A 57,307-nucleotide genomic window follows, 5' to 3' on the forward strand; every position below is an offset into this window, starting at 1 on the left:
TTTGCTTCGTTTCTTTGTCGCTAAGGACCAAGAAATGACGTGCCGCCACGCACAGTGGCTAATAGTGATAAAGAGAAAATCCGACTCAGGCAGACCGCTAACGCCGAAAGCAGCAACCCGGCACTGACTCCGACCGCTATCCCCAGAACCTGGCAACCCGGCACCCACCCCGACCGCTAACCCCACCCCCGCCAAAACCCCCAAACCCGTCCACCGGCGCGAGCGAAAACCTATCGCCCCATATGTTCGAAGAACCGGATAGCGCGCGGGTCGTCGGTATGGGCCGTGTTGATCCGCACCCATGCCGACATTTCGCCGTCGGGACGGTAGTAGCTCCCCGGCGCAAGCGTGATGCCAAACTTCAGCGCGTGGTCGACCAGGACCATGGAGTCCTCTATGCCGGGCACGCGCGCCCACACGAAATTGCCGCCGGTGGGTTCATCGAAGACCTCCCAGCCGTTTTCCTCAAGACGCTGAACAGCCCTTGAAAGGGTGTCGTGAATCCGGCGACGCAAGCGCTCGAGATACTTGCGGTACGTGCCGCGCTCGAGCAACGCCGCCACGACGCATTCACTGAAGCGCGAACCGCCCAGGCTGGTGAGGACCTTCACGTCAACCAGGTCCTTGATCAGATCGCGCCTGGCCGCCAGATACCCGATCCGCAGCGACGACGACAACGTCTTCGACAACCCGCTTACGTAGATCACATGATCGAGTTGATCGAGCGACGCAAGCCTTTGGGTCGGCGTTGACTGGAAATCTGCGTAGATGTCGTCTTCCACGATCGTGAAGTCGTGCTGCTGCGCGAGTTGCAGCAACTTGAACGCAACCTGCGGCGCGACGTTCGTCGCGGTCGGGTTATGAAACACGGTATTGATGAAGAACAGTTTCGGCTTGATGGTCTTGAGCAGATGTTCCGCAACCTCGACATCCGGCCCGCTCGCCAGGCGCGGAACGCCGACAATCCTGACGCCTTGCAGCTTGAGCAAGCCGAACAGGTTGTAGTACCCGGGGTCTTCCACGAACACGGTGTCCCCCGGCTTCAACATGAAGCGGACGATCAGGTCGAGCGCCTGGCTCGCACCGGTGGTGACAATGATGTTCGAGATGTCCGTTTCAATGCCGATTATCGCGAGGCGCATCTGGATCTGGTGCCTCAGGTTCGCATCGCCATGCGGCATGGCGTAGTCGATCACGCAGCTCGGATCCATCCGCATGACCTGGCGCACGGTCTGGGCAATGCCCTCGATATCTCGCCACGCCTCGGGCACGAACCCGCTGCTCAACTTCAGGGTCTCGCCAGGATAGTTGAACTGCTGCAGGATCTGATGCGACTCTTCCTCGGCCAGACGAGGATCCGAGCCGCCCGACACGCCGTTCTCGGCTCCCATATGATTCGCCACGTAAAAGCCCGAACCATGCTTCGGCACGATAAAACCCAGTGACGAAAGCCGGTCATACGCCTCAATCACCGGAAAGCGGCTGATGTTCCGGCTGGCCGCGAGCGCCCGGATGGACGGCAGTTTCACGCCGGGCAAAAGCTGACGCGAGCGGATCAGGCCCGAAATACCGGTCACGAGCTGGTCGGTCATGGGAACGCCATTGTGTGGATCGATGACGAGGTTCATGGCGTGATCTCTTGAAGTGTGCAGGGAAAATCACTGAACAGTACGGCACAACTGTTCGCGACTGTACATTCCTAAGATTGAAGTTTAAATAAATAATGTAGTCAAGAGGCCGTCTCTCTGTGAGCGGCCGTGATGGGAGAGGGACATGCGTGAAATCCGGACCTTGGAGCAGGAACCCCATGATGCGCCAGCCTGCTGGCTCATCGATCGGCCTCATACCCTGACGGTTTGTCGGGGTACGGTATGGCTGACCATTGAAGGTGAATCCGAAGACTGGTGGCTGCGGGCAGGCGAAACGCTGGAGCTGGCTCCGCGTTCGAAGGTCTGGATCAGCACATCCGAGCCGAATAGCCGTTTCGTTTTGGCCTCGGCACCGGTATTCTCACCTACCCGGCGATTCGCTTTCTACTGGCTGCTGATCCGTTTCGGCCAGCGCAGGACGCGGGCAATGTGAGCGCGTTGCGTTCGTCGCCGGTCGCTTGGCCACCCAACAACGCCCTTTTTGAACGAGCCTCGATGAACGACCGACATACCTTCTCCGCAGATTCCGGCACGCCGGATACGTTCAGCATCGCGTGCCCGACGGTCCTGCCGCTCTCTTCAATTCTTCCCGAAGAGCCTCTGCTGATGATGGGCGCCGGCCCCGTACCCATTCCCGACGCCGTGGCCAAAGCCAACGGTGTCGTGATCAACCATCTGGGCTCGACCATGGCCGCGGTTATCGGCCAGGTCAAGACCATGGCGCGGTATGTGTTCCAGACCGAATCGAAATGGGTGATGGGCGTGGCGGGACCGGGGTCGGCTGCCATGGAAATGGCCATTACGAATCTCGCGTGGAAAGGCTCGCGCGTGCTCTGCATCTGCAACGGCTTCTTCAGCGAGCGCATGGCGGAGATGGCGAGGCGAACCGGCGCTCAGGTGGAAACGCTGAACGTGGTTGACGGCGCGGCTGCGGACACGCAGCAGGCGGCGGACGCGATCGACCGGTTTCGTCCGGAGATCGTGACGATCGTGCATGGCGAGACATCGAACACGGTCTGGAACCGCAGCCTCGAATCAATCGCCTCGGTCGCCCGCGCCGCCGGCGCGCTGGTGATCGTGGACGCGGTCTGTACGCTGAGCACCATGCCGTTGCCAATGGACGCGTGGGGTATTGACGCCGTGATCACCGGCGGCCAGAAAGGGCTGTCGTCCATTCCCGGTGTCTCGCTGCTCGCGTTCTCCGAAGCGGCGTGGCAACGCATCATGACGCGTCCTGTCCCGCCCACGCACTGGTGCCTGGACGCGGCGCTGGCAACGAACTTCTGGCATAACGCGTCCTACCATTACACGGCCCCGGTGTCGGGCGTGCTCGCGCTCCACGAAGCGCTGCGACTGGTGTGCGCGGAGACGCTCGAGCGCCGGTTCGCGCGTCATCAGCGCTGTTCGAACGCGCTGCAAGCGGGCGTTGAAGCGCTAACGCTCAAGCTCTATGTGCCGAAGCCGAGCCGGCTGAATTCGGTTGTGGGTATCGCGTTGCCGCAGGGTGTCAGCGGTGCCGACGTATGCGCCCATATCTCGCGCCATCATCACGTCGAGATCGCAGGCTCGTTCGGCGCGCCGATCGTACGGATCGGCCAGATGGGCGAGCAATGCCGCGAGCATCATCTCTTCAGGACCATCCATGCCCTCGGCCGGACGATGATCGACCTCGGCGTAGCGGTGGATCTTCCCGCCGGCGTGGCGGCGCTTGAGCGGTCGTTATCGGCTGCCTGACCCGCGAGGACCTCTGACAGTCAGCCGGCAAGCGCCCGCGAACGCCGGCGGCTCAGCCACCGCACCGTCAGAAGCCCCACCACCATCACGGTGAGCGAGAGCATCGTGGTCATCGTGCCAAGCGCATAGATCACGGGCCTGGTGACCGAAGTCGTGAGTCCCTGCAATTCCAGCGGCAGCGTGTTCTGGTCACCGATCGCCTGCGACGTGCGCGCGATCTCGTCCCACGACAGCGTGAAACCGAACATCCCCACCCCGATCACCGATGGCCCGATGATCGGCAACACCACATGCCGAAAGCTCTGCCAAGGTGAAGCGCCCAAGTCACGCGCCGCCTCTTCATAAGCCGGGTTGAAACGGTTGAAGACAGCAAACATCACGAGCAGCCCGAAGGGCAGCGTCCACGTCAGGTGCGCGCCGAGCGCCGAGGTATAAAGGCCCATCGACGTGGTGTAGTTGTCGACGAACGATTGATGACCCCAGGCGCCCGCAAGATACTTGACGCCGTTGTCCAGCAGCCGGAATGTCAGACCGATTCCCAGCGACACAATGATCGACGGCATGATCAGGCTCGCAACGGACACGTAGAACACAGCGGTGTCGCCGCGAAAGCGCTTGCGAAACGCGAGCCCCGCCGCAACCGAGAACAGCACCGTCAGCACCGTGACGACTGCGGCGAGACGCACCGAGCGTCCGAACGCGGCCCGGATGTCGATGTCCCCCACACCCTGGCGCAACACCGCGAACCAGTGCAGCGAAACACCGCGCATGGGGAACGTGAGACCGCCTTCGGGTCCCTGGAACGACAGGATGAAGATTGTGATGACCGGTCCGTAGAGGAACAACACGAACAGCCCGAACACCAGCGCGAGCCAGTAGAAGCTGGCGGGACGCCGCTCGCGGTGGTGCTTCAGACCCTGACGAATGGCGGCCATGTCAAAGCTCCTTGCGAATATCGACTACACGCGTGAGGGCCCAGACAATCATCAGCACGACGGCCAGCAGGATGATCGCGTTGGCCGCCGCAGCGGGAAACTGAAGATAGCCGGTCTGCACCTGGATGATCTTTCCGACCGATGCGATCTGCTGGCCGCCCATCACGCCGACCGTCAGGAAGTCCCCCATGACGATGGTGATCACGAAGATCGAGCCAATCACAATGCCGGTCTTCGACAGCGGCAACACTACTTCGCGGATCACCTGCCAGCCGCTCGCGCCCGCGTCGCGCGCGGCTTCGAGCAACGACCGGTCAATGCGCATCATGGCGTTGAAAATTGGCACGATCATGAAGAACGTATAGAGATGCACGAACGCAAGCACGACCGAGAAGTTCGAATAGAGCAGCCATTCCAGCGGTTTGTCGATCATGTGCGATGACAGCAGCGCCTGGTTCACGAGCCCGTTGCGGCCGAGCAGCGGTATCCACGAGATCATCCGGATCACATTCGAGGTCCAGAACGGAATCGTGCAGACAAGGAACAATACCGTCTGCATACCTGACGAACGGATGTGAAACGACAGGAAATACGCAATCGTAAAACCAAGCACCAGCGTCACCGCCCAGACGATTGCGCAAAATTTGATGGTCGACCAGTAGGTCTTGAAGGTCACGCACACATCGGTCATCGAAGAACAGCCGTCGAAGATCGCCGCGTAGTTCTTGAACGTGAACGCCGGAATGATCTGGTATTCGTTGAAGTCCCAGAAACTTACGATCAGCGTGATGACCAGCGGCACGAGAAAGAACAGGATGAAGGTCAGCGCGAGCGGCGTCGCTTGCAGCCACGCGGCCGCGCGCCGGTGCTTGACGCTCGCCTCCAGTGGTTGGATGGGAAGCTCGATCGATGCCATCGCGGATTACCTATTGGATAAACGGAAGGCGGCCGGCGCGAATCACACACGCCGGCCTTGCGCCAAACCAGACTAAGCAGCGATGAACTCGTTCCACTTCTGGACCATGTAGATGTTCTCGTCCATCACCGCGTTCCAGCACGCTATTGCCCCCATGCGCTGGTTGTACGATCCGCCGTCGCGCACCGTGCCGATCTTTTCGAGCAACTGGCCATCGGGTGCCTTGATATCCTGCGCGGCTGGTTTGCCTTCGATCCAGTAGTCCCATTCATACGGCTGCATATGGGTCTTCGCAGTCTCGAGCACGCCCGCGTAATACCCCTGGCGCATCAGGTATGCACCAGCCCAGCCGTCCTGGAACCAGTTGATGAACTCGTAGGCTGCGTCGAGCTTGCGGCCCTGCAACGAACGCGGCAGCCCGAAGCCCGACGCCCACGAGCGATACCCCTCCTTGAGCGGTTGGAACTTGCACGCAACCCCCATCGTGCGGACCTTCGTGACGGCGGGTGACCACATTGACTGGATCACGACTTCGCCGGACGCCATCAGGTTCACGCTTTCGTTGAAGTCCTTCCAGAAGGCCCGGAACTGGCCCGCGCGCTTCGCCTCGATCAGGATCTTGATGGTCTGGTCGATTTCGGCCTTGGTCATGTTGCCTTTGTCGCCGTACTTGACATGGCCCATTGCCTCGATCGCCATGGCCGAATCCATGATCCCGATAGCGGGAATGTTCAGGAGTGCGGCACGCCCCTTGAACTCGGGGTTCAGCAATTCGGACCAGCTATTGATCGGGCGCTTGATCAGGTCGGGACGAATGCCAAGCGTATCGGCGTTGTAGGTGGTCGGGATCAGCGTCATCCATTCGGTGGGCGTCGCGGAGAACTCGGTCGAGCGCGCGCCTGTCAGGAACATCACCTTCTTGGGGGCCGTGCCCTGGTCACCGATCTTCTTGCCGTCTACCTCGCCTCGCGTGAGCACCGGCGTGATCTTGTCGGCGAGCTTGATCTTCTTTGCGTCCATGCCGGCCAGCGTGCCGGCGGGGATCAGCTTCTTCAGCGAGAAGTACTCGGTGTCGACAATATCGAATGAATTCGGCTGCGTGATGATGCGCTTGGCGACGTCGTCGGTGGTGACCGGGATGTACTGGATCTGGATGCCGGTATCTTCCTGGAATTTCTTCGCAATATCCGAACTCTGGTTCACCGCCGTGCCCAGGTAGCGAAGCGTGATCTTTTCCTGCGCATGCACGTACGGGAACCCTGCAATGCCGGCCGCGGCGACCGCGCCCTTGAGCAAGGTACGGCGTGACATGCCCTTGCCCGCGCCCAGGCTGGATTCCGTCGTGGCGGCGCTTGCGGACATCTCGCTCGTGCTGGGTTCGGACGGGTGTTCGTAACGCTCGGTCATGGCCATCTTCCTTGGTTGAAATTGTCGTTCACTGCAACGCAAAGCGGTCGCTTGGCGGTCGCTTATGCCGCCAATGCATGGGCGTCCTGCTCGTTCCACCAGACCACGACACGCGCATCAGGTCCCAGGCGCTGAGGGTCGTATTCGTTATCGGGTAGCAGTGAAACCAGGTCGGGTGAACCGTCGAGTGGCGCGAGCGTCATGCGCAAATGGGTGCCCTGGTATTCGGTTTCGCGGACCGTGCACGGAATGCCGCCAATCCGGCTGAAGCCGCTTTCACTCGTGGGCGGCTGGACCGGCGTGGAGCCGTGCGGCGCTATACGCAGATGATCGGCACGCACGGTAAACGCACGGCCGTTTGCGCCGAACACGTTGTGTCCACCGAGGAAACGCGCGACGAATTCCGTGCGCGGCCGGTTAAAGACTTCGTGTGGCGAACCGCTTTGCTCTATGCGCCCGTGGCTCATGACAACCACCATATCCGCGAGCGCGAGCGCCTCTTCCTGCGAGTGCGTCACGTGCACGAAGGTGATGCCCAGCTCCTTCTGCCAGCGCTTGAGTTCGGCGCGCATCTGCACGCGCAGGAACGGGTCGAGTGCGGACAAAGGTTCGTCGAGCAGCAGGCAACGCGGTTCGTTGAGCAGTGCGCGGGCAAGTGCAACACGCTGCTGCTGGCCGCCCGACAATTGCGACGGCTTGCGCTCGGCATAAGCGCTCATCGCGACAAGTTCGAGCAATTCACCCGCCCGCTGACGGCGTACGTCCTTCGCGACGCCGCGCATCTTCAGGCTAAACGCGACGTTGTCGAGCGCGGACAGATGCGGGAACAACGCATAACTCTGGAAGACCATCGCGGTGCCGCGCGTGGCGGGTTGTGCGCGCGTGACGTTACGCTGGCCGATGAGAATGTCGCCGTCGCTGATCGATTCATGCCCGGCGATCATCCGCAACGTCGAGGTCTTGCCGCAGCCCGACGGCCCGAGCAGGCAGCAGTACTGGCCGCCGGGAATCCGCAGGTCGATCGAATCAACGGCAAGCGAATCGCCATATTGTTTCGATACATGCACCAGTTCGATATCGGCGGGCTCGGTTTTGAGCACGGCTGACGTGGGCTGGATCATAGGCTTGAGGTCATGCAGGGCGTTTCCTTAATAGGGGCGGCCATCGGCGGCACAGGCAAGGTCTCTGCAAGACGCCGAATGCAAGACATGTGCCACTTTGTCCGCATACCAAGGATTTGATCGCAAACCATCGAATCTATTGAACGTAGACGATATGGCGTGTAAATTGCACACGATTCGAGACCGAACTGTCGGCAATCAAACCCGCCAATCCGCACAATCGCGGTGCGCCGCGGGTCCGGCACGGGGCGCGATCCCCCAAAAAGGTTCATGAAACCGCTCAGGCACGGCACGCCCGTGCGCAGCACGTTTGTCACCAGGGCATTTGCACATGGACATCATCCGCACCGTTCGCACGCCGCACGATCCTGCGTTCGGCCCGCTCGCCACGCACGGCCGCTTTCCGTATCGGCCGATCACCGACACCGACGCTTTTCGTTGGCCCGGCGACACCGGCCTCGCCGTCTACCTCGGCTTCAACATCGAGCACTTCGCGTTCGGCGAAGGTCTGGGCGCCGCCCTCGGCCCGGTCTCGCCGCAGCCCGACGTGCTCAACTACAGCTGGCGCGAATACGGCAACCGTGTGGGCGTATGGCGCTGCATCGAACTCTTCGACCAGCTCGACCTGCCGTCGGGCACGCTGATCAATACATCGCTCTACGACCACTGCCCGGAGGTCATCGACGCCTGTCTCGCACGCGGCGACGAGCTGATCGCGCATGGTCATACGAATGCGCATCGGCAGAGCGACCTGGACGAAAACAGCGAGCGCGCGTTGCTGCTGCACTGCCGGGAGCGTTTGGCCGCCCATGCCGGCACGCCGCCTTCGGGCTGGCTCTCGCCCTGGATCTCCGAGTCGCGCGTCACGCCCGACCTGCTCGTGGAAACCGGCTACCGCTACACGCTGAACTGGTGCCACGACGACCGCCCGGTGCGCATGGCGACACGCTCCGGTTCGTTATGGTCCGTCCCCTACCCGCAAGAACTCAACGACTTGCCAATGATGGTCGGCCGCCATCTCGACGCGCGCGCCTTCGCGGACATGATCATCGACCAGTTCGACGAAATGCTCGAACAGGCGAACCGTAGCCGCCATGCGCAGGCACTCGTGATGGGTATTGCGTTGCATCCCTATCTCGTCGGACAGCCCTACCGGCTACGGCATTTGCGTCGCGCACTGCAGCACATTGCCGCCGCGCGCGCGAACGGCGACGTGTGGATCACAACACCCGGCGCCATCGCTCGCCATATGGACGAGATGGAGCGCGCGGGCCTCGCCGGTACATCGCAGCAAGCCCACCTTTCAGCAGAAAAATGAAGCCGAAATCCCCATTGAAGGTGGCTGCAAAACCCGCCAAGGAAGCTGCGCAGGACGCCGATGCCCGCCTCTACCAGGCTATCTTCGACGGTGTCCTAAATCATCGCCTGACGCCCGGCACCAAACTTCCAGAGCCAGAGTTGTGCCAGTTGTTCAGCGTCGGCCGCGCGGTCGTGCGGCGCGTGCTGGAGCGGCTCGCCTACGACGGCATCGTGGTGTTGCGGCCGAACAAAGGCGCGGTGATCGCCGAGCCGACGCCCGAGGAAACCCGCGAGATTTTCGAAGCGCGCCGCTCGATGGAGCGTGTGCTGGTGGAGTTCGCCGTGCACCGCGCGACTGCGCACGACATCAAGGAACTGCGCCGCCAGCTGGCTGAAGAACACGACGCCATGCATCGCTTCGACCAGCCATCCTGGGCGCGGCTTGCAAGCGACTTTCACCTGCGTATTGCCGCGCTTGCCGGCAATTCGATCCTGCAACGCTACCTGACGGAACTGGTGTCGCGATGCTCGCTGATCGTGGGCGTCTACGAGCCGCCGGGCCATGCACCCTGCGAGCACGACGAACATGCGGCGATTGTCGACTGCATCGAGGCGCGCGATGCGGCCGGCGCCATTGCGCGCATGGAAGCGCACCTTCGCGAACTGGAAGAGCGCCTTGAGACGTCGCGCATGCGGGGCGAGAAAAGCCTTGGGCAACTGCTCGGCATGAGTTGAATCCGGGCGCCAACCCCAAGTTACTGATCCGGACCATCATGGAAATAGACTTCGAAGCCATCACCGAATATCAGCGATACAAGCTCATGGCGAGCCTGATCGTGCCGCGTCCGATCGCGCTGGTCACGACCTTGAGCGCGAGCGGCACGATCAACGCGGCGCCCTTCTCGATGTTCAATATGCTGGGTGAGGAGCCGCCCATTGTGATGATCAGCATCAACCGCCTCGACGATGGCTCGCTCAAGGACACCGCCGTGAATATTGCGCGCGGCCGCGAGTTCGTCGTGCATCTGTGCGACGAAGCGATGGCTGACAAGATGCATCGGTGTGGAGAACGTCTGCCGCCCGATGTCAGCGAGCTCGAGAAGGTCGGGCTGACGCCGACGCCAAGCTCGCGGGTCGCGCCGCCACGGATCGCAGAAGCGCCGGTGGCGTTCGAATGCACGTTGTGGGAGACGTTGGAAACCACGAGCCGGCAGATATTCATTGGATGCGTTCACCGCCTGCATGCACGTGACGAATTGATCGATATCGAAACATGGCGTGTGCGGCTTCAGCACTACTTCCCGGTCGGACGATTCGGTGCGAGCGACTATGTGACCACCCGCGAGCGCTTCACGCTCGGCTGACCGATCACGGAGCCTCCATGTCCATGCACAACACGACCCTCGCCACGTCCACCGAAGGGATGGTCACCAGCCCCCATGCGCTCGCAAGCGAAGCGGGACTCGAGGTGCTGCGCGCGGGCGGCAACGCCATTGAAGCAGCCATTGCAATAGGCGCGGCGCTGAGCGTGACCTATCCGCATTTCACCGGTCTTGGCGGCGATGCGTTCTGGGTCATCGGCGACCGGACGGGCATGCTGCGCACGTTATCGGGCATCGGGCAGGCGGCGCAGACCTTGCCCGCGTTCTCCGCCGCCATCCCGTTGCGCGGCGCCGGCTCCACGCTGACCACCGCAGCCACGGTCGATACCTGGCATCAGGCGTACGCGATCAGCCAGGCGTCATGGGGTGGCCAACGCACATGGTCGTCGCTGTTCGACCGCGCTATCGGCTATGCATCGGAGGGATTTCCGGTCACGCCTTCGCAGCACTTCTGGCAGCAGTTTCGCGCCGATGAATTACGCGCAATGCCGGGCTTTTCAGCGGTATTTGCGCCCGGCGGACAAACTCCTGCGGTCGGCGAGCGCTTCGTTCAACCAGCGCTCGCGCGCAGTCTTGAACGCATTGCAACCTACGGCGCGCGCGAATTCTACGAAGGTGAGCTCGCGGAGCGCATTGCACGCGGCTTGCGGCAGGCCGGTTCGCCGCTGACGCCAGCCGACCTCGCGAAGACCCGCGCACGCGATGAAACTCCGCTGCGCGTGGCGTATCGCGGCGGCGAACTCGTGAGCCTGCACCCCCCCACGCAAGGCGTCACCACGCTGCAGATCATGGGCATGCTGGCGCGCTTCGACCTGTCGTCCATTGCGGAAGGCAGCGCCGACTACTACCACCTGCTGGTGGAGGCCGTGAAATGCGCGTTCGTGGACCGGGACCGTTTCGTCTGCGACCCGGAGTTCAACCGGGTTCCCGTGAACGAGATGCTCTCCTCCGACACGCTCGACGCCCATGCACGCTCGATCAACCTTCACACAGCGCGGGCGTGGCCGCACGTATTCCGCCCCGGCGACACCGCGTTCATCGGCGCATCGGACGCGCAAGGCCGCAGCGTCAGTCTGCTGCAGACGGTCTACTTCGACTGGGGCAGCGGCATTGTGGCCGGCGACACCGGCATTCTCTGGCACAACCGCGGCGCGTCGTTCAGCGTGGACGCCGCGCATCACAATGCCGTGCAGCCGGGCAAGCGGCCATTTCACACGCTCAATCCGGGCATGTACCTGAAGGATGGCCGGCCGCATCTGCTGTTCGGCACGCAGGGCGCGGACGGCCAGCCGCAGACGCTGGCAGCGGTGCTGACGCGGTTGATCGACTACGGGATGGACCCGCTGAGCGCGCTGGCTCGTCCACGATTCCTGCTTGGGAAAACCTTCTCGGATACCCGCGACGCACTGAAGCTGGAAGAAGATGCGGGCGCCGATGTGTTCGCCGCGCTAGCCGAGCGCGGGCACGAAGTGAGCGCTATTGCCGCGCAGAGTCCGCTTGCGGGGCATCCGGGCGTCATTCGGATTGAACCGGATGGCGCATTGTCCGGGGCGCATGATCCGCGTAGCGACGGTCAGGCAATGGGGCTATAAAAATGGGGCGCTAAAACCGGGTGCTCTTTTGACGGCGCACCAGGCTCACTGTTGCGCTTCTCTTCATTTCCTGATTCCGTTTCACTTGATCACGCCGGTTTTATCAATCGTCAAGGCGACCTATGTAGCCGGTGAGCAGGTGTATGAGCGCGGTTTCTCGGAAGAGGATTTCCGTTATCCAGCGGCTGCATAGTTGCGTGTCTTGAACGGCGCGCGGCGATCGGCCGGCGCCGGTTGCCGCTAAACCTCCCGTCAAGTCTCGCGCAGCGCCGCCTGCCTGATGGCAACCTGCCAAAAATCGGGCCGACTTCATCCCTCAACCTGCAACCAGGCCACCTATACTGAAAGCGGTGGTCTTTCACGACAACGTGTCGCGGATGGTCATCGGGCCGCCAAGGTGAAACGGGAAATGGAGCCAGTCCATGACAAGCGTTGCGCAAATCCTCAAGTCGAAACCGAACCAGAGCGTCTACACGATCACCGCGTCCGAATGCGTCTACGACGCGATCAAACTCATGGCGGAAAAGCACATTGGAGCGCTGGTCGTCACCGACGGCGACAGCATTGCCGGGATCATCACGGAGCGTGACTATGCGCGAAAAGTGGTGCTGAAGGACCGCTCGTCGAAGGTCACGCCGGTGCGGGACATCATGACCCACGCAGTGCGTTTCGTGCGGCCTGACCAGTCAAGCGACGAGTGCATGGCGCTGATGACCGAATATCGCATGCGCCATCTGCCGGTGATCGATCACGAGCGGCTGGTCGGCATGATCTCGATCGGCGACCTGGTGAAGAACATCATCGAGGAACAAGAGTTCACAATCCAGCAACTCGAGCACTACATTACCGGCGAGCGAGCCTGAGGCGGCGACCGGCCCAGAAAAGGACCAGGCAGCGGTCCCATGAACCCGGCGCTGTGAATCCAGTGATTTCGCTGTAAATCCGCGGGCCCCGGCGAGCAGTGCTGTCGCCGGGGCTTGTGCGCTCGCAAGATTTTTTTCGTATGTGATCGACGAGGTCAGGATAAAGCTGCGGCAGGCCCCGGCCGCAATACCCTTGGCGGACAAGCCCGCTATGGTGGATTAGCCGTATCGAGCCGGCTTGATCATCCATGACCTGCAGCGCATCGGCACGCTGCAGGACGGTGCTAATGACACATCTGATAGCAGCCGATGTTTAATGTCCCTTGTAGATCGATTGTGTGTCGACGGGGACTTCTGGCCGGCCTGCTTGCGAGGTACCGCTGGACGACGTGCCGTATTCGCTGTCTTGCGGGGCCGCTTGCACTTGTGCTTGTGCCTGGTTTTGTGCGGCCACGCGCGCTAAGGCGGATTGCAAGTCGGTAGGGTAGGTTGTATCGCTGGCGCTTCCGTTATAACCGGCCTGTTGTAGCTGGATGAGTTCAGTGCGCACTTGCTCGCGCGTGACCGGTCCGTTCTGTTGAGCAAACGAAGCGATGGGAACGGCCAGGAACGCGGCCGAAAAAACTGCCTGGATCGACGATTTCATATTACCTCCAGAAGAGTGTGTCCCGCGCCTGAAAGCCAGATTCGCAGGGTATTTCCCCGGTTTGATAGTGAGGTAGTCGTCGGTGTTACACACGATTAAGGACGTTTATTAAATGCCATGTAACGCCGTCACAAGCATGCGAACGCGGAATGGTGAACCCTTCCCTCAAACCGGATCCGCTACGCACGCTTAGGTCACAAACTCGATCGATAAAAACAATAGGAAAGCTTGTTTATAAACTTGGATCCGGCTTCCGGCATTGTTCTGGAGAGGGATTGTTATCGATCGATGACTGCAGTGTCGTCGCTAACCGACGTGGCCGAAACCGTGCAAATGGAGGATAAGTCCGGATTTTTGTGAGGGGACCGGAGCCCCGCGAAAGGAGGGTAACGCTGTAATCACGGAAGCGGCCCGTTGGCGATCTTCCTTCACCAACCGATCTCCCTGCACTGCATCCGCAGGAGTTGTTCCCCCGGCTGCAGTGCCACAGTCACGGTTCATTTCCCGGAGCGATAGCAACCGTCGGCAGTGAACGAGATGCCGGAGGTGCGCCTCATGTTCCTGGCTCGGGAGTGGGTTGGCCTGCTCCGCTCGAATAAAAAAAAGGCACCCAGAGAGCGCCTCAAAGTGAATCCGTTTATTGTTTTTGGTTTCTCCCTACTGACCTCCAATGCCGACGGCGCCTCAACAAACGAATTGAAGCCATTACCGTGGTGACTTGGAGATGCGCCGATACATGAAGGTACTAACGGCATGAATCGGTCAAACTTGAGGGGGATAGGGAATCTACGCATACCAACAATATCAACGTACCCAGAAACAGCACTCCGAAAGGCATCTTTCGTCCGTTCTGCCTTCTCTCCACGGGCAACCAGCTCTCTCGATCCCTGCGCTCCTGATCTCGATCATGTATCATACCGTGATGTATAAAAAGATGCAACTTTCGTAGTGCACGGACTTCCGAAGTCGCTGCCAGCTAAGCTTATTTCAGTTTTTCTGGACATAAAATGATGACCTGGCCTGCCGTTTTGCTGCGATGTCCGCCCGGAATCGACTCAGGCGATATCCTGATATATGTCATAATCACATACTTTTACAATGCATTCGGCAGGAGACACTGCCCGACAGCGAGGACGTTCCATATGACCTCGCCCGCTCACGATATCTTCCAAGTTTTCCAAGCTTATGATCCGACCTGCTCTCGCAAGCTGGCTTCTCAGCTTTTCCCCTTCACCCGTCACGCTGGGTTGGCCCGAACGTTTAAGGTCCTGTCTTGGCGCACTGATCGGCATATCCTTCACCGCGGGCGTGATGCATGTTTTCCTGGGAGACCACGCGCTCATCCCGCTCCTGGTCGCGCCGATGGGCGCCTCCGCAGTGTTGCTGTTCGCGGTGCCGGCAAGCCCGCTCGCCCAACCCTGGTCGATCATCGGCGGCAATATGGTTTCGGCGTTCATTGGCGTCGCGTGCGCAGCCTGGATCACGAACCCGATCGACGCCGCGCCGATCGCAGTGGCCATGTCAATTGGTGCGATGTTCGCGTTCAGGTGCGTGCATCCTCCCTCGGGTGCAGTCGCGCTCACCGCCGTGCTCGGTGGACCAGCCGTGCATGCTCTCGGATTCGGGTTCGTCTTTGCGCCAGTAGCCGCGCAGTCGTTTGCGCTGTTGGGGGTCGCAATCGCGTTTCATGTGGCGACCGGACATCGCTATCCTCACGCGGCGCGCTCAGCCAGGGAAACCGGCGTCCGTTCGTCAGGGGCCAGCCCCGGATTCACGCGCGAGGACCTCGAGGCGGTACTCGGCCGGCGCGACGAATTGCTGGACATCGACCCGGCGGATCTCGAATCGCTGCTTCTGGAAATACAGCTGCAATCGTATGTGCGCAGCCTCAACGGACTGAGTTGCGCGGACATCATGTCCAGCCCCGTCGTTTCAATTACACGCGGCACGACGATCGCAACGGCCGCCGCCACACTCAAGCGTCATGGCATCAAGGCGCTTCCTGTCGTTGACGACCGCGGGTTCGTGGCCGGTATCGTCACTCAGGCCGACATCGCAAGAAACATGGCGGCCGGAAAGCTTCGTGCGCTGGCGACATTCATCGAGCGATGGTTCGCCCGCCCCGGTTCAACGCTGACAGTAGCGTCCATCATGACGACCCACGTGTCCACGGTCAGCGTCACCACCTCGATCGCGAAGCTCGTTCCAATGTTCGCCGCTTATGGCCATCACCATATTCCGGTGCTCGATGCGCAGGGGAAACTCGTCGGCATGATCACGCAGGCGGACCTGATACGGGGCCTCTACCGGCAAACACACGCCTAGCCGCCGTGAATGCGCTGAGTATATATCACCATGTGATACAATTCCAATCCAGAAACCTGACTGGACTATCCCTATGAAAGAAACTTCTCGCGCGCTGAGAAAAGAAGACTTTGAGCAGCTGTCCCAGTTTCGTTACCAGATGCGCCGGTTCGAGCGGTTCTCCGAGCAGGCTGCTCAGGACGAAGGCATTACTCCGCTGCAGTACTTGCTGTTGTTGCATATCAAGGGCTACCCGGACCGGGAGTGGGCGACCGTCGGCGAACTGGCTGAAAGGCTTCAGGCACATCACCACGGAATAGTCGCGCTCGTCACGCGGTGCGAGGCGCTGGATCTGGTCAAACGAAAGCCTAGCGAAACTGATCGTCGCCAGGTCGAGGTTCATTTGCTGAAACCCGGAGAGAAAATCCTCTCACGGCTAGCCGAATTGCATCGGGCAGAACTGAAGTCGCTCGCGAACACGTTCCGCGTTCCGCAGATCGATTTTTAAGTCGGGGCATGGCAACACCGCTTGCCTTCAGTGACAGTGCAGCAAGGTCACGCCGTTCCATCAGCCGACGCAAACACATAGATCCGAATTGATGAGGAGTCGAGGTGCACGAGAACGCTTCACGAGGTGATTTTGCAGCGAATGCTCATCTGTTGCGCATCACAGCCATTGCAATAGTGATCGGCGCGTTGAGCACGGTCACGGCCTATGTCCTGCTCCACTTGATCAATTTTTTCACCAACCTTTTCTTCTTCCAGTCCCTGTCGTTCGTCAGCCGCTCGCCCGCGGGCAATACCCTCGGTCTGTGGGTGATCGTGATTCCCGTGATTGGGGGGCTGGTCATCGGACTGATTGCTCGCTATGGAAGCGAAGCCATTCGTGGACACGGCATTCCGGAGGCGATCGAAGCCATTCTGTTCGGCAAGAGCAAGATGTCGCCGAAGGTTGCGGTGCTCAAGCCACTTTCTTCCGCGATCGCCATCGGCAGCGGCGGTCCGTTCGGCGCGGAAGGGCCAATCATCATGACAGGCGGTGCGCTGGGGTCCCTGCTCGCACAATATTTCCACCTGACCGCGGGTGAACGCAAGACGCTGCTCGTCGCCGGCGCCGTAGCCGGGATGACGGCGGTGTTCGGTACGCCCGTAGCGGCGGTCCTGCTCGCGGTCGAACTGCTGCTGTTCGAACTGCGCCCGCGCAGCCTGCTGCCTGTTGCCGTCGCGTGCGCGGTGGCGGGTTTCACGCGCCCTCTCCTGATCGGCAGCGGTGCCCTCTTCCCGCTGCAAACCATCCCGTTGGGTCCGCTCGGCCTCGTCTCATGCGTGGTTGCGGGTCTCGTGGCGGGCGCAATCTCGTGGGGCCTGTCATCGGCGCTATACAAGGTCGAGGACCTCTTCGGAAAATTGCCGGTTCACTGGATGTGGTGGCCCGCGCTTGGCGGTATTGCCGTGGGCATCGGCGGATATTTCGAGCCACGCGCACTCGGCGTAGGCTATGACGTGATCGGCGATCTGCTGCATAACCATCTTGCTATCAGCGTCGTGGCCGGCTTGATACTGGTGAAGGCGATCATCTGGGTCATCGCCCTCGGTTCAGGCACATCAGGAGGCGTACTCGCTCCGCTGCTGATGATGGGTGCGGCCATGGGAACTATCTTCGGACCGTTCCTGCCCGGCGGGGAGCCCGCAGTGTGGCCGCTGGTATTCATGGCGGCGACGCTCGGCGGGATGATGCGCGCCCCGATCATGGCGACCGTGTTCGCGTTCGAACTCACGCACGATGCCAATGTGCTGTTGCCGCTGCTCATGGCTTCGGCTGTCGCATACGGATTCACGGTGCTGCTGATGCGGCGCTCCATCCTTACCGAAAAGATCGCACGCCGGGGTTGTCACATCTACCGGGAGTACGGCATTGATCCGCTCGAACGCCATTTCGTCGAGGAAGTGATGACGCGCAAGGTCGAGACGATCGATGCAGATGCGCCGGTCGCTCAAGTGCTGGCGACCTACTTTGGTGAAAAGCAAATGCATCGCGCGTTTCCGGTGACGCGGGACGGCGTCTTGGTAGGAATGATCGGGCGCGACGGATTGATCGCGCGAACGGACAATCCGGCCATCCAGGTAATGAGTGACCTCTTCGGCGCAAACACACCGATCATGGCGTTGCCAGGGGAGACCTGCCGGATTGTGTCCAACCGGCTGGCAGTGCATGGACTCGAGCGCTTGCCGGTGGTGTCGGATGCGCAGTCACGTCATCTGGTGGGCTTGATAAGCCGTAGCGACCTGGTGAAGCCGTCGCTCGCCTTCTTCGAGGAAGAGGAGCGGCGCGAGATGTTCCGCCGCTCTCCCCTGCACCACCTGAAACAACGGTTTGCACCGGTGAACGGGCATAAAGACGCCGCAACCCGGGAACGTCCATAAGCCTCCCGGCATGCGGTTCCTCTGGTCGGGTGACGCATTGATCGAAGCCACGAGTGGCAATACGGTTATCGCGCTCGCAACGGCAAGCGCGATCAGGCGTCATCCTTCTAGCCGACCAGGCTAACCCGGGAGTTCATAGCAACTCAGCTGCGGCGCGGTGTCCGGATCCGGATAAGGCGACCAGGGTCCCGACAGCAGGCGTAACGGTTGAGTCGCAAGGACTTCCGCCTCGTTTTTCTCGCGCAAGGTCAGCGGGGGAGTTCCTGCGGGCGGAGAAACGGCGGCTTCGTTGACCGCGCATCGGACGGCTTTTCCGTCTTTCAGCCGGACATCCGTTGTGTAGGATGAACTGATTGTCGATGCACACGAAGCCGAAGCAATCACCGTGAGAGCAAGTAGTACTGCTTTAAGCGATTTCATCACAGATCCCCTCGTGCCTGATTACGTCACGGCACTTCTTCATTTCTATCACACCTGGTATTCGCCAGAAAGACCTTCGGGGTTCATCCCGGTCTGGGCACGCTAGAGAAAACGGGTGAATGAACGGCACGTTCGACGCTATCCGCAATATCACGTCTCAGCGAATTGGGTCGCGAGCGATAGTGAATCGAATAACGCTTATCAAAGCGCTTAATTCAATCTACGTCAGTCGTGTTTGTTGCCGTTACCGGGAACAAACAATTGACTGCGTGCGGGGTCAGCAAAACAAATCCGGTCGAGATGACAAATTCTTCATCTTCTCGTCAGCTTGCTGTTAGAGGGATTTTCGTATCGTGTTCGAGTGTTTGAAGCACAGGCGAGATCATCCAGCCGTGCCGGTCGAAGATGCTCTACGAACGGTCAAATGATATTAGGAATGCTCTATGAAAACCACACTCAAGCTTCTTGTCCTTTCTCAGCTTTTGATTGTCAGCACGGCTTCCATGGCGGAAGAAACGCTGACAGCGCAGCAGTGCAACGACTACCCGTTTGTCCATACCCAGGGACCCGTTACACACGCGCAGGTGATGAATGAACTCTACGAACTCGAAGCGGCCGGTTACGACGCAAGTGCACCCAACGCGCCTTATCCGGATAATCTGAACGACGCGCAAAACCGCCTTAGTGCGGAATATGCGCGGGACTGCAAAGCGCGGTGAACGGTAAGCCCTTGGTAAGCCTCAGCACTCATTCGACCGGGCTAGCGCGGGTCGGATGCCGGAATTACAAAGCCGACACCGCGCCCACCCACCGTTCAGAAGCGTGTACGAATGCCTGAAGTCAGCTCGAGCTGATTGTTCGCGCCGAAGGTTGTGGCAACCGTGTAGCCGCCATGCAGCTTCATGTAGTCGCCGGCAATGTACACCTCGGTACGCTTCGAGAGATGATAGAAAACGGATGCGTAAAGCGTCTCTTTGTATCCGTTGGCAATACCGTTTGTCATGCTGAATGTCCCTATGTTCGCGTTCGGGACATCTCCGTCGCTGTTGTACGCCGCGTTCTTGACGTGCATTTGCTGATATCCGACCTCGTAGTCGAAGGCGCCCTTCGGCGCGAGCTTCAACGACACAGTCCATGCGTTGTCATGGCGCTGCCCCAGTGCTCCCTGGTCACCCGTGTAGTGGAAATAGCCCGCGTTCACGCGGACGATGCTAAACGTATAGTTGCCGCCGGCCGAATACGACTGGTTGATAAATCCAGCGTTATCGGCGTGACTATAGAACGCTGAGAGATTGAACGGGCCGCCGTTATAGCCGAGTGCTGCCTGGTAATTCGAGCCCGTCGGGAAAGTGGTGGTGTTGCCGAACGCATAACCGGCGCTCATGAACAAGCCATTGTTGAAGAGCTTCTTCCACGCAATGCTGTTGTTGTAGCGCGTGCCCGTGGCACTGCCCGCATAGAAAATGAGCTGCTTGAAATTGTTGGCGTTGGTCCAGCCGCCTTCCTCGGTCGTCAATGCAGCGCTGCCGTACGGATCGCCATAAATCGTCGAGGCATCGCGCGCGATCGTGTTCTGAAAGCCTGCCGTGATCTTGCCCACCGTATCGTCTTGATAACCAACCCACGCGTCGCGGTCGAAGATCTGACCCGGGTCCTCCATCTGGCCGTCGCTCATGCGGTATTCGCTTTCCAGCCGGAAGATGATGTGCGACCCGTTACCGATGTCTTCGACGCCTTTGAGACCCCAGCGGCTGCCGCTGAACCAAGGCTCACCGCCAACGCCCATGCCGACCACGTGATCGCCTTTTGCGTCGGCGTGCGTTTGATAGGACGGTGCACTCAGGTCGATCAGCCCGTAGAGCTGGACGCTTGACTGTGCGTGCGCGCTTCCGGCTATCAGGGTGCCTGCACTTGCAGCCAATACCATGTAGGTCTTTTTCACGACGTTCTCCTCATGACTTCACGTTGGAATAGGTTTTAATGATTCGTTCGATGCCGAACAAAGCTTAACTACCCCAATCCTTCGTGAAACTTTCACGAGCCCCAGAAAAACGTCGGTGGAAATACCGATTACCGCTTATTTAAGGTATCCGAATAATATAACCAAGACCGCGCAATGTCATGATCTGCGCAGTCGATACCGCCAGATGCTTGCGCAGCCGATGAATGTAGATGTCGATGGCGTCAGCGCTGGGCTCGTCATCGATTGCGAATACACATTCCATCAATGCCGCCTTCGACACGGTCTTTCCCTGGCGAAGGATCAGCGTCTCCAGGATCGCGTGCTCCCGGCGCCGCAGACGCAAAGGTTCGTCTGCGACAAAAAACTCGCGTGACTCGAAGCGGTATTGAAGATCGCCGCAGACTATCGTCTGGCTTTCGTCTCCGCCTGCCTTGCGACGAATGATCGCTTTTATCCTGGCAACCAGCTCGCGCGCGTCAAATGGCTTGACGACGTAGTCGTCTGCGCCGGCCGCGAAACAAGCAACTTTGTCATCAGTCGATCCGTTGGCGGTCAGCATCAGGACCGGAACGTTGTCACGTCCACGACGCAGGCGCGTCAGCACGTCCTTGCCGTTAATGCCTGGCAGGCGCAGGTCAAGAAGGACCGCGTCGTAGCCTTTCGTCTTGAGCAGGGTCTCCGCCTGCTCTCCGTCCGCCGCCCAATCCACCATGAAGTGTTCGGCTTGTATCAGGTTGACCACCCAGCGCGCCAGATCTGCATTGTCTTCCACCAGCAGCAATTTCATTCATCGCCCCTTTTCTTCGGCAACCGCGCTCACCGGATCGCACCATAAGGGCATGGTAACCGTCGCAAGCAGGCCCACACCTCGTTTGCCGGGTGTGAGCGTCACGGTACCGCCATGCCGATTCGCAATCTCGCGCACGATTGACAAGCCGAGTCCGGAACCCTCTGTATCGGTGGCTACGCGATAAAACCGCTCGAATACCCGCGAGCGCGCTTCCGCCGAGATGCCGGGTCCGTTATCTATCACCTGGACCACGGCGCTGGCGCCGCTGCGCTGCGCCGTCACCGTAACCCACCCTCCCCGTTGCGTGTAGCGCAGCGCGTTATCGACCAGATTGGTCAGCAGCGCGGTCATCAAGGTCTCGTCACCGGCCACGCACATGTCGTCGCTGATCTCCGCACCGAGATCAATGTCTTTTTGTTGCGCAAATGCGACGAGGTCCCCGAGTACCCCTGAGATCGCCGCACTCAGGTCGACACAATCCTCGCCACGCCCCGGCTGCGAAAACTCCGTATGCGCGAGCAAGAGCAGCTTGCTGGTAAGCACCGCCATCTTCCTGCTGCTTTTATGCATGCCCGCGAGCGCTTCGGCTAGTTGCTCATCCTCGCTTGGCCGCTGCCGGGCAAACTGGATCTGCGTGTCCAGAAGCGTCAGCGGCGTTCGCAACTGGTGCGCGGCGTCGGATATGAACTGGCGTTGCGTAGCCGCCTGCAGGCTCATGCGGGAAATGCACTGGTTGATCGCATCGACAATAGGCCGAAGCTCGAAATGCAGTCGTTCGGCGCGAATCGGCTGCAGTTGGGATGGCGCCCGGTCGGACACGTCATCCTTCAACTTCATCAGCGGCCTCAACTCGAAGGTCAGGCCGAAATAGACGAGCAGCATGGCCAGCAGCAGCATTAAAACAAGGCGGACAAGCTGGGGACGCCATTGGTCCGCTACCATCGCGTCCCGCGAAAACTCCGTCTTCGCGACCGCCACCGTGATGTTTTCCACGCGCCCGGAATCGAACAATGGACGGACATACACAGCGGCACGCACACGCCGGCCGTCATTGAGGACGGCGTTGTAAAACGCCGGCGTGGAAGAGTAGGTGTCTGGCAACGGCAGGTCGGGGTTGCCCGCCAGCAGCCTGTTGTGTCCATCCACGATCTTGTAGAACACATTGTCGCGCTCGGGCGACTCGAACAGTTCGAGGGATGCCGGCGGAATCTGCACGACGATCTCGCCATTGTCCCAGTCGATGTCTTCGCCAATGATCCGCATAGACGAAATCAGCGTGTTGTCCTGCAGGAGATTCGCGGTGGACCGCGCATTCTGCAAGGACATGATTCCGGATATGCAGACGAACACCGTCAGCGGCAGTAAAAGCCATCCTAAAAGCCTGGCCCGCAAGCTGCCCAATATCACGAAATCACGTTCCCCGAATAAGCATGAAATAGGTGTTTAAAACGCTGCAGGTTTCCATTTGAGGAGACGCCGCTCGACACTCGTCAAAAGGTAATCGGCGGCGAGCGCAACGACTGCAAGCACGATCATGGCGGCAAACACACCGCTTGCGTTGAATGCGCCCTGCGCGGTCGAGATGAGCAAGCCGATGCCCTGCTTCGAACCGAGAAATTCTCCGACCACCGCGCCCACTAGCGCGAACCCGAAGCTCACATGCAAGCTGGCGAGTATCCAGCTCAGGGCTGACGGAATCACAACTGTCATTGTTACCTGATGCTTCGACGCCCCCAGGATTTGCGCGTTTGCGATCATATACCGGTCGGCTTCGCGAACTCCCTGGAATGCATTGCCGAACACCACGAAAAACACCATGACGACGGCCAGCGCAACTTTGGAAGCCATCCCGAGACCCAGCGCAATCACGAACACCGACCCGAGCACGACACGGGGTATCGAATTGGCGATCTGAATATACAGGCTGAAAACGTCGGACAATAATTTGTTGCGCCCTAGTGCTATCCCGCACACGATACCGCCTGCCGCACCTATCAGGAAGCCGAGCACGGTCTCCTCAAGCGTCACGAGAACTTGCATCCAGAGCGGCCCTTGCGACGTGCCGTTGGTGAACCACTCCACCAGTTGAAGATAGATCAGCGACGGCATCGAGAAGAAAAAGGCGTCGATCCATTTCATGCGCGCCGACAGTTCCCAACCACCGAGAGCGATGACCAGCACCGCGATGCGCAGTGCGATGATGGTCCATTTGCGCATGCGAATGCGCCGCTGTGCTATCTGTTCATCCCGGGCGAGTGAGACCGCGTCGAGTTGTTTCGGCAGGGCTGTGTCCTTCATTTTTATGCTTCCGTGATTAGCCAATTTGCACTTCCTCGCGCAAGTCGTGCCAGATATCCCGTGAGATTTCAATGAAGCGCGGTTCATACCGGACTTCGGATGTCACCCGCGGGCGAGGAAGATCGATCTCGTACACCCGCTTGAGCGTTGCCGGCCGCGCGGTCAGCACGAAGACCCGGTCTGCAAGCGCGATCGCCTCTTCGAGATCATGGGTGACGAACACAACGGAACCCGCATTACCCGACCACAACTGCAGGAGCTCGTCCTGCATAAGCGTGCGCGTCTGCATGTCCAGCGCGGAAAACGGCTCGTCCATCAACAGGATTTCCGGGTTGTTAATGAACGTCTGGGCGAGCGCCACGCGCTTTCGCATGCCGCCGGACAACTGATGAGGATAGTGCTTCGCAAACTTGTCGAGGCCAACGCGGCGAATCCAGTCGTGAGCAAGTTCGTGCGCCGCCGGCTTTGAGCGGCCGCGATAAATAGGACCGGCCGCGACGTTATCGAGTACCGAGCGCCAGGGAAATACCGCATCTGCCTGAAACACGAAACCGATGCGCGGGTCGATGCCATCGACCGGCTGCCCCATGACGCGAACCTCGCCCGTTGTAGGCTTGAGCAGCCCGGTAATCATGCTGAGCGTGGTCGACTTGCCGCAACCGGTCGGCCCTACGATGGCTACGAACTCCCCCCTCGCAACCGACATATTGAACTCGCGTAACGCAACGGTCGCGTGGCCATCCGGTGATATGAAACGGCACGACACGTTGCGAAACTCAATCGCAGGCCCATTTTGAGCGGTGACATGATTCATTGGCTGCCTTTTGTTGATGTGCGTACTGTTGCTTACTTCACCTGGCTCACGAACTGGTTTGTGAACGTGCGCGACAGGTCGATATGCTTGTCTTTCACCGACGGGTTAAACCCAGCGAGCACCTTCAGCACGGTGTCGGGTCCGTCGGAAGGCATCTTGCCGTCGGCGGTGTACATGGGCAGCGAGGCCTTCAATGCGCTCACGTACAGTGCCTTGTCACTGCCGTAGTAATCCTTGGGCATCTGCGCGGCGATTTCGTCAGCGGTATGCGTATGCAAGTACTGCAAGGTGTGGACAAAAGCGCGGGCGAGCTTTTGCGCTTCGTCCTTATGCGTGTCGAGCCAAGCGCTCTGAACGTAGAGACTCGACGCGGGATAGGTTCCACCCAGCGCGGCGCGCGTGCCATCGAGGCTGCGCATGTCAACCAGGACCTTCGCATCGCCGGATTTCAGCAGTTGCGACACGGTCGGTTCAGTCGTCATTCCCGCGTCAATCCGGTTTTGCTTGATAGCCGCAATAAAGCTGTTGTCTGCGCCGACAGGCAACACCGTATAGTCAGAGTTCGGTATGCCTTTCAGATGCGCGAGGTACTGCGTGAGAAAGTTCGTCGACGAACCAAGCCCGGTCACGCCAAGGGTCTTGCCCTTCACGTCGGCCATGCTCTTGATCGTGTCTGCCTGTTTGGTCGCGACCATTTCAACTTCGCCCGGCACCTGACCGAATATGACGATAGCTTTGACTTCCTTGCCCTTCGCCTGCAAATCGATTGAGTGATCATAGAAGCCGACCACGGCTTGCACGGCGCCGGCTAGCAATTCATTTTCTGCGTCCACGCCGGCGGGTTGCGATAGAAGCTCGACATCAAGGCCTTCAGCTTTGAAGTAGCCGAGTTGTTCGGTGAGACGTGCCGGGAGGTAAATCAGCTTGGTGATCCCGCCCACCATAATGGTGATTTTCTCCGGCTCCGCTGCGCGCGCAGCCTGGGTGAACGCGCAGAACGCGCAGAACGCGCCAAGCGCCAGTACCGATGAGACGGCGTGCTTGCCCAAACGATTATATTTTCGTGCAGCGAAGGTCATTTTTGTCTCCGTTAATCCCGATAAGCCGGGTGGCGTCAATTGATTTAAACAGCTTGATAATCGCCGCTGAAATTCTACGGTTTGCAATCCTTCGCCAACCTTTCACGCCCACGAATTTTCGTTTGAACAAGGGTTTGCCATAGGCATGGTTGGCTTGGAGAGTCGAGGGCACCCAGTTAGTCGAAGTACGCCGGCGTCCGTATCAGACGGATTGCGAAAACGTCTAATCGGCGTGATCAAGCTGGGGTAACTCAAAACTGTCGCAAGGGACGGAGGATCAAGAATTGCGGCGGCATTCCAGTCAGTAACGGATCGGGACACGATCCTCTCGAGCCGGGCTTGGAGGCAATCGGGGTCGAAAGGCATGATCCATTAAGGATTCCTTCTGGTATGGACATCGCTTAAAAAATCTGCCGCAGCGTCGCTGTCGATCAGGAACAACCTGATTGGTGAACCTGACATCGCACGATCCACATCGACCTCGCACATCCGGCCGAGACTACCCTCATCGGGCGCTTCGCACGTCACGTCAAGAAAGAACCCGCAAGCAGGTCGGGCGGTCGTGGTCGCCGGCATCCTGCCTGGCAGCGTCGTCAATGCCGGCGCGACGAGTTGATCGATGCTCGGAGCGATCGTGTTGTCCGTCGCGGCGCCGAGCCGGTCAGATCAGGTAATACAGCGGGCACATGTTGACGACGAGCACGATCATTGCCGTGGACGCCTGTCCCTTGATCACGCCATAACGGTCAGGCAACTCCAGCAAGGCCGCCGGGATCAGGTTGAAATGCGCGGCCACGGACGTCACCGGCATCTGCGGCAGGACGAGGGTCCAGCCGACCACATCGGTCAACTCGCGCGACTGGCGCACCGCCTGAGCGATCGAAACGCGAGTATGACCAGCTTCAGCAAACGATCGAAGGCGACTTACCCCACTTCGAGGGTGCAAACGGCGGGGAGCGCACACGAAAGAAAAAAGCTCCCTGAGGAGCTTTTTAAAGGTGTTTGGTGGGCCTCCCGTGAGTCGAACACGGCACCAACGGATTATGCTTACCAGCTACGGTTTTCACCGCCCCTTTCGGGTTTGTGGTCTGGACTGTCTCTTGTCTTTACGACCTGCCCGTTCAGTCTCTACACGTTCTCTCTAAGAGAGCTTCGCTCGGGATTGCCACGCTGCCAAGGCAGCAGAGGTTTCCCCGAATTTGAGCAGTTCTACCGAGGGGCAGAGCTAACTTACCCCAAGGCAACCCATTCATGACTCACCATGCCGTGCTGCATGGTTTAGGTGAGTCCTTGCTAAGTCCGCTGCTCTAACCAAGCATGAGCTAGAGGCCCTAAGAACTGAATATTTTACCGTATCCCAAGACTATCAATGCGAGGAACTTGAGTAGCCTGCGACACAACCTGATCATGTAACCTGATCACACGACGGCTTTTTCATCCTCGCAGAGGTCTGCGAGTTTGCCTTGAAACGGTCTATAAAACAAGCGCGGCGGACCTGTTCGGCCCGCCGCGCGCTTGAATCTCACAATCTCACCAACCCAACATCAATTCCCTTCCAGGAACGACTTGAGCTTGTCCGAACGGCTCGGGTGACGGAGCTTGCGCAGCGCCTTCGCCTCGATCTGGCGAATCCGCTCACGCGTCACGTCGAACTGCTTGCCCACTTCCTCGAGCGTGTGGTCCGTGCTCATCTCAATACCGAAGCGCATCCGCAACACCTTCGCCTCACGCGGCGTCAGCGAATCGAGCACGTCCTTCACCACGTCGCGCATGCTGGCATGCAGCGCGGCGTCAGCCGGCGCCACCGTGTTCGTATCTTCGATAAAGTCGCCAAGATGCGAGTCGTCGTCGTCACCGATCGGCGTTTCCATGGAGATCGGCTCCTTCGCGATCTTCATGATCTTGCGGATCTTGTCTTCCGGCATTTCCATCTTTTCGGCGAGCGTTGCCGGATCCGGCTCAAGGCCGGTTTCCTGCAGGATCTGCCGCGAAATACGGTTCATCTTGTTGATCGTTTCGATCATGTGAACCGGAATCCGGATGGTGCGCGCCTGGTCGGCAATCGACCGCGTAATGGCCTGGCGAATCCACCACGTGGCGTACGTAGAGAACTTGTAACCACGGCGATATTCGAACTTGTCCACCGCCTTCATCAAACCGATGTTGCCTTCCTGGATCAGATCCAGGAATTGCAGGCCGCGGTTCGTGTACTTCTTGGCAATCGAAATCACGAGACGCAAGTTCGCTTCCGTCATTTCGCGCTTCGCCTGACGCGCCTTCAGCTCGCCGGCCGCCATCTGACGGTTGGTTTCCTTCAGGTCCTTCAGCGGCAACACAACACGCGCTTGCAGATCAAGCAGACGTTGCTGCTGTTCGCGAATCGCCGGCACGTTACGCGCCAGGATCACGCTATAACCGTGGTTCTCGGCAACGACCTTCTCCGACCACTCGAGATCCGTCTCGCTACCCGGGAAACGGGCGATGAATTCGGCGCGCGGCATGCCGCATTTGTCGACGACGGTATGCAGGATCTGACGTTCCACCTGACGCACTTCGTCCACTTGCGCGCGCAGCGTGTCGCACAGGCGCTCGACGGTCCGCGCGGTGAAGCGGATGGTCATCAGCTCGCTCTGAATGGCTTCCTGCGCCTTCAGATAAGCCTTCGACTTATAACCTTCCTTCTCGTACGCACGGCGCATCTTGTCGAACCACTCGCTGATCAGCGAGAACTTCTCAAGCGACGCACGCTTGAGCGCTTCCAGTTGCGCGGCGTTGGCGTTGGCCTGAGCGGTGGTTTCGTCGACTTCTTCCTCGTCCTCGTTCGGCTCTTCCTCTTCTTCCTCTTCGCTTTCGATAGCTTCCGCTTCCTGCTCGGAGAAACCGTCGGCGTCGGCGGCGTTCGGGTCGATCAGGCCGTCCACCAGTTCGTCCACGCGCGTTTCTTCGTTCTGCACGCGCTCGGCCATGGCCAGAATGTCAGCGATGGTAGTCGGGCAGGCAGAAATGGCCATGACCATGTGCTTGAGGCCGTCTTCAATCCGCTTCGCGATCTCGATTTCGCCTTCACGCGTCAGCAGTTCGACGGTACCCATTTCGCGCATGTACATGCGGACAGGGTCGGTCGTGCGGCCGAATTCGGAGTCGACAGTGGAAAGCGCGACTTCAGCTTCCTCTTCAACTTCATCGTCCGATGAAGCCGCCGGCGCGTTGTCGTTGAGCAGCAGCGTTTCAGCGTCAGGCGCTTGCTCGTAGACCGCCACGCCCATGTCGTTGAACGTGCTGATGATCCCTTCGATAGCTTCCGTTTCCGTGAAGTTATCGGGCAGGTGATCGTTGATTTCAGCGTAGGTCAGGAAGCCGCGTTCCTTGCCGAGCTTGATCAGCGCGCGCAGCTTCGCACGCCGCTCCTCGAGCTCTTCAACCGTACCGGGCGCGCTTGAAGCGAACGCGTCCTTCAACAGCGCTTTTTCCTTCGCACGCCGGTCGCGCGCCTTGACCTTTTCGACCTTCGCCGCAGGCGCGGCTACAGCATCCGCAGCGGAGGCCACGGCCGGGTCGGCCTGCACGTTTTGCGCGTTCTGCGTTGCGTCGTCATCGACGGGTACTTCGTTCAGCTTTTTCGTCATGGAGTTCGCCGTACCGGCTTTAGTCTCGACTCGCGGCTGCTGGACGACAGCCGATGGAACCGTGGATACAGAATATGCGCGCGCTGCCTTGTCCTGCGTACCCTTGGCAATGCGCCGCCCCGAGTCCTGCGCCGGTCCCCGCTTCACGACGCGTACGCGAGCCAGCTTCGACCCCTGCTTCGTGTTGCGTTTCCGGCCCGCATTAGCAGCCGCTTCCGTTGCACTCGCTTGCTTGCCGGCCGAATTTCCGGCCTTACCACTCCTGCCAGTCTCGCCCGCCATCAGGCCGACCTGATCCCTCGACTGACCCAGCGTCTTCTTGCCCACCGGCCTCACGGCTTTCGCCGTCCTGGCCGGTCCCGCACTCACTGCCGACGCAACCGAGTTTTTTTTCTTCGTACCCAATGGAGGAGAGGGAACAGCAATCGCCCTGGTCTTCGACACTCCGGGGGAAGGAACTGACCGGCTGTGGGCCACTGCCCGTTTCGACTCGCTCGAGCCGCGTACCGTCGTTTTCTTCCCGCTAGCAGTCTTAACCATGCGTGCCTCACCTCTTTCGCAAATGAGCACAAAAGTCAAAAAAACAACTTGCTGAAAACCTTTAATTGTAGCATGTACGTCTTAGATGTCCCGACTCACCCCGCGCAAGGCCTTAATTTGAGCAGCTTTAGCCGATAAATCCGAAAATTCGGCAATTTCTTCCGCAGTCAGGCTCGATTGCTGCGCCAGTTGATCCAGCCGATTCCTGTAGCCGTCGTGACGCAGCTTGACAACCGTTGCATGCAACTCTTCCGCGAGCAGCTTTTTCTGCTCCTGCACACGTTCGTTGGCGCTTTCGTCAGCCGGATCGCGCATCAACAGATCCCGTACATTTTCATCATAGGCGAGAATTTCCTGGAAGATATCCTCGTAAGTCGGAGCATTTGCGGCGTTGCGCAACAGATCCGACAACATCTGGAACTCCGCCGTTTCTCCCAATTCCCGCGCGTGCCCGATCACCTCGCTGAACAACTCGCCGTGCTCGGTCATGGTGACGAGCGTCTGCTCGCTGTCGTGATCAAGCGTGGCGTATATAGCCGGGTACATCACCAGGTTGCGCAGCGCACGCTGCTCATGGCCCTTTACGCGACGACGCTCGCTCTTGGGCAACGCAGCGCGGGCGACGGCGGCCGCTCGCGAATCGATATCACACAATGCCGCGATTTCACCGAACGGTGTATTCAGCCGATCGGCCAGCATGTGCAGGATCTGCACGCGCAACGCGTTCGCCGGTAACGCCTGAAGCAGCGGCTTCGCGTCGAAGAGCGCCTTGGCGCGGCCTTCCGGCTGGTCGAGTTCCTTGTCGTTCAGGACTTCGTTCAGCAGGAACTGCGACAGCGGCATCGCGCGATCGACCTGCTCGCCGAAACCGTCGGTGCCGAATTCACGCACATAGCTGTCCGGGTCATGCTCTTTCGGCAGGAACAGGAAACGGATCGTGCGGTTGTCGGCGGCGTGCGGCAAACAGGCGTCCAGTGCACGGCGCGCAGCGCGGCGGCCGGCCGAATCGCCATCGAAACTGAACACCACCGTATCCGTCTGACGAAACAGCTTCTGGACGTGGATTGCCGTGCAAGCCGTGCCGAGCGTGGCGACCGCGTTCGCAAAACCCAATTGCGCCAGCGCCACAACGTCCATGTACCCTTCGACGACCAGCGCGTACCCAAGTTCGCGAATGGCCAGCCGTGCTTCAAAAAGGCCGTATAACTCGCTGCCTTTACTGAATAGCGGGGTTTCCGGTGAATTCAGGTACTTCGGCTCACCGCCGTCGAGCACGCGCCCGCCAAAGCCAATCACGTTGCCCTTCACATTGCGGATGGGGAACATGACGCGTTCGCGGAAGCGGTCGTACCGGCGAGATTGGCCCTGGTTGTCGCTTTTCTCGCTGACGATCACCAGACCCGCTTCCACCAGATTGTCGTTCTTGTAGTCGGGGAACACCGCTTCCAGGCTCTGCCAGCCGTCAGGTGCGTAGCCGAGCCCGAAGCGCAACGCAATTTCTCCCGTGAGACCGCGCTTTTTCAGATATTCGATAGCGTTGGGCGCCCCGCGCAACTGCTTGCGATAAAACTCGCACGCGGTCTGCATCACTTCGGTCAGCGCGACGCTGACGGCCTTGCTTGGTGCGGGGGCGTAACCCTCGCCGCCCGATCCGCCGCCGCGCATGGACGGTTCCTGCGGCACGGTCAGGCCGCACGACTGGGCGAGTTCCTTGACCGCTTCGGGGAAGGTGAGCCCGGTGTGCTCCATGAGAAAGCTGATTGCCGTGCCGTGCGCGCCGCAGCCGAAGCAGTGATAGAACTGCTTCGTCGGACTGACGGTGAACGACGGGCTCTTCTCGTTATGGAACGGGCACAGGCCCATGAAGTTCGCGCCGCCCTTCTTCAACTGGACGAACTTGCCCACCACGTCGACGATATCGACGCGGTTCAGCAAGTCCTGAAGAAACGAATGCGGAATCACTTAGTGAGTTTTCTTGGTCAGACTTTCTTAAGCACTTAAGCAGGCTTGCGCAGGCTTAATTCGTAAGCTTATTTGGCAAGCGCCGCTTTGACCAGGCCCGACACCGCCGTCATGTCTGCACGGCCCGCCAGCTTCGGTTTCAGCACGCCCATTACCTTGCCCATGTCCTGCGGTCCGGCAGCGCCGGTTGCCGCCACGGCCGCCTGAATCTCGGCGTTGATGGCTTCGTCGGACAGTTGCTCGGGCATGTAGGCCGCCAGAACGCCGAGTTCGGCTTGCTCCTTCGCCACGAGGTCGTCGCGTCCGGCCGTCTGGAACTGGCTGATCGAGTCCTTGCGCTGCTTGATCATTTTGTCGATGACCGCCGTGATGGCTGCGTCGTCCAGCGTCACACGCTCGTCGACCTCGCGTTGCTTGATTGCCGCGAGCAGCAGCCGGATGGTGCCGAGGCGCTCGGTTTCGCGGGCGCGCATCGCGGTTTTCATGTCGTCGGTGATCTGTTCTTTGAGGCTCATTGCTTGGGAACTCTGCTGGTGCTGTGTTGAGAGAGTGTGGACGTCAGCCGTTCATGGCGCTAAAGCAAAAACCCGCTTGGGACGTTTCCTCAAGCGGGATCATGAACAGGGTAATTCGGGTACCTTTGAAGCCGGCCAGCACGACGCTGAGACAGTGTCGAGTGGTCGCTCGCGGCAGGGATCGCCTTCTTTCCTCATGGATCACCGCCCGGTTTTCACTCATTTTGCGCTCGCGCCGATTGCCGCTACGAACAAAGCAGTATAGCAGGTCGAAACCAGGATTTCCCAAGGGAAGCCGTGCTGCGCCGACACCGGCCCTTACGGGTGAAAGCCATGCTGGTCATGCCTTTTCGGCTCTAGGCCCGGACCCGTTCAGCCGCCGCTTTGCCCGCCGCCACGCCCGACGCCCACGCCCACTGGAAGTTGTAGCCGCCGAGCCAGCCGGTGACATCGACTGCTTCGCCGATGAAATATAAACCCGCGACGCGCGAGCTCATCATGGTCGTGGATGAAAGCTCGCGTGTATCCACGCCACCGCGCGTGACCTCGGCCTTCCGGTACCCTTCCGTGCCGTTCGGCGTGAGCGTCCAGCGGGTCAGTGATTCGCCAATCTGGCGCAGCGTCTTGTCGGGGAGATCGGCGAGGCGGGCGTCCGTGGGTATGCGCTGTACGTCGAGCCAGGTTTGGGCGAGCCGTGCCGGCACGCGCTCGGCGAGAAACGTACCGATTTGCTTGCGCGACTCCCGTTTGGCCGCGATCAGTTCACCGGTGGCATCGGCTCCAGGCAACAAGTCGATGCAGACAGGCTCCGAAGGGTTCCAGTAGCTCGATATCTGCAAGACACCCGGGCCTGATAACCCGCGGTGCGTGAGCAGCAGGTCCTCGCTGAATTCCCCACGGCCGCGGCCCGCACCCGCGCTGAGCTCCACAGGCACGGACAAGCCGGATAACGCCGCGAACGGCTCCCAGTCCGCAGGCGCGAAGGTCAACGGCACCAAGGCCGGGCGGGTATCGACAAGCTTGTGGCCAAATTGCTTCGCCAGCCGGTACGCAAAATCCGTTGCGCCAATTTTCGGGATCGACAGGCCGCCGGTTGCTATCACAAGCGCGGCGCTTGAGATCGTGCCCGCGCTGCTGTCGAGGAAAAACCGGGCGCCGTCGTGGCGGATCGTATCTACGGTGACCGGGCGCCGCCACGTTACGCCACCCGCGTCGCATTCGCTTTTCAGGAGCTGGATGATCGATTCGCTGGAGTCATCGCAGAAGAGCTGGCCTTTGTGTTTCTCATGCCAATCCACGCGATGACGCTTGAGCAGCGCAAGGAAATCCTGCGGCGTATAGCGGGCGAGCGCGGAGCGGCAAAAATGCGGATTCGCCGAGATGAAGTTGGCCGGTCCGGCGTTGATGTTCGTGAAGTTGCAGCGACCGCCGCCGGAGATGCGGATTTTTTCCGCGAGCCGCTCCGCATGGTCGATCAGCACCACGCGACGGCCGTTTTGCGCGGCTACCGCGGCGCACATCATGCCCGCCGCGCCCGCGCCGATGACTGCGATATCGTAGGTTTCCATGGCGCGCATTGTAACGGGTGGTGTACCCCCGGTTCGAGGCAGGGTTGGACTGCACGGAAAGCCCAAACCCGCCCACTGCTATACTTATCCGTTACCCCAGACACCTGCGCCCCATGCTTGTTCTAGGCATCGAAAGTTCCTGCGACGAAACCGGCCTTGCGCTCTACGACACCGAGCGCGGCCTGCTTTCGCACGCGCTGCATTCACAGATCGCCATGCATCGGGAGTACGGCGGCGTGGTGCCGGAACTGGCCTCCCGCGACCATATCCGCCGGGCATTGCCTCTCCTCGAGCAAGTCATGGCGGAAGCCGGGACGGTGCCAACGGATATCGACGCTATCGCGTTCACGCAGGGCCCCGGCCTCGCCGGTGCGCTGCTGGTGGGAGCAAGCATCGCCAACTCACTCGCCATGGCGTGGGACCTGCCGACCGTCGGGATTCATCATCTGGAAGGGCATCTGCTGTCGCCGCTGCTGGTGAGCGAGCCGCCGCCGTTTCCGTTCGTCGCGTTGTTGGTATCGGGCGGCCACACGCAGTTGATGCGCGTGACCGACGTAGGCGAATACGAAACGCTCGGCGAGACACTCGATGACGCCGCCGGCGAAGCCTTCGATAAAACCGCCAAACTGCTGGGCCTGGGTTATCCAGGCGGCCCGGAAGTCTCGCGGCTCGCCGAATTCGGTACATCCGGCGCCGTTAAACTGCCGCGCCCGATGCTGCATTCCGGCGATCTGGATTTCAGCTTCAGCGGGTTGAAAACGGCCGTACTCACTCACAGCCGCAAGCTTGGCGCGAACGTCTGCGAGCAATCGAAAGCGGACCTGGCGCGGGGTTTCGTCGATGCGGCTGTCGACGTGCTGACCGCAAAGTCGATCGCTGCGTTGAAGCAGACGGGCTTGAAGCGGCTGGTCGTGGCGGGCGGCGTGGGAGCGAACCGGCAATTGCGCGAGGCGCTGTCGGCCGCCGCGAAGAAGCGCTGCTTCGAAGTGCACTACCCGGATTTGTCGCTATGTACCGATAACGGCGCCATGATCGCGCTCGCCGGAGCCTTGCGGCTCGCGCGCTGGCCCGATCAGGCCGTGCGCGATTATGCGTTCACGGTGAAGCCGCGCTGGGACCTGACATCGCTGGCGGCGGCTTGAGTGGCCACATCAACGTGATGCGCCATCACTGCCTCAGCACTTCAAGCAGCCGCGACTGACACCCGCTTATCATGCTCGATCACGGCGTAGGCGCTGTGATTGTGGATCGACTCGAAGTTCTCGGCTTCAAGCACATACGCCACAATTCGTTCGTCCGCATTCAGTCGCGTGGCGACATCGCGAACCAGGTCTTCAACGAATTTCGGGTTCTCGTAAGCGCGCTCGGTCACGAACTTCTCGTCGGGCCGCTTCAGCAAGCCCCACAACTCGCACGACGCCTCTTCCTCCGCAATCCGGATCAAGTCCTCGATCACGAGATTACCCTCGAATTCCGCGGCGATAGTCACATGCGAGCGCTGGTTGTGCGCGCCGTACTGTGAAATCTGCTTTGAGCACGGGCACAGGCTGGTCACCGGCACGAGCACTTTCAGCGAGATTCGCGTCTCGCCACCGCGCATTTCGCCGGTCAGCGTGACTTCGTAATCCATCAGGCTTTGCACGCCCGACACGGGTGCAGTCTTCATGACGAAGTACGGAAACGACACCTCGATACGCCCTGAATGTGCCTCGAGCTTCGCCAGCATCGCCGTGAGCATGGTCCGGAATGCGGCCTCGTCGAGCGGCGCGCGATGTTCGTCGAGTAAAGCGACGAAGCGCGACATGTGCGTGCCTTTTTGATCGGCGGGAAGATGAACGTCGAGATTCCAGACGCCAACGCCCGGCTGCAATTCGCCGCTCGAAGTCCGGATGGTCAGCGGATATCGAACTGCTTTTACGCCCACGCGCTGGATCGGGATCTGCCGGACGTCGAGCGAACTCTGGACATCGGGCATCGCAAAGGCGGGATTCATCTGATTCATTCTTTTTCCTTGTCCGTGGCGTGAATCTCGTCGCGCGAACCTTGGGCACCCACGGATGAAACCAGACGGGCGTCCCCGACGCCCGTCTTCACCACGCGTTTGCCGATCAGGCGACGCGTTTCGTCAGCTTGCCCGCATCGGTTTCGATGTTGTCAAGAAAGCGCTCGCGAATGGACTTGGCGATACCCGCGCCATCCAGCCCGCACGACGCCAGCAGCTTGACCGGATCGCCGTGATCGATGAATGCATCGGGCAAACCCAGTTGCAGCACAGGCTTGATGACCGCGCTCGCCAACAGGCTTTCCACGCACGCCGAGCCCGCACCGCCCATGATCGCGCCTTCTTCCACGGTCACGAGCGCGTCGTGGGTGGCGGCAAGTTCACGCAGCAATTCGGCATCGACCGGCTTCACGAAGCGCATGTTCGCGACGGTCGCGTCCAGCTCCTCCGCCGCCACCAACGAAGGGGCGACCATGGTGCCAAACGCAAGAATCGCGATGCGCTTGCCGGAACCCGCTTTCTGCGTGGACTCGCGTCGGATTTCGCCCTTGCCAAGTGGAATAGCGGTCATCTTCTTGACGGTCTTCACGCCCGTGCCCGCGCCACGCGGGTAACGGACAGCGGACGGACCGGGCTGCAGCAAGCCCGTGTATAGCATCTGACGGCATTCGTCTTCGTCTGAAGCCGCCATCACGGTCATGTTCGGGATGCAGCGCATGAACGCGAGATCGTAATTGCCGGCGTGCGTCGCGCCGTCCGCGCCCACCAGACCGGCGCGATCGATAGCGAATACCACCGGCAGGTTCTGCAACGCGACGTCATGAATCAACTGGTCGTAGGCGCGCTGCAAGAACGTGGAATAGATCGCGACCACCGGGCGCATGCCGTCGGCGGCGAGACCGCCCGCGAACGTCACAGCGTGTTGTTCAGCAATACCCACATCGAAATAACGATCCGGGAAACGCTTTTCGAATTCCACCATGCCCGAGCCTTCGCGCATGGCCGGCGTGATGCCAACCACCCGTGAATCCTGCTCAGCAGCGTCGCACAGCCATTCGCCGAATACCTGCGTATAGGTTTTCTTCGATGGCGCCGTCGACGGCTTGATGCCTTCCGCCGGATTGAACTTGCCGGGACCGTGATAGAGGACCGGATCGGCTTCGGCAAGCTTGTAGCCCTGCCCCTTCTTCGTCACGACGTGCAGGAACTGCGGACCGCGCAATTCCTTGATGTTTTGCAGCGTCGGAATCAGCGATTCCAGATCATGCCCATCGATCGGACCAATATAGTTGAAGCCGAATTCCTCGAACAACGTAGCCGGCACGATCATGCCCTTCGCGTGTTCCTCCAGCTTGCGAGCGAGGTCCAGCATGGGCGGTGCGACACGCAGCACGCGTTCCACACCGGCACGCGCCGCCGCGTAGAAACGCCCCGACATCAGGCGTGCCAGATGACGATTCAGCGCACCGACCGGCGGGGAGATCGACATGTCGTTGTCGTTCAGGATCACGAGCAGCGGCACGTCGTCGGCCACGCCTGCATTGTTCATGGCCTCGAACGCCATGCCCGCGGTCATTGCGCCGTCGCCGATCACGGCGATCGAATACCGGTTGTCGCCCTGCAGCTTGCTGGCGATCGCCATGCCGAGCGCCGCCGAAATGGACGTGCTGGAATGCGCGGTGCCGAACGTGTCGTATTTCGATTCGCTACGGCGCGGGAAGCCGGAAATACCGCCGGCCTGGCGCAGCGTCTTCATCTGATCGCGACGGCCGGTCAGGATCTTGTGCGGATAGGTCTGGTGACCGACGTCCCAGACAATGCGGTCGTGCGGGGTATCGAAGACGTAATGGAGCGCGATCGTCAGTTCGACCGTTCCGAGATTCGACGACAAATGCCCGCCCGTCTGCGACACGCTGTCGAGCACATAGGCACGCAGCTCTTCGGCCAGCGGTTTTAGTTCGTGGCGGTCCAGGGCGCGCAAGGCGGCCGGATCGTCGATGGTTTTCAGCAAGTCGTACATCGTCGTCCCATTTAGGAAAACTGGCGGAAGCCGTTCGGTTGTTGCCCGGCGCTGCTTGAAGCAGCATGCGTGAGGCGTGAAGGTTGCATCAGGCTCGCCGCCGGTCCCGCGTTTTATCGTATGTTTCAGTGCACCCGATTTACAACCAGGTCAGCCAATTCCCCAAGCCGACCGGAACGCGGGCCGAAAGGCGCGAGCGCAGCGTGCGCGTCGCGGCCCAGTTGTGCCGCCAGTTCGCGCGATGCATCGAGTCCGATGATCGACACGTAGGTCGGCTTGTCATCCTTCGCGTCCTTGCCCGCCGTTTTGCCCAGCGTGGCCGAGTCAGCCGTGACGTCGAGAATGTCGTCCACCACCTGGAACGCAAGTCCCACCGCGGCTGCATAGGCGTCCAGCGCGCTCATGGCGGCTGCATCCGGCGCTTCGCCACAGAGTGCGCCCATTCGCACGGCCGCGCGCAGCAATGCGCCGGTTTTCTTGCGATGCATGGTTTCCAGTTCCGGGCGCGTCAGCTTGCGGCCCACGCTTTCCAGATCGATTGCCTGACCGCCGGCCATGCCGACCGAACCGCTTGCGAGCGCCAGTTCGCGCGTGAGCGACGCCTGCTGCGCCGCGCTCAGGCCGTTGTCCGCCGTCAGCGCAACGAAAGCTTGCGATTGCAAAGCGTCTCCGACTAATAATGCCGTCGCTTCGTCATATTGCACGTGTACCGTTGGTTTTCCGCGACGCAAATCGTCATTGTCCATGGCCGGCATGTCGTCATGCACCAGCGAATACACATGAATCATCTCGAGCGCCGCGCTGGCCGCTTCCAGTTGTTGCGAACCGGCGCCCGTCAGCTCACCGGCTGCGTGACACAACAACGGGCGAACCCGCTTGCCGCCGCCGAGCACCGCGTAGCGCATGGCTTCATGCAGTTTGGCGGGCGCGACGTCCGTTCCCGGCAAATAATGCTCCAGCGCCGTTTCCACGCGGTCGAGACTCGCGCGCATCCATTGATCAAAATTCATAGGTCGTCCCCGTTATCTGCCGTTGTACCGGCGCCCTGAGTGGCGCGCTGGACCTCGGCGGGCAGCGGTTTTAGTGTGTCGCCGTCGAGCACGCGAACCTGCTGCTCGACCTTCTCTAGTTGCTGCTGGCAAAAGCCGACGAGCGCCGCGCCGCGCCGATAAGCCGCTAGCGATTCCTCGAGGCTCAGCGCGCCGCCCTCCATGCGCGCCACGAGCCCCTCCAGTTCGGCCAGCGCCGTTTCGTAATTCTCCGGGAGCGGCGCGTTTTCCGCGCTGGCCGAGCCTTCCTGCGTTGCGGTCTTCGCCATGAATCGTGGGTGTAATGTCGGATTTCGGGAAACAAGTCGGACATTCTACGGCAAAAGCTGCTTTTCCGACCTCAGGCGTGCTCTCACCCATGCCTATGGCCTGTCTCAGGCCCTTACTGCCTATCTCTGAAAAGCCGGAGAAAGAAACGTCGCCGCACGGAACTCCTCACTGGGAATTGACCCAAATCAAGACCTTAAGTGCCCCATTGAGGGGGTTTTCGGTATAATCGCGGGCTCCCTAAATCGAATTTTCGATGGTTGGGTTGTTCACTGCTTTCACGTCTTCACGGGAGTGGGAATGTCCAATCTGAGCAATGCATTGCAACTGAACGCAATTCACAGTCAGTTGCCAGTCACGGCTTACTTTGACGAAGCGCTTCTCAAGCGCGAAATCGACACGCTGTTCAAACGCGGTCCCCGCTACATCGGCCATGAACTCATGGTGCCCGATGCGGGAAGTTATTTTGCTTTGCCCGGCGAGGGCGAAGGGCGTCTGCTCGTCCGTAACAAGCGGGACCAGATCGAGCTGCTCTCCAATGTCTGCCGCCACCGCCAGGCCATCATGCTCAAAGGGCGCGGCGCGGCGGAGAACATCGTGTGTCCGCTACACCGCTGGACCTACGACCTGGACGGCCAGTTGCTCGGCGCGCCGCATTTCGCGGACAACCCGTGCCTGAACCTCGGTAAATCCCCGTTGCAGAACTGGCAGGGGCTGCTGTTCGAGTCCAGTGGCCGCGACGTTGCCGCCGATCTGGCCCGGCTGGGTCCGGCGAAACATTTTGACTTTTCGGGCTTCATGTTCGATCACGTCGAAGTGCACGAGTGCAATTACAACTGGAAGAGCTTCGTCGAGGTGTACCTCGAGGACTACCACGTCGCGCCGTTCCATCCAGGTCTGGGAAGCTTTGTTTCCTGCGACGACCTGACCTGGGAATTCGGCGACTGGTACAGCGTTCAGACGGTTGGCGTGCACAAGAACCTGGAAAAGCCGGGTAGTCCGACGTACCGCAAGTGGCACGACGAAGTGCTGCGCTTCCGCGACGGCAAGCCGCCCGAGTTCGGCGCGATCTGGATGGTGTATTACCCGGGCATCATGATCGAGTGGTATCCGCATGTGCTCGTGGTGTCGTGGCTGATCCCGCAGGGGCCGCAGAAGACCACGAATATCGTCGAGTTCTATTACCCCGAGGAAATCGCGCTGTTCGAGCGGGAATTCATCGAAGCGGAACGGGCGGCGTATATGGAAACGGCACGCGAGGACGACGAGATTGCCGAGCGCATGGACGCCGGAAGGCGCGCGCTGATGAACCGCGGCGAGTCGCAGGTCGGGCCGTATCAAAGCCCGATGGAGTCAGGGATGCAGCACTTCCATGAATTCTTGCGGCGGCAGTTGGGCGAGATTTGAGGGAGCAAGTTTGAACAAGAAAGACGGACTTCGGTCCGTCTTTCTTGTTTAGACTTGAAACTTAACTACCGCAACGCGCCGTCCCTCGGCCCATCAGGCCGCGCGTTCGCCCCGGGAGCTGTCATGCCGCACACGCACTACACCACGCTTATCTCCGCGACCAATCTCGCTGAACGCCTCGCCGCCGCGCCCGGCAGCGTGCTTATCGTCGACTGCCGCTTCGACCTTGCCGCGCCCGAAGCGGGCCAAGCCGCTTACGCAGCCGGACATATTCCAGGCGCACATTATCTGCATCTCGACCGCGATTTGTCGGGCGCAAAGACGGGCAAGAACGGCCGCCATCCGTTGCCGGAACGCGCGGCGCTGGTCGCAACGCTCAAGCGCCTGGGGCTGAAGGAAGGCCAGCAAGTCGTCACCTACGACGCCCAGGGCGGCATGTACGCAGCACGTCTGTGGTGGCTGTTGCGCTGGCTCGGACACGATTCCGTCGCACTGCTCGATGGCGGCCTCAACGCGTGGGAAGCGGCCGGCCAGCCGCTCGATACAGCGACCCCTCCCGCATCCGAAGGCACGTTCAAGGCCGGCGCGCCGCTGGCCGTCACGTTCGACGTCGACGCCGTCGTGCGCAACCTGACCACGCACGAGCACGTGTTGATCGACGCGCGCGCCGCAGACCGGTATCGCGGAGAGAACGAGACGCTCGATCCGGTCGGCGGGCACATTCCGGGCGCGCTGAACCGCTTTTTCAAGGACAACCTGAACGCCGATGGCCGCTTCAAGACCGCGCACGAACTGCGCGACGCATTTAGCGGCCTGCTCGGGGCGACGCAGCCGGACAGGGTGGTGCTGCAATGCGGTTCGGGCGTGACGGCCTGCCACAACGCACTGGCAATGGAGATCGCCGGCCTGCACGGCGCGGCGCTTTATGGGGGATCGTGGAGCGAATGGTGTGCGGACGCATCGCGGCCAGTAGCCACAGGCGCCTGAGATTTTTGCTGCCCCAGGAAGGGAAGAAGACAGAGCGATATGGACGGGCGGGATGGGCGGCCGTCTCGCCGCCCACACCAGGTGCGTCGCGCGGAGGCCATCGCCGCCCTTCCCCGTTACTTCACCCCGTGCTCCCTGAACCACGCAAGCGCGCGTTTCCAGCCATCTTCCGCATCGGCTTTCCGGTAACTCGGCCGGTAATCCGCGAAAAACGCATGCGGCGCGTCGTCATAGACCACGATTTGCGAACCGCGCGAGACAGCCGGTCCCGTCGCTATCGCCTGCTTCATCTGCGCGAGCGAATCCTGCGGAATGCTTTGATCCAGTTTGCCGAACAGGCCGAGCACCGGCGCCTTCAAGTTTGACGCGAGGTCGAGCGGATTTGCCGGATTATTTGCCGTCTTGGGCCCCACCACGCGTCCATACCAGACCACCGCCGCTTTAAGCTGCGGATTACGCTCGGCGTAAAGCCACGTGATCCGGCCGCCCCAGCAGAACCCCGTGATCCCCAGCCGATGCAAATCGCCGCCATGTTCGCCCGCCCAGGCGACGGTCGAGTCGATATCGGAAAGCACCTGGTCGTCCGGTACCTTGGAGACGAGCTGGTCGTTCAACTGCTGCATCGACGTGAATTTCGATGCGTCGCCTTCGCGCACATAAAGATCGGGCGCCACGGCCAGATAACCGAGTTTGGCGAAGCGCCGGCAGACATCGGCAATATGCTCGTGCACGCCGAAAATCTCGTGGATCACGATGATCACCGGCAAGTGCGTCTTGCCTTTGGGCTGCGCCCGATACGCGGGCACGAGCGTGCCGTCGGCGGCTTTGAATCCAACCGGACCGGCTTCCAGGCCTTCGCTATCGGTAATGATGGTTTGCGCGGACACCGGCATCACGCAAGCGGCAAAACCGCTGCCGACCGCGGCCTTGATAAACGTGCGCCGGTTAAACGGGACATGGGGAACGAGGCTGTCGATTTCAGGCGTAAGCATGCGAAGCTCCAGCGGCATGGGCCGCGAATGACCACTGGCACACGGTGCTAGTGAACCAGGCGTCCGGTACGGATACGCCACGCTACCGGCCGCCAAGCCGAAAGCGCGGCAACGACTACTCGATAACTGCGCGAACCAAACGATAACCACTTTGAAGCGCACACTGCACTCCGAAGCGGCTGCCCATTCTAAACAGCTTTAGTGGAGCTTGACGCGTGGCGCGGTGGAGCGCCGCAGCCAGTGGGCGACCGTATCCAGCGTCATGCGCGCCCAGCCATGCAGCGCAGCAATATGCATGCGATACAGCGACTGATACATGAAGCGTGCGAACAGTCCTTCAATCAGCATGTTGCCGCCGATCAACCCGCCCATCAGGCTCCCGACCGCGCTGAAGTGCCCGAGCGACACAAGCGATCCAAAGTCGCGATACGTGTAGTCGGGCAACGGCTTGTCTTCAAGCCGGCGCTCAAGCGACTTCAGCAGGAAACTTGCCTGCTGATGCGCGGCTTGCGCACGCGGCGGTACGTTGCGCCCTTCTTTCTCGCCGCCCGGCCACGGACAGGCAGCGCAATCGCCGAGAGCGAAAATGTTGTCGTCGGTTTCGGTCTGCAGCGTGCGGCGCACAATCAACTGGCCGAGCCGGTTGGTGGCCAGGCCGTCGAGTTTCGCAAGCACGCCCGGTGCGCGAATACCGGCCGCCCATACGGTCAGATCGGCGGCAATGGTCTTGCCGCTCGCCGTGCGGATGGAGCCGCGCGACACTTCGGCCACCGTTTCGCCGGTCATCAGCGCCACGCCAAGCTTGTCCAGCAAATCGGCGGTCGCCGTGGACACACGCTCGGGCAACGCGGGCAGAATGCGCGGCCCGGCTTCGATCAGCACAATGCCGATATCGTGTTTCGGATCGAGCTTGTGCAGCCCGTAAGCGTGCAGCACTTGCGCCGTGTTGCGCAGTTCCGCCGACAACTCCACGCCGGTCGCTCCACCACCGACAATAGCCACCTGGATTCGCGGCTGCCTTGGGCCGGCATTGGCAGCGCTCGCCGGCTGCGGTTCCGGCGCCCGATACTCCGCGCGTATGCACGCGGCAATCAGCCGTTTGCGGAACAGCTCGGCCTGGTCGACGGTGTCGAGCGCGAGCGAATTTTCCTGCGCGCCCTGGACGCCGAAAAAGGCCGTCGTACTGCCGATCGCAATAACCAGCGTGTCGTATTCCAGGTCGCGCTGCGGCATCAGTTCACCGGCTTCATCGTCGAGAAGGGGGGCGAGCGTGACGCGTCTGGCCGTCCGGTCGATGCCGAGCAAATCGCCCTGCTGGAACTCGAAACCATGCCAGCGTGCCTGCGCCGCATACGGCAATTCCTGCGAGAACGGGTCCAGGCTGCCGGCCGCGACCTCATGCAGCAGCGGCTTCCAGATGTGCGTGGAATTGCGGTCGATCAACGTGACTTGCGCACGCGCCACACGCTTGCCGTTTGCGTTACCGAACTTGTCACCAAGACGCGTGGCCAGTTCAAGCCCACCCGCTCCGCCGCCGACGATGATGAAACGATGCATTCAGACTCCCCTATGACATCATTCAAAACTAGCTGGATGGGCCACCCGCACGGTCAATGCGCCCTCAGTGCACCCTCAGTGCGCTTCTTCCCAGTTATTGCCCACGCCGACTTCCGCCACCAGCGGCACCTTCAGTTTAGCGACGCCGCACATCAATTCCGGCAGGCGCTTGCGGACTTCAGGCAACTCGGCTTCAGGCACTTCGAGCACAAGTTCGTCGTGGACTTGCATGATCATCCTGGTCTGACTCTTCGATGCTTCCAGCCAGTCCTGCACGGCAATCATTGACAGCTTGATGAGGTCGGCCGCCGTGCCTTGCATGGGTGCATTGATCGCGGCGCGCTCGGCGCCTTGCCGGCGCGGCCCGCTGCCGCCGTTGATCTCGGGCAGCCACAAGCGCCGCCCGAACACGGTCTCGACAAAACCATCGCGCTTCGCCTTCGAGCGCGTTTCTTCCATGTAGTTGGCGACACCCGGATAGCGCTGAAAATACCGGTCGATATAAAGCTTCGCCGCATCGCGCGAAATGCCGATATTCGATGCCAGTCCAAACGCGCTCATGCCGTAGATCAAGCCGAAGTTGATGACCTTCGCGATGCGCCGCTGGTCGCTCGATACCTCGATGGGCGTGACACTGAAAATCTCCGAAGCAGTCGCACGATGCACGTCCTCGCCTTCTGCAAACGAGCGCATGAGCGACGGGTCGCCGGAGATATGCGCCATGATCCGCAACTCGATCTGCGAGTAATCCGCCGACACGATCTTGCTTCCCAGTGGCGCGATAAACGCCTCGCGAATCCGCCGGCCTTCCGCCGTACGCACCGGGATGTTCTGCAGGTTCGGTTCGTTCGACGACAAGCGCCCCGTCACCGCCACCGCCTGCGCATAATTCGTATGCACGCGGCCGGTCTTCGCATTGACCATGCGCGGCAGCTTGTCCGTGTAAGTGGACTTCAGCTTCGACAAGCCGCGATGCTCCAGCAGGATCTTCGGCAGCGGATAGTCTTCGGCGAGCTTCTGCAGCACTTCTTCGTCGGTGGAAGGTGCGCCGCTCGGGGTCTTCTTGACCACCGGCAATTGCAGTTTCTCGAAGAAAATCTGGCCGATCTGCTTCGGCGAGCCCAGGTTGAATTCGCCGCCCGCGAGCATGTACGCCTCGGCTTCGAGCTGGATCAGGCGCGTGGCGATCTGGCCGCTTTGCACCCGCAGCAATTCGCCGTCGATCAGCACGCCGTTGCGCTCCATCTTGCGCAGCACGCGCGACGTCGGCATTTCTATGTCGCGGTACACCTCGAGCAATTGCGCCTGATCGGCAAGCTGCGGATAAAGCACCTGGTGCAGCCGCAACGTGATGTCGGCATCTTCGGCTGCGTAGGGCGCGGCCTGCTCCAGCGCCACTTCGTCGAAGCCGATCTGCGACACGCCCTTGCCCGCCACCTCTTCATACTTGATGGTCTTCTCGCCCAGATGCCGCAGCGCGAGATTGTCCATGTCGTGGGGCCGGTGCGACTCCAGCACATACGATTGCAACAGCGTGTCGTGCTCGACGCCGTTCAATTCAATGCCGTAGTTCGCCAACACTTGTTCGTCGTATTTCAGGTGCTGGCCGACCTTCTTCTTCGATGGATCTTCAAGCCACGATTTAAGCTTTTGCAGGACTTCGTCACGCGGCAGTTGCACAGGCGCGTCCGGCCCGCGATGCGCGACCGGGATATAAGCCGCATGCCCCGGCTCGACCGACACGGACAAGCCGACGAGTTGCGCAAGCATGGGGTCGAGCGCAGTCGTTTCGGTATCGAAGGAAGTCAGCTCGGCGGCGTTGATGCGCGCGAGCCATTCGTCGAATTGCTCCCACGTCTGCACGGTGTCGTAATGCCGTTCCATTTCGGTGGCCGGCGCAGGCGGCGTTGGCGTGTCCTCCGGACCCTCCACCGCGTCCGCAATTTCCACTTCCCGCAGCCAGGTCTTGAAACCATGACGCATGAAAAGGTCGCGCAATTCGTCGCGGGCCTCGGGCCGCGCCGGAAGCGTTTCCTCCATCGACACGATCTGCGCCGTCAGGTCACAGTCCGTCTGTACGGTAACGAGCTTTTTCGCCATGGGGAGGAAAGGCAAAGCCTTGCGCAGATTGTCTCCCACCGCACCTTTTATTTCGTCCGCGTGTGCCACGATGCCATCAAGGGTTTCGTATTGCGCGAGCCATTTCAACGCCGTCTTCGGCCCGCACTTTTCGACCCCCGGTACGTTATCGACCGTATCGCCGATGAGCGAGAGATAGTCGACGATCCGCTCCGGCGGCACGCCGAACTTACCCAGCACCCCGGCGCGATCGAGCGTCTCGTTGGACATCGTATTGATGAGGGTGACATGATCCGTCACAAGCTGCGCCAGATCCTTGTCCCCGGTCGACACGACAACTCTCATGCCGCGCTTTTCGGCGGCAACCGCAAGCGTGCCAATGACGTCGTCGGCCTCCACGCCCTCGATCATTACGAGCGGCCAGCCGAGCGCCCGCACGGTCTCGTGGATGGGTTCTATCTGTTTGGAGAGGTCCTCCGGCATGGATGGCCGGTTTGCCTTGTAATCCGGGTACCAGTCGTCGCGAAACGTCTTGCCCTTAGCGTCGAATACGCACGCGCTATACTGTGCATTGATGTCCTTTCGCAACCGCCGCAGCATGTTGATCATTCCGTACAGCGCGCCGGTTGGACCGCCGCCAGGGCCTCGCAGATCCGGCATGGCGTGGTAGGCCCGATAGAGATAGCTGGATCCGTCGACCAATAGCAGGGTCTTACCTTCAAGATTAAGTTCTTCAGGCATTATGAACAAAAGAAAAGTGATTCCGAGTCTGCGATCGCTCGCAGATCAAGAGCGCGCGACGGCCAAGAAGGCCCGCGCATCGTGGCAGATGTTCACGATTATGGCAGAGTTTATCGAGGCGACCGAGTACCTGTCCGAGATCCGCCCTGCCATCAGCATCTATGGTTCGGCGCGCCTGAAACCGGAGTCGCCGTACTACCAGCTCACCATAGAGATCGCGCAGAAATTCTCCGACGCGGGCTTTGCCGTCATCTCGGGCGGCGGTCCCGGCATCATGGAGGCGGCCAACAAGGGCGCCCATGCGGGAAAGTCGCCGTCGGTGGGGCTGAACATCGAGTTGCCGCACGAGCAGTCGGGCAACCAGTGGCAGGACATCTCGCTGCGCTTCAGGCACTTCTTCACGCGCAAGGTCACGTTCGTGAAGAATTCGGACGCCGTGGTGGTCATGCCGGGCGGTTTCGGTACGCTCGACGAAATGGCCGAAGTGCTGACGCTGATCCAGACCAAGAAGTCGCGGCACGTGCCTATCGTCCTGGTCGGCGCCGAGTTCTGGGAAGGCCTGCTCTCGTGGTTCCGCAACACGCTGGTCCCGACCGGCGTGATCAGCGCGAAGGATCTCGACCTGATGCAGGTGATCGACGATCCGGACCAGGTGCTGGAAGCGGTGCTGCAGTTCTACGAAGACCGCGAGACAGCCGAAGAACAACCGGCCGAAGGCAAGTCGGACGAAGACCGGATGTTCTATCTGTGATGGTTTGATAGCGTAAGCGCTCCCTGTGCGGCTCCTTTCGGAGCCGCTTTTTGCGTTATTGGAATGCGTTATTGGAATGCGACTTCCGCAAAACCGCGCAGCTTCCGGCTATGCAGTTTCGACAGCCCGTTCATCCGCAGCAACTCCATCGCCTTCACGCCAATCTGCAAGTGCTGATCCACTTGCGCGCGATAGAACTGGTCCGCCATGCCCGGCAATTTCAATTCGCCGTGCAAAGGTTTATCGGAGACGCAAAGCAGGGTTCCGTAGGGCACTCGAAAGCGGAATCCATTGGCAGCAATGGTTGCGCTTTCCATATCGAGCGCAATGGCGCGGCTTTGCGACAAACGCTGTACCGGCTCACGATGATCGCGTAATTCCCAATTACGGTTGTCCACGCTCGCCACCGTTCCCGTGCGCATGACGTGCTTCAGATCCACGCCTTCGAGCTTCGTCACTTGCGCGACCGCTTTCTCGAGCGCGACCTGAACCTCGGCCAATGCGGGAATCGGAATCCATAACGGCAGATCGGCGTCGAGCACGTGGTCTTCGCGCACATAACCATGCGCCAAGACGTAGTCGCCCAGGCGCTGCGTATTCCTCAATCCCGCGCAATGCCCGAGCATGATCCACGCATGCGGACGAAGCACCGCGATATGGTCCGTGATCGTCTTCGCATTCGACGGACCCACGCCAATATTGACCATGGTGATGCCGCTGCCATCGGCGCGTTTCAGATGATAGGCGGGCATTTGCGGCAGACGTGCCGGCGCCACGCCCTGTTGCTCCTCTTGCGAATCGCCCAGGTTCTCGTTGCCCGTGATCACGTCGCCGGGTTCGACAAACGACGTGTATTCGCTTCTATAGGCCCGCGTCTCTTCGTCATTCGCGCTGGACATGATCCTGCGTCCGAGCTTCACGAATTCATCGATATAGAACTGGTAGTTCGTATAAAGCACGTAGTTCTGGAAATGCGTAGGCGCAGTCGCCGTGTAATGCTTCAGCCGATGCAAGGAGAAGTCCACGCGCGCCGCCGTGAACAATGCAAGCGGATGGGGTTCGCCCGGAGCCGGTTCATAGGTCCCGTTCACAATGCGGTCGTCGAGCAGCGCGAGATCGGGCATATCGAAGATATTGCGCATGGCGAGCAGCCGGTCGCGATCCAGGTCGCCTTCCAGGTGAATGCCTTCCGCAAACGCGAAGTGAATGGGCACGGGTTGCGCCGACACGCCCACTTCAATCCCGACATGGTGATTCTTGGTAAGAAGGCGCAATTGCTCGCGATAATAATGGCCAAATAAATCAGGCCGAGTAAGCGTGGTTTCGAAAATGCCCGGCCCTGCGACAAAACCATATGAACGGCGTGAATCAATTTGCGTATTCAACTCGGTACGCACGCGCACGAACGGATAACACGCCCGCACACGATGTGAAAAAGGTTCGTTCTTCCTGTAGCGCGCGAAGGCGTCGCGCAGGAAAGAGGTGTTGGCTTCGTAGATTGCCGACACCCGCGCAACCGCCGCCACGGGGTCGTCGAAAGACTCCGTGGGGAAGTTGTTGGCAGGCGTGGAATGGCTGGCTTGGGTCCGGTCGTTTGTCATGATCTTTTGCGCTCTTGTGATGAATCGACATTAACACGGAAGAACAACGCGCCCATGAACACCCCTCCCGGCGATGCGTTTCTTCAACACGTGCCGCCACGCAAACACGCTTTCAATGAAACCAGCGCAAAATAAGCCTTTTGGGAAGGACTCAACGTCCCTTTAGCGAGTGCGTTTTGCTAAAATTCGGCCACTCATCTGGAGAAACATCATGAAGCCGCTTCAATCTGTCGCCATCGCGGCCATTCTCGCCGCAGCCAGCATGGGCGCTTACGCGCAACCGGCCCCCGCGACGGATGAACCTCCGGCGCACGTCATGTCGCCTGAAGAGAATGCCGGGCTGCCGGACCTGAAGGCCATCAACCGGCCCGCCGCGCAAGTCACCTCGAAGGTCGAGATTTCGCCGCCGCGCCTGCCGAGCTACCATGAACAAAGCACCAACGGCACCGAAATCACGGAATACCGCGACAAAGGCAAGCCGGTTGAAATCGACGTGCGCTCGAATTTCGGCACGCGCTACCAGATGAGCGCGCCGGCTGACACGTCGCCAACTGTCCGCGACAACGGCAAGCCCAGCACGCGCCTGCCTTCCTGGAACTTGAAGTACTAAGCCTTTATGAAGGCTCGTTGAGCGCTTATCGGGCAATTATTGAGCACTTGATAAGCCTTCACCGAAGCCTTGACCGCTGCCCGCTTCATCCGCTGAGCTTAAGCGCTGCGCCGCCGTGTCACGGTGGCGCTACGCCTGACTGACATACCCGTCGGTCATCCTGCATGTTCAACCTCACCGACGCTCTCCCGCATGGCCGTATTCACCGCTGTCACCGACTCCCAGCTCACCGACTGGCTGCAACACTACGAACTCGGCGAAGCCGTCGATTTCCGCGGCATTGCATCCGGTATCGAGAACAGCAACTTCTTCCTGACGACCACACGCGGCGAGTATGTGCTGACGATCTTCGAGAACCTCACGGCCACGCAATTGCCGTTTTATCTCGATTTGATGCGCCATCTGGCGTCCCACGCCGTCCCCGTACCGGACCCCATGCCGCGTCGCGACGGCGCGCTTTTCGGTACGCTGAACGGCAAGCCAGCGGCGATCGTCACAAAGCTGGACGGCGCGCCGGAACTGGCGCCGGGCGCTTTGCATTGCATCGAAGTGGGTCAGATGCTGGCGCGGCTTCATTTGGCCGGCCGCGATTTCCCAACGTATCAGCCGAACTTGCGCAGCCTCGCGTGGTGGCAGGAAAACGTGCCCGCCGTGCTGTCGCATTTGAGCGACGCACAGCGCGAGCTGATCACCAGCGAACTCGCTCATCAGGCGGCGTTTTTTGCGTCGGATGAGTATCGGTTATTGCCGGAAGGTCCGTGCCATTGCGACCTGTTCCGCGACAACGTACTGTTCGCCCATCCGACGGCGGATGAAACGCGGCTCGGCGGCTTCTTCGACTTCTATTTCGCCGGCAACGACAAATTGCTCTTCGATGTCGCCGTCTGTGTGAACGACTGGTGCGTCGATCTGGCAACCGGCGCGCTGGATAATGCGCGGGTCGACGCGTTGTTGCGCGCCTATCAGACAGTGCGGCCATTCACGCCGGCGGAGGCGCATCACTGGAACGACATGCTGCGCGCAGGTGCGTTGCGCTTCTGGGTGTCGCGTCTTTACGATTTTTACCGGCCACGCGAAGCCGAGATGTTAAAACCGCACGATCCCGGCCATTTCGAACGCATTTTGCGCGAGCGCATCAAAGTTGCGCCTCCTCCCGTTCACGGTAATTAATCAATGCAATTGATCGAAGTCCCGGCCAAAACCGGCTATGTGTGGTTCCGTCAGGGTATCTGGCTGTTTCGCCGGAATCCGCTCGCGTTTCTCACGGTGTTCTTCGCCTATCTGTTCGCCATGACGCTGATCTCGCGGCTGCCGCTGATCGGCCCGGTGCTGCCCCTGCTGCTGATTCCGGGCGTGGCCGTGGGATTCATGGTGGCCTGCCGCAACACCATCGCGAAGAAACCGGTCTGGCCGACGGTGCTCATCGAAGGATTTCGTGCGTATGGGCAGATCGTCGCGCGCCGCCTGCTTGTGCTGGGCGTGATCTATGTGGCCGCGATGGGCCTGATCTTCGCCGCGTCCGCGCTGGCGGACGGCGGGCTATTGCTCGACATGATGCTCGGCAACGGCCCCGCCGGTGACCCGGAAACCGTGGCGGCAAGCTTCAATCCGCTCGCGGTGCTCGTGGCCATGATCTGTTACCTGCCGGTCGCCATGCTGTTCTGGTTCGCGCCCATCCTGGTCGCGTGGCATGACGTCCCACCGGTGAAAGCACTGTTTTTCAGCTTCGTCAGTTGCTGGCGTAATCGCGGCGCGTTCGTTATTTACGGCGTGTTGTGGATTGGTATTGCGATCGCGGTGTCGTTCGGGCTCAGCGCGCTGATGCAGGTGCTCGGTGCCGCACAGGAAATGGCGCTCGCGGTGTTGATGCCGGCGTCCATCCTCGTCACGACCGCGTTGTATTGCTCGTTTTACGCGACGTATCGCGGCTGTTTCGGTGTGCAATCGGAAGACTCACCTGATATCCCCGATCCGTCCGAACCGCCGGTATGAGCCTTTGCCAATAAGCAGGTCCCGATGAGCGCCGATGACTAAACAGTCATCGGCGTTTTGTTTTGTCGCGTGTCGTCCGGCATGGGCACACGACTTCCTTAATGCGCTAAATATTTGCGTACACTATCGTTATATCCCGTTTTAACGTGCGCAAGGCGCAACAGCCATGGCCTCTTCCCCGCAATTTCCGCTCGAACTTGACGCCCAGCTTTGCTTCGCGCTGTACTCGACCTCGCTCGCGATGACCAAGACGTACAAACCGCTGCTGGACAAGGTCGGGCTGACCTATCCGCAATATCTGACCATGCTGGTGCTGTGGCAAAGCGACGGCCTGACCGTCAAGCAGATGGCCGAACGGCTGAGCCTCGATTCGGCCACCATGACCCCTCTGCTCAAGCGTCTTGAAACGCAGGGGTACGTCAAGCGCGTGCGGGGTATTGAAGACGAGCGGCAGGTGTATATCCATCTGACCGACGCCGGCCGCGAGCTGAAGAAGGCCATCCGCGATATTCCCGGCGTGATCTACTGCGCAGCCGGATCGGACGCCGACCGGCTCATCAAGCTGCGCGACGATCTGGTGCGACTGCGCGCGTCGCTGATTGAATACAACGAAACCTGAAATCCTTCGATAGTCAAAATCAATCACTCGCACATCGATTTAGTTTGTACACAAATTATTATCGCGATATATTTAATCCCGTTGGTACCGTATGACGCAACTTGGAACTGCAGTCCCCCTTTCTGCCGCCGAGCGGCAACTATCGAACCGGAGAACATCATGACCATTCTTTACACAGCAACGGCAACGAGCACGGGTGGCCGCGACGGCCGGGCAGTATCGTCGGATGAAAATCTGGATGTGAAATTGAGCACGCCGAAGGCATTGGGTGGTTCGGGCGCAGCCGGCACGAACCCGGAACAGCTGTTTGCCGCTGGTTATTCGGCGTGCTTCCTGAGCGCGATGAAGTTTGTCGCCGGTCAGGAGAAGAAAGCGATTCCCGCAGACACGACCGTCACCGCCGACGTAGGCGTGGGTCCGAACGATAAAGGCGGCTTCGCGCTTGATGTTGAATTGCGCGTTTCATTGCCGGGACTGGACGCGGCGGAAGCGCAAACACTCGTAGAGACGGCCCATCAGGTGTGCCCGTACTCGAACGCGACGCGCAATAACGTAGACGTGCGCGTCAAGCTGGTCTGAGCAAGGACGCTGGGCGTTGAAAAGAGCCCGCGCCTGTCGCTGCAGCAATCCGCAGACGCAAAAATGCCGGCCTTCGTGGCCGGCATTTTTTTGCTTCGACAACGCCGATTTCGGCGTGACGAATCCTGCTTGTCCTTCTATTGACTGTCGAACTACCGCGAAACTTACTGCGCGAGCCACGAGGGATGACGCGACGAAGTCCGACGATCCAGCTTCTGCATGCGGTATTCGAGGTCGTAAATGTCAGTGGCTTCGGCCAGATAAGCGTCGTTACGCTCCTTGTCACGCTGGTCGGCGGATTTCGTCAGGAACAGGAAGAGGCGGCTGAGCAGATACATGGTGAACCTCGCTTAAATGATTAGGGTAAGTACCTAGTGCTTTGAACGAAGTATAGGGTAATCCCTAATTAAATGCTAGCGCTCAAAAAAGAATCTCATTGATACGAAAGACTTTTTTACAACACTCGAGGCTAGACCAGGGTCTCGTCGCGCACGGCCGATTGCACACGGCGCTGGTATTTGAAGAACTCCCACAGCATGGCCGATGCGTCCGGGCCTTTGGCCGAATGGAACTGCACGGTGTCGTCACCGCCGCTCCAGGCATGACCCAGCCCGCGCACGATGCAGGTCTTGACTACGCGCCGGCCGCCCTTGACGTAGTCCGTCACCGTGCTGTCGGCGTGCTTTTCCTCACGGCGTTCGCCGCTGCGCCAGGCGCCGTTTGCATCGATGAAACGGTTCAGGCGCAGGAATTCCGTTGTCAGCTGCTCGGCATTGGTCTTCGATACGACCGAATCCAGCTCGCCGTGGACGATCATGGCCGGCATGCCGGGGTAATCGGCAACGTCGACTGCCGCGTCGATCAAACCGACCGGGTCGCTGCGGCTACCGCGCCGCATGGCGTCCATTGCATCGATTGCGGAATGTGCGTCGCCGAAAACCACGCCTGAGTGCAACCCGACAGCCGCGAACAGCGACGGATATTTGACGGCGAGCATGGCTGCGAGCCCCGCACCGGCAGACATGCCGGCCAGATAGATGCGCTCGGAGTCGAAATGGTGACGCTCGACAACCTCACGCACGAGGGAGACGACCGCCGCCGCCTCGCCGCCGCCTGAACTGGCGGAATCTTCATACCAGTGCCAGCAGCGGTGAACGTGGGCGATCTTCGATTGCTCGGGGTAGAGCACGGCAAATCCGAAGCGGTCAGCCAGCAAATTGATGCGTGTGCCTTGCGCAAACTCGTCGGCCGATTGTTGGCAGCCGTGCATCATGACGACCAGCGGCATGTCCGCGAGGGATGCGCCGGTAGGCAGGTAAAGCGCGTAAGCCAGGTGATTGACGAAGCGGCCCGCTGTTGGCGGAGCTGAATGGAACGACCGGGTCCACTTGCCCGCCGCCCACGCCGAGGCGCGCGGCCGTACCCGTGATTCCCGGACGACACGCGGTTTGGCTGAGATTTTCGGTTTCGCCGCCAGTTTGGCCGTCTTGGCGCGCACGGGCTGCGCCGGAGCGCGCGTTTTCGGCGCTCGGGGCGGAGCGATCTGCGTCGCTACAAGGCGTTTCAAGCCTCGTAGCCAGAGTTTTGTCAGGCTTTTTGGCATCGAATAATAGTCCGCGCAGGAAGAATGGATCGCCAAACCCCCTGTGGGAATGACGAATGTTGTGCAGTGCACAATAGCATTTATTCCGGGACCGTGTGCGCGCTACAGAATTTCACATTGCGTCACTTGCCGTCATATACGCGTCTGTTACCGTACGTTGCGGTAAATTGTTTCGAATTCGTTGTGTATTTTTAGATTTCCTCTAAAAATTTCGGAACCCGCCTGACAGGTATACTGTGGTTTTCCCCGCTCTGCAGAATCAATCTTCATGCCCGACTTGCCGCTTTCGCTTTGGCTCTCGATTACCGCGCTCGGCAGCGTTGGCGTCATGATTCCGCTCGCGCTCGCCGTTGCAGCATGGCTGGCGCTTGGTTATCCATGGCGTTACGCCGCCTGCTGGCTTGCCGTGCTCGGCGCTGCCAGTGGGCTGGTGTTGCTGACGAAAATCGCGTTCATGGGTTGGGGTGTGGGTGTGCGCGACCTGGATTTCACCGGCATCAGCGGTCATGCAATGGTGTCGTCGGCGGTATTGCCGGTGGCGTTGTTCGTCGCGTGTTTGCCGGGGCGCCGGTGGGTGCGCGCGTTCGGGGTGTCAACGGGCGTACTGATCGGAATCGTGGTCGGCGTCTCGCGGATCTTGCTGAATGCCCATTCGGTGTCGGAAGTGGTGACCGGGTGCGGGGTCGGCGCGCTCGCCGCGCTGGTGTTCGTGGCGTTCGCTTGGCGCGCGGAACCCGGCAAGTTGGCGGCGGCGCCGGTTGCCGTGAGTCTGGCAATGATCGCCATCACGCTGCATGGCATTTCTGTGCCAACGCAACGCTGGATCACCGATATCGCCCTGCATTTGTCAGGCCGCGAGCAGCCGTATATTCGCGCCCGGTGGAAAGCGGGCCGCTATGACAAGCCCGTTGCACCGCCGGCGCAACATATCGACGTGAGGTTTTCGGGAACCTCGGAATCGTAAAGGGCACTCGTTCGCACTCTTTGGGGGAACGAACAGCCTACCGTTATAGCCACAACTATATTACGATACGCTTTCCATTCCCTTCGACCCGTCCACCGTGCTCACTCTCAAACACGCGCTGATCGCCGCAGTCTTCACGCTCACGCTGCAATCCGCCGCCCACGCCGATGAAATCGTCGTCTCCGCCGCAGCAAGCCTGACCAATGCGTTCAAAGCTATCGGCGATGCTTATGAGAAACAGCATCCCGGCACGAAAGTCCTGATGAACTTCGGCGCCTCCGACGTGTTGATGCAGCAGATCGTGAAAGGCGCTCCCGCCGATGTGTTCGCCTCCGCCGATCAAAAAGCCATGGACAAGGCTATCGAGGAAAAGGTTATCGCTACTGATTCGCGCCGGGACTTTGCTGCAAATTCGCTCGTGCTGATCGTGCCGAAAGACAGCAGCTTCGCACCCGCCAGCGTCAAGGACCTCACCGCCTCCAGCGTGAAACGCGTGGCGTACGGCGATCCGGCATCGGTGCCGGTCGGCCGCTATACCGAAGGCGCGCTCAAGGAAGCCGGCGTGTGGGACGCGGTCAGCGCCAAAGGCGTGCTAGCGGCCAACGTGCGCCAAAGCCTGGACTACGTGGCGCGCGGCGAAGTGGACGCCGGCTTTGTATTCAGCACCGACGCCGCCGTGATGCCCGATCGCGTGAAAGTGGCGCTGAGCGTGCCGACGCAAACATCGATTACCTACCCCATCGCCCAGGTGGCGCAAAGCAAACACGCCGCCGACGCCCAGCAGTTCATCGCGTACGTGTTGTCGCCGGACGGTCAGAAGACGCTCGCGCAATTCGGCTTTAAACCGCCGGCGAAATAACGCGGCTCTATAAAACGTAGAAACATGGACCAGGCGTGGATCCCACTGCTGTTGTCGCTGAAAGTGGCTGGATGGGCGACAGCAATCGATGTCGTGCTTGGCGTTGCAGTGGCATTCGGTTTGTCGCGCTGGCGCTCGTCGGCGCGTGAGCTCGTCGACTCGTTGCTGACGCTGCCGCTGGTCATGCCGCCCACCGTGCTCGGGTTTTACCTGCTCGTGCTGCTAGGCCGGCGCGGCGTGATCGGGGCATGGCTCGACAAGTTCGACATCCAGTTGGTGTTCACGTGGCAAGGCGCGGTGATTGCGTCCGCCGTAGTCGCGTTTCCGCTCGTGCTGAAGTCGGCGCGTACCGCATTTGAAACCGTCGATCCACAATTCGAACGCGCCGCACGCACACTCGGCATCAGTGAAGCTGCCGTGTTCTTTCGGGTGACGCTGCCGCTCGCCGCGCGCGGCATCCTGGCCGGTGCGCTGCTCGCGTTTGCACGGGCGCTGGGGGAGTTCGGCGCCACGCTGATGATCGCTGGGAACTTGCCGGGCAGGACGCAGACACTCTCGGTCGCCGTCTACGCGGCAGTCCAGGCCGGTGACGACAGCACCGCAAACATTCTCGTGATCGTGACCTCGGTCACGTGCGTGGTCATCCTGCTGGCCGCCGGCAGGCTGCTGCCGCAGCGCTCCACGGCATCGGTGCGTTAAACATAACCGCCATAACCACCATGACCGCCCTGACCGTCCGCCTGCGCAAGCATTTCGTCACGCCCGAGCGCGATTTCATGCT

53 protein-coding genes (1 of these 53 cut by a window edge) are annotated in these 57,307 nt (G+C 60.4%); 25 read left to right on the top strand and 28 right to left on the bottom strand.

What is annotated here, in order from left to right; genetic code table 11:
- Positions 1-230 precede the first annotated feature (230 nt).
- The gene (locus AWB69_RS15515) at positions 231-1,628 is read right to left on the bottom strand and encodes an aminotransferase-like domain-containing protein (protein ID WP_062086159.1); all 1,398 of its coding nucleotides are present in this window, start codon (positions 1,626-1,628) and stop codon (positions 231-233) included.
- 145 nt (positions 1,629-1,773) lie between these two features.
- Here AWB69_RS15515 and AWB69_RS15520 point away from each other — a divergent pair, with 145 nt between their 5' ends.
- Positions 1,774-2,082 (top strand): DUF2917 domain-containing protein, encoded by a 309-nt coding sequence (locus tag AWB69_RS15520; protein ID WP_062086161.1) that lies wholly within the window; start codon positions 1,774-1,776, stop codon positions 2,080-2,082.
- A gap of 62 nt (positions 2,083-2,144) precedes the next feature.
- Positions 2,145-3,383 (top strand): pyridoxal-phosphate-dependent aminotransferase family protein, encoded by a 1,239-nt coding sequence (locus AWB69_RS15525; RefSeq protein ID WP_062086163.1) that lies wholly within the window; start codon positions 2,145-2,147, stop codon positions 3,381-3,383.
- A 20-nt stretch (positions 3,384-3,403) separates the two neighbouring features.
- Here the strand turns inward: AWB69_RS15525 and AWB69_RS15530 are convergent, their stop codons facing one another.
- From AWB69_RS15530 to AWB69_RS15545, 4 genes are all read right to left on the bottom strand, one after another.
- Positions 3,404-4,318, bottom strand: a complete 915-nt coding sequence (locus AWB69_RS15530) for an ABC transporter permease (RefSeq protein ID WP_062086165.1) — start codon at positions 4,316-4,318, stop codon at positions 3,404-3,406.
- A gap of 1 nt (position 4,319) precedes the next feature.
- Complete coding sequence (locus AWB69_RS15535; protein ID WP_062086167.1) at positions 4,320-5,234, bottom strand: ABC transporter permease; 915 nt, start codon at positions 5,232-5,234, stop codon at positions 4,320-4,322.
- 72 nt (positions 5,235-5,306) lie between these two features.
- Positions 5,307-6,596 (bottom strand): ABC transporter substrate-binding protein, encoded by a 1,290-nt coding sequence (locus AWB69_RS15540; protein ID WP_062086348.1) that lies wholly within the window; start codon positions 6,594-6,596, stop codon positions 5,307-5,309.
- 107 nt (positions 6,597-6,703) lie between these two features.
- Positions 6,704-7,762: an ABC transporter ATP-binding protein gene (locus tag AWB69_RS15545; RefSeq protein ID WP_062086169.1), complete on the bottom strand. Its 1,059-nt coding sequence runs from the start codon at positions 7,760-7,762 to the stop codon at positions 6,704-6,706.
- 331 nt (positions 7,763-8,093) lie between these two features.
- On the opposite strand from AWB69_RS15545, the gene AWB69_RS15550 reads away from it, so the two are divergent.
- The 5 genes from AWB69_RS15550 to AWB69_RS15570 all read left to right on the top strand — a co-directional run bounded on the left by AWB69_RS15550 (position 8,094) and on the right by AWB69_RS15570 (position 12,898).
- Positions 8,094-9,080 carry a polysaccharide deacetylase family protein gene (locus AWB69_RS15550; protein WP_062086171.1) on the top strand — a complete coding sequence of 329 codons (987 nt, stop codon included), beginning with the start codon at positions 8,094-8,096 and terminating at the stop codon, positions 9,078-9,080.
- Positions 9,077-9,796, top strand: coding sequence for a GntR family transcriptional regulator (locus AWB69_RS15555; RefSeq protein ID WP_062086172.1), 720 nt, complete (start codon positions 9,077-9,079; stop codon positions 9,794-9,796). The genes AWB69_RS15550 and AWB69_RS15555 overlap by 4 nt, the downstream gene beginning before the upstream one ends.
- Before the next feature lie 38 nt (positions 9,797-9,834).
- The gene (locus AWB69_RS15560) at positions 9,835-10,425 is read left to right on the top strand and encodes a flavin reductase family protein (protein ID WP_062086350.1); all 591 of its coding nucleotides are present in this window, start codon (positions 9,835-9,837) and stop codon (positions 10,423-10,425) included.
- Positions 10,426-10,448: 23 nt separating this feature from the next.
- Entirely contained in the window at positions 10,449-12,035 is a 1,587-nt protein-coding gene (locus AWB69_RS15565; protein WP_062086352.1) for a gamma-glutamyltransferase family protein, read from the top strand.
- A gap of 422 nt (positions 12,036-12,457) precedes the next feature.
- Complete coding sequence (locus tag AWB69_RS15570) at positions 12,458-12,898, top strand: CBS domain-containing protein (RefSeq protein ID WP_062086174.1); 441 nt, start codon at positions 12,458-12,460, stop codon at positions 12,896-12,898.
- Positions 12,899-13,211: 313 nt separating this feature from the next.
- On the opposite strand, the gene AWB69_RS15575 is transcribed toward AWB69_RS15570, so the two are convergent.
- Positions 13,212-13,544 (bottom strand): DUF4148 domain-containing protein, encoded by a 333-nt coding sequence (locus AWB69_RS15575; protein ID WP_062086176.1) that lies wholly within the window; start codon positions 13,542-13,544, stop codon positions 13,212-13,214.
- A gap of 528 nt (positions 13,545-14,072) precedes the next feature.
- Between AWB69_RS15575 and AWB69_RS15580 the strand changes: the two genes are divergently transcribed.
- The 4 genes from AWB69_RS15580 to AWB69_RS15595 all read left to right on the top strand — a co-directional run bounded on the left by AWB69_RS15580 (position 14,073) and on the right by AWB69_RS15595 (position 18,272).
- Entirely contained in the window at positions 14,073-14,261 is a 189-nt protein-coding gene (locus tag AWB69_RS15580) for a hypothetical protein (protein ID WP_156528863.1), read from the top strand.
- A 468-nt stretch (positions 14,262-14,729) separates the two neighbouring features.
- Positions 14,730-15,869, top strand: a complete 1,140-nt coding sequence (locus AWB69_RS15585; protein WP_062086180.1) for an HPP family protein — start codon at positions 14,730-14,732, stop codon at positions 15,867-15,869.
- A 73-nt stretch (positions 15,870-15,942) separates the two neighbouring features.
- Positions 15,943-16,356, top strand: a complete 414-nt coding sequence (locus tag AWB69_RS15590) for a MarR family winged helix-turn-helix transcriptional regulator (protein WP_062086182.1) — start codon at positions 15,943-15,945, stop codon at positions 16,354-16,356.
- Between the two features lie 104 nt (positions 16,357-16,460).
- A complete protein-coding gene (locus AWB69_RS15595) occupies positions 16,461-18,272 on the top strand; it encodes a chloride channel protein (RefSeq protein WP_062086185.1) in 1,812 nt (603 codons plus the stop codon).
- A gap of 120 nt (positions 18,273-18,392) precedes the next feature.
- Here AWB69_RS15595 and AWB69_RS15600 read toward each other — a convergent pair whose 3' ends face one another.
- Positions 18,393-18,692 carry a hypothetical protein gene (locus AWB69_RS15600; RefSeq protein WP_062086187.1) on the bottom strand — a complete coding sequence of 100 codons (300 nt, stop codon included), beginning with the start codon at positions 18,690-18,692 and terminating at the stop codon, positions 18,393-18,395.
- A gap of 443 nt (positions 18,693-19,135) precedes the next feature.
- Between AWB69_RS15600 and AWB69_RS15605 the strand changes: the two genes are divergently transcribed.
- Positions 19,136-19,411: a DUF4148 domain-containing protein gene (locus AWB69_RS15605; RefSeq protein WP_062086189.1), complete on the top strand. Its 276-nt coding sequence runs from the start codon at positions 19,136-19,138 to the stop codon at positions 19,409-19,411.
- Between the two features lie 95 nt (positions 19,412-19,506).
- On the opposite strand, the gene AWB69_RS15610 is transcribed toward AWB69_RS15605, so the two are convergent.
- From AWB69_RS15610 to AWB69_RS15660, 11 genes are all read right to left on the bottom strand, one after another.
- The gene (locus AWB69_RS15610; protein ID WP_156528867.1) at positions 19,507-20,619 is read right to left on the bottom strand and encodes a porin; all 1,113 of its coding nucleotides are present in this window, start codon (positions 20,617-20,619) and stop codon (positions 19,507-19,509) included.
- Positions 20,620-20,773: 154 nt separating this feature from the next.
- On the bottom strand, positions 20,774-21,442 hold the full coding sequence (locus AWB69_RS15615) for a response regulator transcription factor (protein ID WP_062086193.1): 669 nt from the start codon (positions 21,440-21,442) through the stop codon (positions 20,774-20,776).
- Positions 21,443-22,849, bottom strand: a complete 1,407-nt coding sequence (locus AWB69_RS15620; RefSeq protein ID WP_062086354.1) for a sensor histidine kinase — start codon at positions 22,847-22,849, stop codon at positions 21,443-21,445. It abuts the gene before it with no gap.
- A gap of 39 nt (positions 22,850-22,888) precedes the next feature.
- A complete protein-coding gene (locus tag AWB69_RS15625) occupies positions 22,889-23,743 on the bottom strand; it encodes an ABC transporter permease (protein WP_062086195.1) in 855 nt (284 codons plus the stop codon).
- Between the two features lie 16 nt (positions 23,744-23,759).
- Positions 23,760-24,557 carry an ABC transporter ATP-binding protein gene (locus AWB69_RS15630; protein WP_062086197.1) on the bottom strand — a complete coding sequence of 266 codons (798 nt, stop codon included), beginning with the start codon at positions 24,555-24,557 and terminating at the stop codon, positions 23,760-23,762.
- A 32-nt stretch (positions 24,558-24,589) separates the two neighbouring features.
- The gene (locus AWB69_RS15635) at positions 24,590-25,636 is read right to left on the bottom strand and encodes an ABC transporter substrate-binding protein (RefSeq protein ID WP_062086200.1); all 1,047 of its coding nucleotides are present in this window, start codon (positions 25,634-25,636) and stop codon (positions 24,590-24,592) included.
- Positions 25,637-26,297: 661 nt separating this feature from the next.
- Positions 26,298-26,504: a 5-oxoproline transporter, DUF979 family subunit gene (locus AWB69_RS15640; protein ID WP_062086202.1), complete on the bottom strand. Its 207-nt coding sequence runs from the start codon at positions 26,502-26,504 to the stop codon at positions 26,298-26,300.
- Between the two features lie 676 nt (positions 26,505-27,180).
- Complete coding sequence (gene rpoD, locus AWB69_RS15645) at positions 27,181-29,802, bottom strand: RNA polymerase sigma factor RpoD (protein WP_407923040.1); 2,622 nt, start codon at positions 29,800-29,802, stop codon at positions 27,181-27,183.
- 81 nt (positions 29,803-29,883) lie between these two features.
- On the bottom strand, positions 29,884-31,764 hold the full coding sequence (gene dnaG, locus AWB69_RS15650; protein WP_062086204.1) for a DNA primase: 1,881 nt from the start codon (positions 31,762-31,764) through the stop codon (positions 29,884-29,886).
- A gap of 68 nt (positions 31,765-31,832) precedes the next feature.
- The gene (locus AWB69_RS15655) at positions 31,833-32,279 is read right to left on the bottom strand and encodes a GatB/YqeY domain-containing protein (RefSeq protein ID WP_062086206.1); all 447 of its coding nucleotides are present in this window, start codon (positions 32,277-32,279) and stop codon (positions 31,833-31,835) included.
- A 356-nt stretch (positions 32,280-32,635) separates the two neighbouring features.
- Positions 32,636-33,847: a BaiN/RdsA family NAD(P)/FAD-dependent oxidoreductase gene (locus AWB69_RS15660; protein WP_062086358.1), complete on the bottom strand. Its 1,212-nt coding sequence runs from the start codon at positions 33,845-33,847 to the stop codon at positions 32,636-32,638.
- A 113-nt stretch (positions 33,848-33,960) separates the two neighbouring features.
- Here AWB69_RS15660 and tsaD point away from each other — a divergent pair, with 113 nt between their 5' ends.
- A complete protein-coding gene (gene tsaD / locus AWB69_RS15665; protein ID WP_062086208.1) occupies positions 33,961-34,989 on the top strand; it encodes a tRNA (adenosine(37)-N6)-threonylcarbamoyltransferase complex transferase subunit TsaD in 1,029 nt (342 codons plus the stop codon).
- Between the two features lie 41 nt (positions 34,990-35,030).
- On the opposite strand, the gene folE2 is transcribed toward tsaD, so the two are convergent.
- The 4 genes from folE2 to AWB69_RS15685 all read right to left on the bottom strand — a co-directional run bounded on the left by folE2 (position 35,031) and on the right by AWB69_RS15685 (position 39,187).
- Positions 35,031-35,849 carry a GTP cyclohydrolase FolE2 gene (gene folE2 / locus AWB69_RS15670; RefSeq protein WP_062086210.1) on the bottom strand — a complete coding sequence of 273 codons (819 nt, stop codon included), beginning with the start codon at positions 35,847-35,849 and terminating at the stop codon, positions 35,031-35,033.
- A 106-nt stretch (positions 35,850-35,955) separates the two neighbouring features.
- On the bottom strand, positions 35,956-37,869 hold the full coding sequence (gene dxs, locus AWB69_RS15675) for a 1-deoxy-D-xylulose-5-phosphate synthase (RefSeq protein ID WP_062086212.1): 1,914 nt from the start codon (positions 37,867-37,869) through the stop codon (positions 35,956-35,958).
- Positions 37,870-37,994: 125 nt separating this feature from the next.
- Complete coding sequence (locus AWB69_RS15680) at positions 37,995-38,879, bottom strand: polyprenyl synthetase family protein (protein ID WP_062086214.1); 885 nt, start codon at positions 38,877-38,879, stop codon at positions 37,995-37,997.
- On the bottom strand, positions 38,876-39,187 hold the full coding sequence (locus AWB69_RS15685; protein WP_062086216.1) for an exodeoxyribonuclease VII small subunit: 312 nt from the start codon (positions 39,185-39,187) through the stop codon (positions 38,876-38,878). The genes AWB69_RS15680 and AWB69_RS15685 overlap by 4 nt, the downstream gene beginning before the upstream one ends.
- Positions 39,188-39,485: 298 nt before the next feature.
- Between AWB69_RS15685 and AWB69_RS15690 the strand changes: the two genes are divergently transcribed.
- Both AWB69_RS15690 and AWB69_RS15695 read left to right on the top strand, forming a co-directional pair.
- Positions 39,486-40,592 (top strand): aromatic ring-hydroxylating oxygenase subunit alpha, encoded by a 1,107-nt coding sequence (locus tag AWB69_RS15690; protein ID WP_062086218.1) that lies wholly within the window; start codon positions 39,486-39,488, stop codon positions 40,590-40,592.
- Positions 40,593-40,715: 123 nt separating this feature from the next.
- Positions 40,716-41,579, top strand: coding sequence for a sulfurtransferase (locus AWB69_RS15695; RefSeq protein ID WP_062086220.1), 864 nt, complete (start codon positions 40,716-40,718; stop codon positions 41,577-41,579).
- Positions 41,580-41,695: 116 nt separating this feature from the next.
- Here AWB69_RS15695 and AWB69_RS15700 read toward each other — a convergent pair whose 3' ends face one another.
- The 3 genes from AWB69_RS15700 to polA form a co-directional block, all read right to left on the bottom strand.
- On the bottom strand, positions 41,696-42,571 hold the full coding sequence (locus tag AWB69_RS15700; RefSeq protein WP_062086222.1) for a dienelactone hydrolase family protein: 876 nt from the start codon (positions 42,569-42,571) through the stop codon (positions 41,696-41,698).
- Between the two features lie 198 nt (positions 42,572-42,769).
- On the bottom strand, positions 42,770-44,128 hold the full coding sequence (locus tag AWB69_RS15705; protein WP_062086224.1) for an NAD(P)/FAD-dependent oxidoreductase: 1,359 nt from the start codon (positions 44,126-44,128) through the stop codon (positions 42,770-42,772).
- A 75-nt stretch (positions 44,129-44,203) separates the two neighbouring features.
- The gene (polA, locus tag AWB69_RS15710) at positions 44,204-46,948 is read right to left on the bottom strand and encodes a DNA polymerase I (protein WP_062086226.1); all 2,745 of its coding nucleotides are present in this window, start codon (positions 46,946-46,948) and stop codon (positions 44,204-44,206) included.
- 1 nt (position 46,949) lies between these two features.
- Between polA and AWB69_RS15715 the strand changes: the two genes are divergently transcribed.
- On the top strand, positions 46,950-47,699 hold the full coding sequence (locus AWB69_RS15715; RefSeq protein WP_062086228.1) for an LOG family protein: 750 nt from the start codon (positions 46,950-46,952) through the stop codon (positions 47,697-47,699).
- A gap of 68 nt (positions 47,700-47,767) precedes the next feature.
- Here AWB69_RS15715 and AWB69_RS15720 read toward each other — a convergent pair whose 3' ends face one another.
- Positions 47,768-49,300 (bottom strand): AMP nucleosidase, encoded by a 1,533-nt coding sequence (locus AWB69_RS15720; RefSeq protein ID WP_062086230.1) that lies wholly within the window; start codon positions 49,298-49,300, stop codon positions 47,768-47,770.
- 211 nt (positions 49,301-49,511) lie between these two features.
- On the opposite strand from AWB69_RS15720, the gene AWB69_RS15725 reads away from it, so the two are divergent.
- The 5 genes from AWB69_RS15725 (at position 49,512) to AWB69_RS15745 (ending at position 53,100) form a co-directional block, all read left to right on the top strand.
- Positions 49,512-49,910 carry a hypothetical protein gene (locus tag AWB69_RS15725; RefSeq protein WP_062086232.1) on the top strand — a complete coding sequence of 133 codons (399 nt, stop codon included), beginning with the start codon at positions 49,512-49,514 and terminating at the stop codon, positions 49,908-49,910.
- Between the two features lie 192 nt (positions 49,911-50,102).
- Positions 50,103-51,080, top strand: coding sequence for a homoserine kinase (locus tag AWB69_RS15730; protein ID WP_062086234.1), 978 nt, complete (start codon positions 50,103-50,105; stop codon positions 51,078-51,080).
- A 3-nt stretch (positions 51,081-51,083) separates the two neighbouring features.
- Positions 51,084-51,902 (top strand): BPSS1780 family membrane protein, encoded by an 819-nt coding sequence (locus tag AWB69_RS15735; RefSeq protein ID WP_062086236.1) that lies wholly within the window; start codon positions 51,084-51,086, stop codon positions 51,900-51,902.
- Positions 51,903-52,068: 166 nt separating this feature from the next.
- A complete protein-coding gene (locus AWB69_RS15740; RefSeq protein ID WP_062086238.1) occupies positions 52,069-52,521 on the top strand; it encodes a MarR family winged helix-turn-helix transcriptional regulator in 453 nt (150 codons plus the stop codon).
- 159 nt (positions 52,522-52,680) lie between these two features.
- Entirely contained in the window at positions 52,681-53,100 is a 420-nt protein-coding gene (locus AWB69_RS15745) for an organic hydroperoxide resistance protein (protein WP_062086240.1), read from the top strand.
- 164 nt (positions 53,101-53,264) lie between these two features.
- Here the strand turns inward: AWB69_RS15745 and AWB69_RS45460 are convergent, their stop codons facing one another.
- Both AWB69_RS45460 and AWB69_RS15750 read right to left on the bottom strand, forming a co-directional pair.
- Positions 53,265-53,438: a DUF3563 family protein gene (locus AWB69_RS45460; RefSeq protein ID WP_064505235.1), complete on the bottom strand. Its 174-nt coding sequence runs from the start codon at positions 53,436-53,438 to the stop codon at positions 53,265-53,267.
- A 131-nt stretch (positions 53,439-53,569) separates the two neighbouring features.
- Positions 53,570-54,703: an extracellular catalytic domain type 1 short-chain-length polyhydroxyalkanoate depolymerase gene (locus AWB69_RS15750; protein ID WP_062086242.1), complete on the bottom strand. Its 1,134-nt coding sequence runs from the start codon at positions 54,701-54,703 to the stop codon at positions 53,570-53,572.
- A 268-nt stretch (positions 54,704-54,971) separates the two neighbouring features.
- On the opposite strand from AWB69_RS15750, the gene AWB69_RS15755 reads away from it, so the two are divergent.
- The 4 genes from AWB69_RS15755 to AWB69_RS15770 all read left to right on the top strand — a co-directional run.
- Positions 54,972-55,667, top strand: coding sequence for a phosphatase PAP2 family protein (locus tag AWB69_RS15755; protein WP_062086244.1), 696 nt, complete (start codon positions 54,972-54,974; stop codon positions 55,665-55,667).
- Positions 55,668-55,764: 97 nt separating this feature from the next.
- Positions 55,765-56,526 (top strand): molybdate ABC transporter substrate-binding protein, encoded by a 762-nt coding sequence (modA, locus tag AWB69_RS15760; protein ID WP_231937122.1) that lies wholly within the window; start codon positions 55,765-55,767, stop codon positions 56,524-56,526.
- A 24-nt stretch (positions 56,527-56,550) separates the two neighbouring features.
- Positions 56,551-57,225, top strand: coding sequence for a molybdate ABC transporter permease subunit (gene modB / locus AWB69_RS15765; protein ID WP_062086248.1), 675 nt, complete (start codon positions 56,551-56,553; stop codon positions 57,223-57,225).
- A gap of 20 nt (positions 57,226-57,245) precedes the next feature.
- Positions 57,246-57,307, top strand: the beginning of a protein-coding gene (locus AWB69_RS15770) for an ABC transporter ATP-binding protein (protein ID WP_062086250.1). 661 nt of this gene lie beyond the right edge of the window; the window shows 62 of its 723 coding nt (coding positions 1-62); the start codon lies at positions 57,246-57,248; the stop codon falls past the right edge of the window.

The sequence above is a fragment of the Caballeronia udeis genome, assembly GCF_001544555.2.
Classification (GTDB): Bacteria; Pseudomonadota; Gammaproteobacteria; order Burkholderiales; family Burkholderiaceae; genus Caballeronia; species Caballeronia udeis.

Excerpts from the sequence above, each read along its gene's own strand:
- AWB69_RS15540 (WP_062086348.1), bottom strand. The coding sequence starts at position 6,596 with ATGTCCGCAAGCGCCGCCACGACGGAATCCAGCCTGGGCGCGGGCAAG.
- polA (WP_062086226.1), bottom strand. The coding sequence starts at position 46,948 with ATGCCTGAAGAACTTAATCTTGAAGGTAAGACCCTGCTATTGGTCGAC.
- AWB69_RS45460 (WP_064505235.1), bottom strand. The coding sequence starts at position 53,438 with ATGTATCTGCTCAGCCGCCTCTTCCTGTTCCTGACGAAATCCGCCGAC.
- AWB69_RS15685 (WP_062086216.1), bottom strand. The coding sequence starts at position 39,187 with ATGGCGAAGACCGCAACGCAGGAAGGCTCGGCCAGCGCGGAAAACGCG.
- AWB69_RS15725 (WP_062086232.1), top strand. The coding sequence starts at position 49,512 with ATGAAGCCGCTTCAATCTGTCGCCATCGCGGCCATTCTCGCCGCAGCC.
- AWB69_RS15535 (WP_062086167.1), bottom strand. The coding sequence starts at position 5,234 with ATGGCATCGATCGAGCTTCCCATCCAACCACTGGAGGCGAGCGTCAAG.
- AWB69_RS15515 (WP_062086159.1), bottom strand. The coding sequence starts at position 1,628 with ATGAACCTCGTCATCGATCCACACAATGGCGTTCCCATGACCGACCAG.
- AWB69_RS15610 (WP_156528867.1), bottom strand. The coding sequence starts at position 20,619 with ATGGTATTGGCTGCAAGTGCAGGCACCCTGATAGCCGGAAGCGCGCAC.
- AWB69_RS15545 (WP_062086169.1), bottom strand. The coding sequence starts at position 7,762 with ATGATCCAGCCCACGTCAGCCGTGCTCAAAACCGAGCCCGCCGATATC.
- AWB69_RS15585 (WP_062086180.1), top strand. The coding sequence starts at position 14,730 with ATGATCCGACCTGCTCTCGCAAGCTGGCTTCTCAGCTTTTCCCCTTCA.
- AWB69_RS15630 (WP_062086197.1), bottom strand. The coding sequence starts at position 24,557 with ATGAATCATGTCACCGCTCAAAATGGGCCTGCGATTGAGTTTCGCAAC.
- AWB69_RS15730 (WP_062086234.1), top strand. The coding sequence starts at position 50,103 with ATGGCCGTATTCACCGCTGTCACCGACTCCCAGCTCACCGACTGGCTG.
- AWB69_RS15575 (WP_062086176.1), bottom strand. The coding sequence starts at position 13,544 with ATGAAATCGTCGATCCAGGCAGTTTTTTCGGCCGCGTTCCTGGCCGTT.
- AWB69_RS15705 (WP_062086224.1), bottom strand. The coding sequence starts at position 44,128 with ATGCATCGTTTCATCATCGTCGGCGGCGGAGCGGGTGGGCTTGAACTG.
- AWB69_RS15565 (WP_062086352.1), top strand. The coding sequence starts at position 10,449 with ATGCACAACACGACCCTCGCCACGTCCACCGAAGGGATGGTCACCAGC.
- AWB69_RS15625 (WP_062086195.1), bottom strand. The coding sequence starts at position 23,743 with ATGAAGGACACAGCCCTGCCGAAACAACTCGACGCGGTCTCACTCGCC.
- AWB69_RS15700 (WP_062086222.1), bottom strand. The coding sequence starts at position 42,571 with ATGCTTACGCCTGAAATCGACAGCCTCGTTCCCCATGTCCCGTTTAAC.
- AWB69_RS15735 (WP_062086236.1), top strand. The coding sequence starts at position 51,084 with ATGCAATTGATCGAAGTCCCGGCCAAAACCGGCTATGTGTGGTTCCGT.
- AWB69_RS15570 (WP_062086174.1), top strand. The coding sequence starts at position 12,458 with ATGACAAGCGTTGCGCAAATCCTCAAGTCGAAACCGAACCAGAGCGTC.
- tsaD (WP_062086208.1), top strand. The coding sequence starts at position 33,961 with ATGCTTGTTCTAGGCATCGAAAGTTCCTGCGACGAAACCGGCCTTGCG.
- AWB69_RS15720 (WP_062086230.1), bottom strand. The coding sequence starts at position 49,300 with ATGACAAACGACCGGACCCAAGCCAGCCATTCCACGCCTGCCAACAAC.
- modB (WP_062086248.1), top strand. The coding sequence starts at position 56,551 with ATGGACCAGGCGTGGATCCCACTGCTGTTGTCGCTGAAAGTGGCTGGA.
- AWB69_RS15715 (WP_062086228.1), top strand. The coding sequence starts at position 46,950 with ATGAACAAAAGAAAAGTGATTCCGAGTCTGCGATCGCTCGCAGATCAA.
- AWB69_RS15740 (WP_062086238.1), top strand. The coding sequence starts at position 52,069 with ATGGCCTCTTCCCCGCAATTTCCGCTCGAACTTGACGCCCAGCTTTGC.
- AWB69_RS15745 (WP_062086240.1), top strand. The coding sequence starts at position 52,681 with ATGACCATTCTTTACACAGCAACGGCAACGAGCACGGGTGGCCGCGAC.
- dxs (WP_062086212.1), bottom strand. The coding sequence starts at position 37,869 with ATGTACGACTTGCTGAAAACCATCGACGATCCGGCCGCCTTGCGCGCC.
- AWB69_RS15660 (WP_062086358.1), bottom strand. The coding sequence starts at position 33,847 with ATGGAAACCTACGATATCGCAGTCATCGGCGCGGGCGCGGCGGGCATG.
- AWB69_RS15690 (WP_062086218.1), top strand. The coding sequence starts at position 39,486 with ATGTCCAATCTGAGCAATGCATTGCAACTGAACGCAATTCACAGTCAG.
- AWB69_RS15525 (WP_062086163.1), top strand. The coding sequence starts at position 2,145 with ATGAACGACCGACATACCTTCTCCGCAGATTCCGGCACGCCGGATACG.
- AWB69_RS15655 (WP_062086206.1), bottom strand. The coding sequence starts at position 32,279 with ATGAGCCTCAAAGAACAGATCACCGACGACATGAAAACCGCGATGCGC.
- AWB69_RS15530 (WP_062086165.1), bottom strand. The coding sequence starts at position 4,318 with ATGGCCGCCATTCGTCAGGGTCTGAAGCACCACCGCGAGCGGCGTCCC.
- AWB69_RS15560 (WP_062086350.1), top strand. The coding sequence starts at position 9,835 with ATGGAAATAGACTTCGAAGCCATCACCGAATATCAGCGATACAAGCTC.
- rpoD (WP_407923040.1), bottom strand. The coding sequence starts at position 29,802 with ATGGTTAAGACTGCTAGCGGGAAGAAAACGACGGTACGCGGCTCGAGC.
- AWB69_RS15615 (WP_062086193.1), bottom strand. The coding sequence starts at position 21,442 with ATGAAATTGCTGCTGGTGGAAGACAATGCAGATCTGGCGCGCTGGGTG.
- AWB69_RS15605 (WP_062086189.1), top strand. The coding sequence starts at position 19,136 with ATGAAAACCACACTCAAGCTTCTTGTCCTTTCTCAGCTTTTGATTGTC.
- AWB69_RS15520 (WP_062086161.1), top strand. The coding sequence starts at position 1,774 with ATGCGTGAAATCCGGACCTTGGAGCAGGAACCCCATGATGCGCCAGCC.
- AWB69_RS15590 (WP_062086182.1), top strand. The coding sequence starts at position 15,943 with ATGAAAGAAACTTCTCGCGCGCTGAGAAAAGAAGACTTTGAGCAGCTG.
- folE2 (WP_062086210.1), bottom strand. The coding sequence starts at position 35,849 with ATGAATCAGATGAATCCCGCCTTTGCGATGCCCGATGTCCAGAGTTCG.
- AWB69_RS15755 (WP_062086244.1), top strand. The coding sequence starts at position 54,972 with ATGCCCGACTTGCCGCTTTCGCTTTGGCTCTCGATTACCGCGCTCGGC.
- AWB69_RS15555 (WP_062086172.1), top strand. The coding sequence starts at position 9,077 with ATGAAGCCGAAATCCCCATTGAAGGTGGCTGCAAAACCCGCCAAGGAA.
- AWB69_RS15600 (WP_062086187.1), bottom strand. The coding sequence starts at position 18,692 with ATGAAATCGCTTAAAGCAGTACTACTTGCTCTCACGGTGATTGCTTCG.
- AWB69_RS15695 (WP_062086220.1), top strand. The coding sequence starts at position 40,716 with ATGCCGCACACGCACTACACCACGCTTATCTCCGCGACCAATCTCGCT.
- AWB69_RS15750 (WP_062086242.1), bottom strand. The coding sequence starts at position 54,703 with ATGCCAAAAAGCCTGACAAAACTCTGGCTACGAGGCTTGAAACGCCTT.
- AWB69_RS15550 (WP_062086171.1), top strand. The coding sequence starts at position 8,094 with ATGGACATCATCCGCACCGTTCGCACGCCGCACGATCCTGCGTTCGGC.
- AWB69_RS15635 (WP_062086200.1), bottom strand. The coding sequence starts at position 25,636 with ATGACCTTCGCTGCACGAAAATATAATCGTTTGGGCAAGCACGCCGTC.
- AWB69_RS15680 (WP_062086214.1), bottom strand. The coding sequence starts at position 38,879 with ATGAATTTTGATCAATGGATGCGCGCGAGTCTCGACCGCGTGGAAACG.